This window comes from Actinoallomurus liliacearum, from assembly GCF_039542035.1.
GTDB lineage: Bacteria > Actinomycetota > Actinomycetes > Streptosporangiales > Streptosporangiaceae > Actinoallomurus > Actinoallomurus liliacearum.
The window spans coordinates 1-44,613 of sequence record NZ_BAABHJ010000018.1; the positions used below are offsets into that span (position 1 = coordinate 1).

The window sequence follows — 44,613 nt, forward strand, 5'->3', positions numbered from 1 at the left end:
CCGACCGGACCTGCTCGATCGGGTAGGGCACCTGTCGGTCCAGCCGCACCCGCAACGGCGGACACCCGCGACCGGCGGGCAGTCGTAACCGCTGGTCCTCCAGGGTGAAGATGCCGTGGTAGTACCGGACCGGCACCAGGCGGCGTTTGCGGCGCGGGAACCGGGCTGAGGCGTCCCCGTCCTTGCGGCGTTTGGCGGCGGCGAACCACGCGTCGCTGTAGCGGCGTAGCACCGACCGCGCCCCTTTGGTGTCCAGTTCACCGAACGTGCCCGGACCGGCCGCCGACAACTCCCGGCACAACGCCTGATACGAGGCCACGGCGGGCAGGCCGCGCTGGCGCCGCCACCGGTTCATATCCAGCACGCACGCCCACACGTCCCCGGCTGAGGCAAGCAGCCCGAAACACCGCTCCCGCTGGCCGGGCGTGAGACGCAGGCCGACCCGGGCGGTACGCATCACCGTCCGGGCGGCATCGGGATCAACACGTCGAGGCATGAGGTGATTACAGCAGGTGCCTGCGACAGAACAGAGACGGTCGGCGGTGCCGCACTACCAACCTCCCGAATCGATGATCGCAAACGCCTCATCTCCGGGAGCCGGCACCAAGACGGCGCGTCATCTCAGCAGGGCCAACGTTGCTTGATGCGGCACTAGCCTTGGACCGGTGGCACGGACCGCGCTGACGCTGGGCCTGGCCGGCCTGGCCCTGGTGCACGCCGGGCCGGCGGCGAGCTGGCTGCCGGTCGTGCGCCGCCGCCTGCCGCGCCTGGCGGGGGAGGGCCACCGCGACCACGTCGCGCTGACGTTCGACGACGGGCCCGACCCGGACTCGACGCCCCGTTTCCTCGACGAACTGCGGAGGCTGGACTGCCGTGCCACCTTCTTCGTCGTCGGGGAGACCCTGATGCGCCACCCGGACGTGGGCCGCCGCATCGTGGCGGACGGCCACGAGATCGCCGTGCACGGCTGGCGGCACCGGTACGCGCTGCTGGCCCGTCCGGGCCGGGTCACCGCGGAGATCGGCCGGACCGCCGACCTCGTCGCCGCCGTCACCGGCGCCGAACCGGTCTGGTACCGGCCGCCGTACGGTGTGCTCAGCGCGGAGGCGCTGGCCGCGGCCCGCCGGCACCGGCTGCGGCCGGTGCTGTGGACGGCGTGGGGGAGGGACTGGACCCGCTCGGCGAGCCCGGCCTCGGTCCTGGCGACCCTGGCGCCGGGCGTCCGCGGCGGGGCGACGATCCTGCTGCACGACTGCGACCACACCTCGGCCCCGGGCGCGTGGCGTTCGGCCTTGGGCGCGCTGCCCGAGCTGGTGGCCCGGTGCCGCTCGGCCGGTCTGCGCGTCGGACCACTGCGGGATCACGGCCTGCGGTGAACCCATGCTGGGAGACCGACATGCCGGGTAGAACAGACCCATGGCGGAACGCGCGATCGAGCCGGTGATCAACGGACAGGGGCCGGCGGACGACATCGACGCGGTGACCTCCGCGGTGCTCACCGCGTCGCGCCTGCTGGTGGGCATCGCGCTGCGGTCGCTGACGGCGGTGCGGGAACAGGTGACGCTGCCGCAGTTCCGCCTGCTCGTGGCGCTCGCGACGCATGAGGACACCAAGCTGGTGACCCTCGCCGACCACCTGGCGGTCAACCCGTCGACCGCGATGCGGATGGTGGAGCGGCTGGTGGCCGCGGGGCTGATCGTCCGGCGGGTCAATCCGGCGAGCCGGCGTGAGGTCCTGCTGCGGCTGACCGAGGACGGCCGGCGACTCGTGGAAGAGGTCACCGCCCGCCGCCGGGAGGAGCTCGAGGCCATCGTCACCGCGATGCCCGCCGACCAGCGGGCCCGCCTGGTCGAAGCGCTCCGGGCCTTCACCGACGCCGGCGGCGAGCCGCCCGTGGGCGCGACCAGGGCCTGGGACTGACGGTAGGACCACGGCGGCTCCGGATGAACCGGCGCCGAGGCGCGCGGCGGTCCAGGTCGGGCGGACGCGGTTCAGGCCGAGCAGACGCCGAGGCGCGCGGCGGTCTCCAGGAACAGGGCGTGCACGAGCGCCTGGGGGAGATTGGCGCGGAGCTGGCGTTGCCGGATGTCGTACTCCTCGGTGAACAGGCCGGTGGTGCCGCAGCCGGACCGGATGCGCTCGAAGCGGCGTACGGCCTGGGCGGTGCGGCCCTGCTGCTGTTCGGCCAGCGCGAGGAAGAAACCACACAGCATGAACGCCCCCTCGGCGGCGCCGAGCGGGCGATCGTCGATCTGATAGCGGTAGACGAATCCGTCGTCGACCAGTTGGTCACGGACGGCGTCGAGGGTGGCGACCGTGCGCGGGTCGTCGGCGGGCAGCGCGCCCCTGACGGGCGGGATCAGCAGGGAGGCGTCGATCCGGTCGTCGTCGGGCGCGCGGCGCAGGTGCTCGAGCTGTCGACCGGCCGGTTCGGCGAGCTCCAGCTCCAGCACCAGGCCGCCGCCGTTCTCGGCGGCCTGCGCCGCGCCGGTCCAGTGGAGGTGGACGGGGCCACTGCGGGCGCTCCAGACGCCGTCCTCGGCGCGCAGGCCGGTCACCTTGTCGGCCCCGAACCCGGCGTGCGGCTCCAGATGCGCCCGAAAGCAAGCCCGACCGCGGACGGCCTTCAGCCGGCGGAGGAGGACGGCGCGGTCGCGGCGCGCCGGGAGGGCCAGCGCCTGCCGGCACTCCACCACGCCGTCGCCCGTCACCCAGCGGCTGCGCCAGATCAGGCTGCCCTCCTCGTAGTAGCCGCCCCACACGCGCCACTCGTCGCCCGGGTGGACGCTGTAGCGGCCCCGGGTGCCGACCAGACCGCCGAAGATCGCCGGCGACTCCCACGACGGGAAGCACATCCACGCGACGTCCCCCTGCGGGCCGATCACCGCGCCGCGCTCCCCGTCGGCGATGAGGGAGTACTCGCGGAGCACGTGAGGCGATGTGACGTCCTGGCCGGTCATACCCGCTGCCTTTCCCGAACCCGGCCCCCTATGCATCCCCCGCGCCCCGCAGCGTCGGCCGGTGGACCGGGAGAGCTGGGTCCCCGGTTGAAAGCGGCCGCAACTTCTGCCAAGGTTCAGCGCCTTGCATGGGAGGTTTTCGCCAATATGTGGCCAGGTGTCCGACCGCTAGGTTGGGCGTTCGTCTCAACTCCAGGAAGTAAGGAACGCCGTACGTCATGCAGAGTTCAGGGGGACGTTTCAGTCCGGTGCCGCGATGGTGCTCGTGCCGGGTCCCGGAGGAGACCGCGGAGGACACGGGTGTCAGCCGCCGGAAGGTGCTCGGCGGGCTGACCGCCGCGGGCGCGCTCGCCATGGCGGGCTGGCCGGGCTCGGCCGAGGCGGCGACGGCCGGCAAGGCCGGGGACCATTCGGTGACCATCACGGTCATGGGCACCTCCGACATCCACAGCCACGCCGTCGACTGGGACTACTACAACGACGCCGCGTACAGCGACAGCGCCCACAACGTGGTCGGCCTGGCGCGGGTGTCGAGTCTGGTGAAGCAGATCCGTGCCGACCGGGGGCGCGAGCGCACCCTGCTGTTCGACGCCGGGGACACCATCCAGGGCACCCCGCTCGGCTTCTACTACGCCACGGTCGAGCCGATCACCGAGACCGGTCAGGTCCACCCGATGGCGCTGCAGATGAACGCCATCGGCTACGACGCCGTGGCGCTCGGGAACCACGAGTTCAACTACGGCCTGCCGCTGCTGCGGAAGTGGATCGGCCAGATGCGCGCCCCGGTGCTGGCCGCCAACGCCGTGCACGCGGGCACCGACCGGCCGGCGTTCCGCCCGTACATCATCAAGACGATGCGCGTGCCGGGGCATCCGCCGATCCGGGTCGGCCTGCTCGGCCTGACCAACCCGGGCGTCGCCATCTGGGACAAGGCGAACGTTTCAGGCGAGTTGGATTTCCTGGACCTGGTCGAGACCGCCAAGAAGTGGGTGCCGATCATCCGCGCGCAGGGCGTCGACGTCGTGATCGTCAGCGCGCACGCCGGTGACAGCGGCCTGTCGTCCTACACCGGCGACATCCCGGTGGAGAACGCCTCGGCCATGGTGGCGCAGCAGGTCCCCGGGATCGACGCCATCCTCTTCGGCCACGCGCACAACGACGTACCGCAGCGGTTCGTCACCAACGAGACCACCGGCCGCACCGTCGTGATGAGCGAGCCGAAGTGCTGGGGCCAGCGGCTGTCGGTCTTCGATCTCACGCTGACCCGGGAGCGCGGCCGCTGGAAGGTCGCCGGCAGTTCCGCGACGACGGTGAACACGAACACGGTCCAGGAGGACCCGGCGCTCGTGGCGGTCGTGAAGAAGCAGCACGACGCGGTGGTCGCCTACGTCAACCAGGAGGTCGCCACCTCCACCGAGGCGATGTCCGCCGCGGAGTCCTGCTGGAAGGACACCGCGATCCTCGACTACGTGAACCTCGTGCAGACCGAGACGGTCAAGAAGGCCGTCGCCGGCACCGCGTACGCGTCGCTGCCGGTCCTGTCCATCGCCGCGCCGTTCAGCCGTCTCGCCACCTTCCCCGCCGGCAAGGTGACGATCAGGGACATCGCCGGGCTCTACATCTACGACAACACGCTGCTGGCCAGCGTCCTGACCGGCGCCCAGATCAAGGACTACCTGGAGTACTCGGCGCAGTACTTCAAGCAGGTCGCCGCGAGCGCTCCGGTCGACCCGGCGTCGTGGACGAACGCCCACGACCGTCCCGACTACAACTACGACCAGTTCTCCGGCGTCACCTACGACATCGACCTCGCGCAGCCCGAGGGCTCCCGGATCCGCGACCTCGCCTACAACGGCACGGCGGTCGGCGGCGACCAGCAGTTCGTGGTCGCGGTGAACAACTACCGGCAGTCCGGCGGCGGCGGGTTCCCGCACATCGCCACCGCCCCGGTCGTCTACAACGCCCAGGTGGCGATCCGCGAGGCGATCGTCGCCTTCGCCTCCGCCGCCAAGACCATCGACCCCGCGACCTTCCACGTGGAGAACTGGAGACTCGTCCGCGACGGCGCGCCGGTCTTCTGATCAGGAGAGAATCGGCGGTTGACGCGGACAGCGGGGACGCGGCCGCAGGCGAGGTCCCCGGTGGGGAAGGGATGCCCGGATGAGCCTGCTGCTCGGAGTCGACATCGGCACCTCCAGCGCCAAGGGGGTGCTGACCACTCCGGACGGCGAGGTGGTCGCGACGGCGGTGCGCGAGCACACGGTGTCGCGGCCGCGTCCGGGCTGGGCCGAGCACGACGCCCGTACGGTCTGGTGGGCCGGGTTCGCCGCCGTCACCCGCGAACTCATCGCGCGGGCGGACGCCCCGATCGCGGGCGTCGGCGTCAGCGGCATCGGGCCGTGCGCGCTGCCCGCCACCGCCGCCGGCGAACCGCTGCGGCCGGCGATCCTCTACGGCGTCGACACGCGCGCGGTCGCCGAGATCGAGGACCTGACCGCCCACTACGGCGCCGAGACGATCGTCGAACGCGGCGGCTCGCCGCTGACCACGCAGGCGGTCGGGCCCAAGCTCGCCTGGCTGCGCCGCCACGAACCGCGGGTGTGGGAGCGCACCCGGCGGCTGTTCATGGCGAGCTCCTACCTCGTACACGAACTGACGGGCGAGTACGTCCTCGACCACCACTCGGCCAGCCAGAGCTCGCCGCTGTACGACAGCCGCGAGCACGCCTGGATCGCCGACTGGGCGGCGGAGATCGCCCCGGGCCTGGACCTGCCGCCGCTCGCCTGGCCCGGCGAGGTCGCCGGCACGGTCACCGAGGCCGCCGCCGAGCGCACGGGCCTCGCCGCGGGCACCCCGGTCATCGCCGGCACCATCGACGCGTGGGCCGAGGCGGTGAGCGTCGGAGTGACCGAGCCCGGCGACGTCATGGTGATGTACGGCACGACCATGTTCCTCATCGAGGTCCTCGCGGAACGCCGTACCTGGCCGGGCCTGTGGGGCACGGTCGGCGTCACGCCCGGCACGTACGACCTGGCGGCGGGCATGGCGACCTCCGGCGCGGTCACCGACTGGCTCCGGCAGCTGACCGGGGCGGCGTACGAGGAGCTCACCGAGGAGGCGCGCGCGGCCGGACACGGAGCCGGCGGGCTGCTCATGCTGCCCTACTTCGCCGGCGAGCGGACGCCGCTGTTCGACCCGGACGCGCGCGGCCTCGTCCTCGGCCTGACGCTCGACCACGGCCGCGGGCACCTGTACCGGGCGGCGCTGGAGGGTACGGCGTTCGGCGTCCGGCACAACCTGGAGGCCATGCGGGCGGCGGGCGGCGAGGCCGCCCGGCTGGTCGCCGTGGGCGGCGGCACCAAGGGCGGGCTGTGGACCCGGATCGTGTCGGACGTGCTCGGCCGGGCGCAGGAGCTGCCCTCGGTCACGATCGGCGCCTGTTACGGTGATGCGCTGCTCGCCGCGCGCGCCACCGGCCTGTCGGACGGCGCGGGGTGGAATCCGCCGGCGGGCACGATCGAGCCCGACCCGGCCGCCGGACGGATCTACGACGCGTTGTACGAGCTGTACCGCGGCCTGTACCCGGCCACCCGCGACGCGGCCCACGCCCTGGCCGCGCTCTCCCGCGCCCCGGCCTGACCCCGACCGCCCTGGCCGTCTCGGCCCGGATGGGCCGGTGATCGTGAGACGCCGACGAGCTCCGGGCGGCGCGCCTGGATCAGCGCCGGTCCGCCATGGCGGCCTCGATGCGCCGGGCCGCCGTGGCCAGCGCGTGCACCCACGCGGGCAGCAGGTCCCGGTCGAACCGGGCGGTCGGCAGCGCGATGGACACCCCGGCCAGCGGGCCTCCCACCGCGTCCCTGACCACGACGCCGATCGCGGTCAGGCCGGTCTCGGTGAGCTGGTCGTTGATGGCGAACCCACGCTTGCGGACCAGCCCGAGCTCGCGGTGCAGCCGCCGGAGGTCGACCTCGTCGGAGTCCTCGTACAGCGCGGTCACCTGGTCGGGGGGGAGCGCGGCGAGGATCGCCTTGCCACCGGAGGCCCGGTGCGCCGGCAGTGACCGTCCGACACGGTCGCCCACGCGCAGGACCTGCGGGGACTCGACGGTCGCGATGAACCGCACCTCTGCCTGGGCCGGCACCACGACATTGGCCGACTCACGGGTCTGCTCCACCAGCCATCTCAGCGGGGCGCCGCAGGCCTCGCGCAGCAGGGTGATGGGAGCCGCGGAGGCCTCCGCGGGTCGCAGGATCTTTCCCGGGCCGTACCGCCGGTCGGGGCCCTGCTCGGCGAAGTCCCGATACACCAGCATCGCCAGCAGCCGGTGGGCGGTGGATACCGCCACGCCCAAGCGGTCGGCCGCGTCGGTCACCCGCAGCGGCCCCTCCTGCTGCAGCAGCGCGGCGAGCTGCAGGGCGTGGTCCACGGAGGCCAGCGCGTACGGCGGTTTATTCCTCATAACAGAAAAAGCTTATCCGCTGTGCAGAATCGTTGGCATGCTGGGATGCGAAGGCAAGCATCTGACCTGCGATTACGTCGTCTCCGCGCCGTGAAGGAGGCTGCAAGCATGACCGTCACCGCTGGCTCGCCCGTGACCATCGTCGCGACCGACGCCGAGGGCCAGCCCGCCCGGACGCCCGCCCTCGAGGCGCTCTACCGCGGCTTCGAGTCCGAGCTGCTGGTCCCGCTGTGGACGGAGATCGGCGACCTCATGCCGCCGTCCCCGCGCTCGAAGGCGCTGCCGCACCTGTGGCGGTGGAACCGGCTGCTGCCGATGGCCGAGCGGGCGGGCGAACTCGTCCCGGTCGGACGCGGCGGTGAGCGGCGCGCGATCGCCCTGGCCAACCCGGGGCTCGGCGGCCGGCCGTTCGCCACGCCGACGCTGTGGGCGGCGATCCAGTACCTCAACCCCGGTGAGGACGCCCCGGTGCACCGGCACACCCAGAACGCCTTCCGCTTCGTCGTCGAGGGCGAGGGCGTCTGGACGGTGGTGGACGGCGACCCGGTCGCGATGCGGCGCGGCGACTTCCTGCCCCAGGCCGGCTGGCACTGGCACGGCCACCACAACGTCACCGACCGGCCGATGGCCTGGATCGACGGGCTGGACATCCCGTTCCAGCACTTCGTGGAGTCCACGTTCTTCGAGTTCGGGCCGGACGAGGTCGAGACGCGGGAGGCGCCGGACCGCTCCCGGTCGGAACGGCTGTGGGGCCATCCCGGCCTGCGTCCCCTCACCCACCTGCGGCCGACGCCGGCCACGCCGCTGCTGGCCTACCGGTGGGAGCACACCGACCGCGCCCTGACCGAGCAACTGGCCCTTGAAACGGAGGGACACCGGGTCACGGTCGAGCCCGGTCACGCCGCCGTCCGATACACCAACCCGACCACCGGGGGCGACGTCATGCCGACGCTGCGCACCGAGTTCCACCGGCTGGCGCCCGGTACCGAGACGGCCGCGACCCGGGAGGTCGGCTCATCCGTCTACCAGGTCTTCGAGGGGACGGGACGGGTCGGCGTGGGAGAGCGCACGTGGTCCGTCGAGCGCGGCGACCTGTTCGTGGTCCCGTCGTGGCAGCCGCTGTCGCTAGCCACCGAGAACGGCCTGGACCTGTTCCGCTTCAGTGACACCCCCATCGTCGAGCGGCTGTACCAGCACCGCCTGCAGAACGACCCCAGTGAGGAGAACCCGCAGTGAAGCTCGCGACCATCCGTACGGACGAAGGGACCCGGGCCGCCCGGATCGATTCCGGCGGATACGTCATCCTCGACGCTCCGGACGTCGGCGCGCTCCTGGCGCGCCAGGACTGGTCCGACGCGGCGGCGTCCGCCGCGGGGGAGACCCGTGCCGTGGACAAGGCCGCCTTCGCGCCCGTGGTCCCGGGGCCGGGCAAGATCCTCTGCGTCGGGCTGAACTACCGCAACCACATCCTGGAGATGGGCCGCGACCTGCCCGAGTACCCGACCCTGTTCGCGAAGTTCGCCGAAGCGCTCATCGGCGCGCGGGATGACATCCTGCTGGCCCCCGAGTCGCCGGCCGTCGACTGGGAGGCCGAGCTCGCGGTGGTGATCGGCCGCACGGTGCGGCGGGCGTCGGAGGAGGAGGCGGCCGGGGCCATCGCGGGCTTCACCGTCATGAACGACGTCACCATGCGGGACTGGCAGTACCGCAGCGCGCAGTGGCTGCAGGGCAAGACCTTCGAGGGCACCACCCCGCTCGGCCCCGTCCTGGTGACGCCGGACGAGCTGACCGGCGGCGTGCGCCCCGCCCTCTCGCTCACCTGCCGGGTCGACGGCGAGGTGGTGCAGCGGGCCGACACCTCCGACCTGGTGTTCGACCCGGTGGACCTGGTCCGGTACGCCTCCACGATCGTCACGCTGCGTCCGGGCGACGTCATCGCGACCGGCACGCCGGGCGGTGTCGGGCACGCGCGCAAGCCGCCGCGCTACCTGTCGGCGGGCGTGACGGTGACGACCGAGATCGAGGGCATCGGTCGCCTGGAGAACACGGCGAGCGCGGCATGAGCGCGCGGTCCTGGACGGACCGGGGCACCGAGCTCTTCCTCGGGGCCGTCGACCGGCTCACCGACGACGACCTGACGGCCCCGACCGCGCTCGACGGCTGGACGCGCCGGCACGTCATCGCCCACGCCCACGGCAACGCCGAGGCCCTGCGCCGGCTGCTGAGCTGGGCCGCCACCGGCGTCGAGAACCGGATGTACTCCGGCCCGCGGCAGCGGGCCGAGGAGATCGAGGCCGCCGCGCTGCTGCCCGCCGCCGAGCTCCGCGCGCTCGTCCACGGGTCGGCGAGGTCCCTCACGGAGGACATGGACGCCCTGCCGGACGACGCGTGGCGCAACCTCGTGGTGACCGCGCAGGGCCGGACCGTCTCCGCGGCGGAGATCCCGTGGATGCGGGCCAGGGAGGTGTGCGTGCACGCCGTCGACCTCGATCACGGGGTGGGCTTCGCCGACCTGCCCGAGGACTTCAACGCGGCGCTGGTCGCCGACGCCACGGCCAAGCACGCGGCGAAGGCGAACGCCGCCGGTCTGGCCGCCTGGCTGACCGGGCGCACCGCCCAGGCGCCCGACCTCGGCCCCTGGCTCTGACCGATCCGAGACTAAGGAACACGACGATGAACTCCGCACCTGAATCCGCCGACGTCGTGGTGGTCGGCGGGGGCATCGGGGGGCTCGCCACCGCCTATGCCCTGGCGACCTCCGGACGCTCGGTGTCCGTCCTCGAACGCGCGCCGGAATTCACCGAGGTCGGCGCCGGTCTGCAGATGGCGCCCAACGCCACCCGGATCCTCAAGGATTGGGGACTGCTCGACGAGGTCCTCGAGGCCGGCGTCGCCCCTCGCCGGCTCCTGTTCAAGGACGCCCTGGACGGGAGCGAGCTGACCCATCTGAACCTCGACGATGAGTTCGTGCGCCGCTACGGCGGTCCGTACGTCGTCATCCACCGCAGTGACCTGCTGGCGATCCTGGCCCGCGCCTGCGAGCGGGCCGGCGTGAACCTCGTGGCGGACTGCGACGTCCAGGACGTCGTCGCGGCCGCGGACGGCGCGACGGCGCGCGGCCGAAGCGGTGAGCACCGGGCCTCGCTCGCCGTCGCCGCGGACGGGCTGCACTCGACCCTGCGGGCGCGGTTCAGCGACGACAGCCCTGTCTGCTCGGGGTACGTCGCGTACCGGGGCGCGTTCCCGGTCGCGGAGCTCGGCTCGAGGATCGACCCGGAGACGTTCCGGGACGTCGTCGTCTACCTCGGTCCCGGCTGCCACCTGGTGCAGTACGCGCTGCGGCGCGGGGAGGTCTTCAACACGGTCGCGGTCTTCGAGTCCCCCGCCTACCAGCGGGGGGAGCGGGAGTGGGGCGGCCCCGAGGAGCTCGACGCGGCGTTCTCCGGGGCCTGCCCGGAGGTTCGCGGAGGGCTCGAGTCGCTGTGGCGGAACCGCCGCTGGCCGATGTACGACCGCCTGCCCATTCCGAAGTGGGTCGACGGCCGACTTGTCCTGACCGGCGACGCCGCCCATCCCATGCTGCAGTACCTGGCTCAGGGCGCCTGCCAGGCGATCGAGGACGCCCACTGCCTAGCCGGGGAACTGAAGGACGCCGCGGAGCCGGACTGGGCGGACGCGCTCAAGCGGTACGAGGCCGAGCGGACCGAGCGCACCGCCCGCGTGCAGGGCACCGCCCGGATCTGGGGCGACATCTGGCACGTGAACGGCGTGGGCAGGCTGCTGCGCAACGAGCTGTTCCGGCTGCGCGACCCGCGCGACCACACGTACCTCGACTGGCTGTACGGCGAGCGCATTATTCAACTAGTTAGATAGCCTATGCAAGCATTTCGGCAGGCGCCTGCCGGGCCCCGGTCGCGGCGGTGGGCCGGGGGCGTAACGTCGGTAGGTGAGGGTCACGACCTCACCTACCGACGTCGACCGGCTTTCCCGGCGGATGATGCCCGCACCCGATCAGAAATCGCAGGAACGGCGATGCCCACGCTGATCGCCGGACTCCTCCTCGGCCTGGTGGCCGGGCTGGTCGCCGGCCTGATCGCGGGCGTCGCGGTCGGGCTCGTCGTGTTCCTGACGACCGGCCTGGTGGCCGGGCTGGTCGCCGGCCTGCTCGTCGGCCTCATCCTCGGCCTGGCCATCGGACTGCTGCTGGGCGGCTTCCTGGCGCGTTTCCGCCGATGACCGCCGTCACTGCTCGCGCATGCCCCAGGGTGAGCCGTACTCGCCCAGCAGGTCGAGGAAGGGCCGCGCCGGGAACGCCTCGGGCCCGAGGACGCCGGCGCCGGTCCAGGCCCCGGTGGCGACCAGCTCAAGGGCGACGACCGGGTTGACGGCGGTCTGCCAGACCACGGCCTGGGAGCCGTACTCGCGCATCGACCACTCGTTGTCGACGACGTGGTAGAGGTACACCTCGCGTGGCCGGCCGTCCTTGGTGCCCTTCACCCAGGTGCCGGCGCAGGTCTTGCCGCGCATGCGGTCGCCGAGCGTGGCCGGGTCGGGCAGGGCGGCGGCGACCACGTCGCGCGGGGAGACCCGCGCGGGGCCGTGGTCGGTGGGGACGGTGAGCGGGTCGGTTCGGTCCAGGCCGAGCTCGTGCAGGGTCTTCAGCTTGGCGATGAAGTCGTCGCCGAGCCCGTACTTGAAGGTGACGCGCCCGGCGTCGACCCAGCGCGGGATCAGGAGCACCTCCTCGTGCTCGACGTTGACGCACTCGACCGGGCCGATGCCCTCGGGGAAGTCGAAGACCTCGGGCTCGCTGAAGGGCGCCGTGGTGAACCAGCCGCGCTCCTTCTCGTAGACCACGGGCGGGTTGAGGCATTCCTCGATGGTGGTCCAGATGCTGAACGACGGCGCGAAGTCGTAGCCGTCGACGGTGAGGTTGGCGCCGTCGCGGACGCCGATCTCCTCGATCTCGTCGAAGAGCTCGTCCGCGGCGTGGCGGGCGAAGACGTCCGACAGGCCGGGCTCGACGCCCATCCCGACCAGGGCCAGCAGCCCGGACGCGCGGTACTCCTCGGCGCGGGCGAACTGGTCGTCGCCGAGCTTGACCCCGCACAGCTCGTACGGGCGCTCCGGGTGCGGGTGGGAGAGCGACATCGCCATGTCCAGGTAGTGCGCGCCGACGTCGTGAGCCGCGGCGAAGAGCGGCAGGACGAAACGGGGGTCGGTCGCGTTCAGCAGCACGTCGCAGCGGTGCTCGCGCAGCAGGTCGGCGACCGCGACCTGGTCGCCGGCGTCCACCTTGGCGGAGCCGAAGCGGCCCGCCGCGCCGACACCGGCCACGGCGGCCACCGCCGCCTCCGCGCGGCCGAGATCGTAGTCGGCGACGACCATGTGCTCGAAGTAGTCGCGGCGGGCGGCGATCCGAGTGATCGCGGACCCGACGCCTCCCGCACCTACCAGCAGGATTCGCACTGGGACGCATCCCCTTTCACGTTCACGCGCACAGCGTCGCTCGCTCGCGCTGGCACGATCCAACGACCCGTCCTCGAATAAGGTCAACCCTGTTGGCATAAGGTCCCGGCATGGGGAAGAAGGCGGTGCAGGACGGGGAGCGCCGGCGACGCCGGCGGACCAAGCAGGGGCAGGTGCTCAGCCACGCCCTGATCATCGAGACCGCGCTGCGGCTGCTCCGCGAACACGGTGCGCACGGCCTGACGGCGCGACGCCTCGGCATGTCGCTGGGCGCCGACCCCAGCACGGTCTACCGCTACTTCGACGGCATGGACGACCTGACCCTCGCCCTGGCGGACGAGCTGATGGGGCGAGCGGTCAGCGGCTGGAGCGCGACGGGAGACTGGCGGCGCGACCTGCGCGAACTAGGGCTGCGGGTGCACGCCACCTACCTCGCCCACCCCCAGGCGGCCGTGCTCACGGCCGCCCGCGTCAGCGGACGGTCGCAGGAGATCGCCGCGGACGAGGCCATCCTGGGGCTCCTGCGCGGCGCGGGGTTTCCCGACCCGTCGGCGGTGCGGATCTACCACGTCTTCATCGACCAGGCCCTGGCCTTCGCCGCGCTGGACGCGGCCTCGGAGACGCTGCCGGAGCCCGCCCGCCACGCCGACCGGGTGATCTGGCACGCGACGTACGCGCGGCTGCCGGAGCGGACGCACCCCAACATCACCGCGGTGGCGGACCTCCTGGCGGCACGGATGAACTCCAGCGCCTACCCGGTCGCCCTCGACATGGTGCTCGCGAGCGCAGCCGCGGAGCTCGCCTCCGTCGCGCACCGCGGCTCCGGCGATGACCGGGGGAGGGCGGTAACGAAACCGTACAGGTCGCCTGACTGACAGTCCGGGGCCGGGAAGATGGACCGGTGTGCCCTGCCGAGCGGAGGAGACGCGATGGCGTCAGGTCGTACGAGGCTGGAGCCACTGGCCCGGCAGGACCCCCGGCGGATCGGCGGTTACACGCTGCTGGGGCGGCTCGGGAGCGGTGCGATGGGCCGGGTCTACCTCGGCAGGTCGGCCTCGGGACGGCTGGTCGCGGTCAAGACGATCAGGGGCGAGTTCGCCGGCGACGCCGACTTCCGCTCCCGCTTCGCCCGTGAGGTCGTGGCCGCGGGCCGGGTCAGCGGCGTGTTCACGGCGGCGGTGGTGGCCGCCGACCCGGAGGCCGAGATCCCGTGGCTGGCCACCGCGTACATCCCGGCGCCCTCCCTGGAGGAGCTCGTACGGACGTGCGGGCCGTTGCCGGTTCCGGCCCTGCGCTGGCTGGCCGCCGGGTGCGCCGAGGCGCTGGACTCGATTCACCAGGCAGGGCTGGTGCACCGGGACCTGAAACCGTCGAACGTGCTGGTGTCGATCGAGGGGCCACGGGTCATCGACTTCGGCGTGGCACGGGCGACCGAGCGCGCCACGGCCACCGCGACGCACCAGGCCGTCGGCACCCCCGCGTACATGGCGCCCGAGCAGGCGCGCGACAGCAGGCGGACGACGCCGGCGAGCGACGTCTTCGCCCTCGGCTCGACCCTGCTGTTCGCCGCCACCGGACACCCGCCGTACTCGGGGAAGTCGGTGACCGACGTCCTGCTCCGCCTGGCGAGCGATCCGCCGGACCTCACCGGTGTACCGGATGAGGCCGCCGACCTGTTGCTGGACTGCCTCCGGCGCGACCCGGCGGACCGTCCCACGGCGGACGCCCTGCTGGCCCGCCTGGCGGCCGAACTCGACGGCAGCGGCGCGGCGCCGCTGCCCGACGAGGCCCTCACCCTGCTCGAGGAGTACCGGCGGGAGCCACGGCCGGTGGAACCGCCACGGGCGGATGACCGCGCCGCCGGTGAGGACACCCTGGACTCGCCCACCTCGATCAGAGCGCCGGAGCGATCGCCGGCGGATCCGCGCCCGGACCCGGACGCCCCGGCCCGGGGGCGTACGGTCCCACCCCGGCGGAGCGGACGGGGCGGGCGGGTCCTCATGGTGCTGCTCGGAGCGGTGGCCGTCCTTTCGGCCGGGTTCGCGCTGGGCCGGATGGGCGACGACCGGCCACGGCGGCCGCTCGGCCCGCCACCGCCCGGGGCCGTACCCGCCGGAGCACCCGGCGTCGCCCGGACGGCGCGGCCGTCGGGACCTCCGGGGATCACGCTGAACCAGGACTACGGCGACGGGCGCACCGGGTTCGTCGTCCACGGCACCGGCCTGACACCCGGCCGGACGGTCACGGTCCGGCTCGACCGGGACAGGGTGTCGGCGGTGACGCCGGTCGTCGACTTCGTGGGCACGTTCAACTATGTGATCAACCAGAGCCACGAGTTCTTCTCCGGAAAGCTCCCGCCCGGCCGTCATCGTCTCACCGTGACCGTGCCCGGCGTCGGCGCCCCGCTGGAGGCGGCGTTCACCGTGAACGACCTGTAGCCCCCGGCTACCGCGAACGGTCCCACCACAGGTCCTCCTGCCGCGAGCACCAGGACGGGTCGGCGAGACGGTCCAGGTCGGCCGGGGTGACGATGGCGTGCTCGATCAGCACCCCGACGACCACCTCGTCGGAGAGCCGGGTCCCGGCCCGCGCGAGGCCGCGCAGATTGATCTTGCGACGGAGCACCTTGAGATGCTCACCGACGCGCGCGGCGAGCCGGTCACGGAAGACCGGGTCGTGGTCGAACTGCTCGATCTCGTAATAGGCGTCCGTCACCTCCAACGCCGCGCGGGCGATCTCCGGCGTCCGGGGCAGCGGAGTCGTACGGGTCGGGTCCAGCAGCCACGGCCGGCACAGGAGGAGCGCCACCAGGAAGAGCTTGGTGTGCGGATCCAGGTACAGCGGGAGCAGCGTCGAGTCGTCGTCCGGCCGGGCGATGGGCGGGCTCCCGAGGGCGTCGGTCGCGGTGGACAGGACCGTCACGCGGACGGCCTGACCCGCGTCGAGCATGCCCCGCGAACCCACCAGCGCCGTCCCCGTCCGGATGAACCAGCCGGCGGACGGCTCACCGCCCGCCTCCAGCGGCGGCAGCCGGATCTGGTATCCGTCGCTCTCGGTGTACAGCGCGTGGGTCCGGCTGAGGTTGGCCACCCAGGCGCCGCCGCACAGTGCGCTGATCACGCCCGCCCGGCGGGAGAGACCACGGTCGGCGGAGATCACCAGGTCCGCGTCCGGTCCCCGGCCGAAGACCAGGCGCTCGTGGTCGGGAAGCTCCCGGACCAGCCCGGACGGCGCCGTGACGCGCGTGACGGCGGGAGCCGCGGCGCGCGGTGTCATCGGGGCACCCCGCCAGTACTCATGTCCGCCGAGTGTAGGACCGGCGCCTCCGGCCCGCCCATCCCCGAATCCGGGGGTAGCCGGAGTCGCTTCCCGGGGCTTTGCTGTGAAGGCCTCGCAAGTGTCAGAACCCAGGCAGGGGACGCCTGGTCCATCATCGCCGGCTCAGCACCGGACGCGCGGGGGCGGTTCGGTAGGGGCGGCACCGTCCGGGGTGATCCGGAGCATTCTGGAGGGGTGCTCCGGATCCACCCTGACGGTCCTCACGATGGATCCCGAGCCGGATCTGTAACGCATTCCCACGCACCGGCCAAAGAGGCCGGGGAGTAGCGTTGCCGGCGATGACAGATCGAGAGCGGTCGAGTGCCGCGACGTACACCCCCGTCCTCCGCCGGTTCCCCGACCCCGAGGCGCTGGGCCGCGCCGCCGCGCGCGACATCGCGGCGGCGATCACCAGGAGGCTGGAGACCCGGCCCGAAGTCCGGATGATCTTCGCTGCGGCGCCGAGCCAGGAGGCGGCGCTGCGCGCGCTGGCCGCGCAGCCGGGCGTCGACTGGACGCGGGTGACCGCGTTCCACATGGACGAGTACCTCGGCCTGGACGACGGTGCCCCGCAGCGGTTCGGCGCCTGGCTGCGGCGGACGTTCTTCGACCGGGTGCCGCTCGGGGCGGTGCACCTGATCGACCCGGACGCGCCCCCCGAGGCGTACGCCCGGCCGCTGGCGGCCGCGCCGATCGACATCACCTGCCTGGGGATCGGGGTCAACGGGCACCTGGCGTTCAACGACCCGCCCGCCGACCTGGACGACCCCGCGCCCGTCAAGGTCGTCGAACTGGACGAGGTCTGCCGCCGGCAGCAGGTCGACGACGGCTGCTTCGCGACCCTGGCCGAGGTGCCTGAACGGGCGATCACTCTCACCGTGCCGGCGCTGCTGTCGGCCGAGGAGGTCTTCTGCATGGTGCCCGGCGCGCGCAAACGGGACGCGGTGACCGCCGCGCTGCGCGGCCCGATCGGAGGACATCTGCCGGCGAGCGCGCTGCGCACCCACCCGCGCTGCGTGGTCTACGTCGACGAGGGGTCCGCGCCCCGATGAGGATCAGCGGCCGGGATCCGGCGAGCGGGCGCACGCTGTGCGTGAGCGTCGAGGACGGGCGGATCGGCGCGATCACCGAGGCGGACGGCCCCACGGAGCTGTGGCTCGCGCCCGGCCTGGTCGACCTGCAGGTCAACGGGTTCGCCGGGCACGACGTGAACGCCGCCGACGTCGACGAGGCCACGGTGACCGCGCTGGTGAGCGCCTTGCGCCGCGTGGGGACGACCACGGTGGTCCCGACGATCGTGACCGCGCCCGAGGAGCGCATCCGCGCGGCGCTGTCCGCGATCGCGCGGGCGCGCGGGGCGGACCCGCTCGTCGCGCGCGCGATCCCGTACGTCCACGTGGAAGGGCCGTTCCTGTCGGCGGAGGACGGCCCGCGCGGTGTGCACGACGCGCGGTACCTGCGGCCCGCCGACCTGGAGGAGCTGCGCCGCTGGGGCGACCTCGTCCGCATGGTCACCATCTCGCCGCACGACGAGGCGGCGATCGACTTCATCGCCCACGCCACCCGCAGGGGCGTGCGCTGCGCGATCGGGCACACCCATGCCACGCCCGAGCAGATCACCCGGGCGATCGACGCCGGCGCCGAACTCGCCACGCACCTGGGTAACGCCACCTACACCATGCTGCCCCGGCACCCGAACCACCTGTGGACCCAGCTCGCCGACGACCGCCTGCACGCCGGGTTCATCGCGGACGGGCACCACCTGCCCGCCGACACCTTCCGCGTCATGCTGCGCGCCAAGGGCGTCGAGCGCTCCCACCTGGTGTCCGACGCCACGGCGCTGGCGGGCATGCCACCGGGGCGCTACCGCACCCCCGTGGGCGGGGAGGTGGAGCTGTCGGCCGACGGCCGGCTGTCCTACGTCGGCACGCCCCTGCTGGCCGGCGCCTCCCGGTCCCTCGCCGACGGGGTGGCGACGGCGATCACGATGGCCGGCCTGCCCCTCGCCACCGGGCTGCGCCTGGCCACGGCGAACCCCGGGCGTTTCGTCGGCGGCCGTGGCCTGCTGCGGCCCGGCCGGCCCGCGGACCTGATCGCCTTCGCCTGGCGGCCGGGGGACACCACGCTCGACATCCGCGAGGTCCTCGTCGCCGGGCAGCCGGTGACCTGACCGGCGGCGTGGGACTTTCGCCCTCTGGCGTCCGGGGCTCGTCGCGAGGGACGATTCGAACAAGGGGCTGAAAGGGGGAGATCGATCATGACGACCGCACGTGAGGTCATGCACCGCGGCTGTGAGTGTCTGTCGATCAACGAGAATCTCACCACGGCGGCCCGCCGCATGGCGGAGATGGACGTGGGCGCGCTGCCGGTCTGCGGAGAGGACGGCAGGCTGAAGGGGATCATCACCGATCGCGACATCGTCGTGAAGGCCATCGCGCAGGGCAGGAACCCCTCCGACTGCAGGGCCGGAGAGCTCGTCGGCGAAGGCGAGGTGTGGTATGTCGACGCCGGGTCGGACATCGAGAGCGTCCTGCACCAGATGGCCGAGCACCGGATCCGCCGCCTGCCCGTGCTGGAGGAGAACGAACTCGTCGGGATCATCAGCCAGGCCGATCTCGCGGCCAAGTTGCCCGATGAGATGGTCGGCGAACTCGTGACGGCCATCTCCAGCACGTCACACTGACGGCACGTCCCCGCGTCGGGCGGCCGGTCACCCGCCGCCGTCGAAGTCCTCGCGGTTGCGGGCGATGTCGGTCCGGTGGGTCCGCACCCAGAGGACGAGGTGATCGACGGCCGCGGCGAGGGAACGGCCGAGAGGGGTGAGCGCGTACTCCACACGCGGCGGCACCTCGGCGTAGGCGGTCCGGGTGATCAGGCCGTCGCGCTGCAGGGCCCGCAGCGTGTGGCTGAGCATGCGCTGGGAGATGCCGGCGATCCGCTCGTGCAGGGCGGTGAAGCGCATCGGGCCGGGTTCCAGCGTCGTGACGACCAGGACGGTCCACTTGTCGCCGACCCGGGTGAGGACGTCGCGGACGAGCTCGATCGTCTCCGCGCAGTCGGGCGTCATCCCTCGCGCGACCAGATCGGCGCGCAGCACGGCGTCCATGGTGATTCTGCCTTCCGGGTGCGTTGCTTACGGGAAAGTGCGTATTGGAGAGGCGGATTAACACGGGCCTTTCCGCGATTCCTCCCGATGGTAACCATCGACGACCGCCACGGCGGTCAACGGACGGAGGGATGCGGATGAGCGCACGGCAGGCCGAGGTGGAGCCGGGGGACGGGCCCGGCGTCCGGCACGACACCTTCACGATCGTCCGGCGGCTGGACGCGGCCCCGGCCGCCGTCTTCGCCGCCTTCGCGGACTCCGGCGTCCGGCGCCGCTGGTTCCGGCTTCCCGGGTCGGGGGCCGTGTACCACCACGAGTTCCGGGTCGGTGGCGGCGAGACGGCGCACAGCACCTTCTCCGTCCTGGACTCGGACCCGGAGCGGCTGGAGTACCGGTCCCGCTACCTCGACATCGTGCCGGAACGCAGGATCGTCTTCGGGTACGAGTCCATCGTCGACGACCTGCTGCGCTGGACCTCCCTGGTCACGGTCCTGCTGGCCGACGACGCCGGATCGACCCTGCTGACGTGGACCGAGCAGGTCGCCTTCCTGGTCGCCACCGGCGACGGCAGCGCCGACCTGCCCCACCTGCGCGGCGGCACGACGCTCCGCCTGAACGGCCTGGCGGCGGCGCTCGCCCCGGACCCCGGCCCGCGCCGGCGGGGTCCGGCGTGACCAACGGTTCAGCCGTCGTCGTCGGCTCGGCGGCCCGCGCGCACCAGGGCGCTGAGGTCGCCGACCCGGTCGAAGTGCTGCAATTTGTCGGGGTTCACAATGGAGTAAATCGTTTGGAGCCGACCGTCGGCGATATCCAGCCCCATCACCCCGACCAGCAGGTCCCGCGTGTCGAAAACCAGGGCGCCCGGCTGGCCGTTGATCTCGGTGACGTGGAAACGCACGCCACCGGCACGCGCCAGCAGGGGCGCCATCGCCGCCAGAACACGCGCCACCCGCCGGCGTCCGTTGACCGGCCGCCCCAGCGCCGGCACCTTGCCGCCGCCGTCACCGTGCATCGCCACATCCTGCGCCAGCAGTTCTTCGAGCGCCCGCAGGTCGCCCTGCTCGACGGCGGCGAAGAAGCGGCGAGCCAGTTCTTGTCGCTGTCGCCGAGAGGCGTAGTAGCGCGGTCGGCGTTCCCGGAGGTGTTTCCGAGCCCGCGCGACCAGGTGCCGCGTACTGTCCACATCGGTGCCGACGATCTCGGCGACCTGCGGGTACGGATACTCGAACACCTCGCGCAGCAGGAACGCGGCCCGCTGCCGTGGCGACAGGCTCTCCAGCAGTACCAGGACGGCCAACGACAGCGAGTCGGCGGTCTCCGCCTGCTCGCCCGGTGACGGATCGGTGGCCAGCGGTTCCGGTAGCCACTCGCCGACGTACCGCTCCCGGCGCGCGCGTGCCGAGCGCAACTGGTCGATGGCCAGGCGAGTGACCAAGGTGGCGATGTACGCCCGTGGCGAGGCGATCGTCTCGCCTCCCCGCTGGGTCTGGTGCAGCCGCAGAAACGCCTCCTGCAGCACGTCCTCGGCTTCGCTGACGCTGCCGAGCATCTGGTAGGCGATGGCGAAGGCCCGCGGCCGCAGATCGCCGTACAGGTCCGAGGCGGACATGCCGAGTCAGCTCAATCCGTCGGTGAAACCCGTGCGCCAGCTCGGGTACTGCGGGTTCCAGCCCAGTTCGCGCTTGGTCTTGCCGGTGGAGATCCCGCGGGCCCGCGTCATCATGTCCACCGCGCCCTTGCCGGCCAGCCGGCGGGCGAGCCAGGCCGGTACACGACGCGGCGGTTCAGCACCGAGGGTCCGGGCAAGGTAGGGCAGCCAGTCACGTACCGGTGCCGGGTCGTCATCGGCGACATGGTAGATCCCCGTCCTGCCGCGTTCGATGGCCGCGACCGTGGCCGAGGCGGCATCGGTGATGTGCACCAGCGACCACACCCCGCGGCCGCTGCCGACGATCGGGAACTTTCGCTTGCGGATCTGCTCGGTCATGACCGCGTCCGGCGCGGCGCTGAGGCCGGTCCCAGGGCCATAGAAGCAGCCGTAGCGAAGCACGATGCCGTCGGCCCAGGTGATGCCGGTCACCGCGTCCTCCACGTGGCGCAACGCGGCCACCGCCGCCTCGGCGTCCGCGGGCGGGTTCGGTTCGATCCGGCCGTTCTCGTCGGCGACCGGCCCACCGCTGCGTTCCATCCACAGAGAGTTGCTCTGGGCCACGAACCTGCGGACGCCGACCGCACGCGCAGCGGCCAGCAGGTGGTCGGTGCCCTCGGTACGCAGCCGGTTGGTGGCGGACGCCATCCGCTTCACCTGCCGCATGGTCGACGCTCCGCTCAGCGCGGTGAGCTGATGGACGATCACCTCGGGCTCGGCCTTGGCCACCACATCGGCCACCGAGTCCGGATCGAGCGCGTCCACGATGACCGGCTCGGCGCCCAGCGCCCGCAGCGCGCCGGTCTTGGCCGCCGAGCGGGTCGTACCGACGACCTCATGGCCGCGCGCCACGAGTTGGGTGACTAGATGGCCGCCGATCGTGCCGGACGCTCCGGCGATGAGGATTCTCATGACGTCTCCGTTCGTTGCGTCACCGACTAGAGACGAGGAGCCCTCTCGCTCCATGACCGGCAGTGACCCGGTTCACAGGCGATGAACGTCAGCGGCCGGCGTGACAGGCCATGGTCACAGCACCTGGTTGCCGTACATCTCGCCGAGCGGGTCGGAGATGAGCTCGATGCGGGCACCGTCGGGGTCGCGGAAGTAGACCGACACCTCGCTGTGGACGACGTGCTCGACGCCGGCCTCCTCCAGGCGGCGCACGATCTCGTCCCAGCGCGCGGGCTCCACGGAGATCGCGCAGTGGTGGAGGCCGCCGAGGACCTCGGCGTAAGGGCCGAGGTCGAGCCCGGGGAAGTCGAAGAAGGCGAGCAGGTTGCCGTTGCCGATGTCGAAGAAGAAGTGCGAGGAGCCGGGATAGTCCCGATTCTCGATCAGCTCGGTGAGGGGGAAGCCCAGCACGTCCTGGTAGAAGCGGACGGTGCGCTCCACGTCGCTGCTGATCAGCGCGGTGTGATGCAGTCCGCGCGCCGTGGACCGGGGACGCTCGGCCGCGGGGCGGAGATGGGCGTCCCGGATGCGCTGCCGCTCGGCCTCGATCGCGCCGAGATCGGTCGGGGTGTCGGTCATGGTTCCTCCGATGCGGGGTCGTGACGGGTTCCCGGCCGGTGGCCGGGTGGTGGGTCCCCTGCCCATGAGCGGACCCACCTCACCCGGCGTTTCCGGCCGGGCGGTCAGGCGGCGACGGTGGCGTGCATCTCCCATACCAGGATCTCCGCGGGCTCGGTCGCGGTCACCCGCTGCCCGCCGACCGCGGTGAAGCGCACGGCGTCACCGGTACCGAGCGGACCGGCGCCTTCGAGGTTCACGGCGCCGCGTGCGACGAACAGGTGCAGGAACGGCGCGTCGGGCAGCTCGACGCTCTGGCCGGGCGTCAGACGGGCGGCGTAGAGCGCGGCGTACCGGTTCTTGATCCGGATCGCGGCCTCGCCGTCGTGCCGCTCCAGCCCGGAGGCGACGGGGACGAGCGCGCCGGAGGACAGCAGTTTCTCGTCGATCTCCAACTGCTCGTAGCCGGGGGTGATGCCGGCCTCGTCGGGCACCACCCACATCTGCACGAAGTGCACCGGCTCGTCGTGCCGCTCGCCCTGCAGGTGCCAGGAGTCGTTCTTCTCGGAGTGCAGGATGCCGGTGCCGGCGCTCATCCGCTGGGCGAGCCCCGGGTAGATCACCCCATTGTGGCCGGTGGAGTCCTGGTGGACCAGCGACCCGCGCAGAACCCAGGTGACGATCTCCATGTCGCGGTGCGGATGGGTCTCGAAGCCCATGCCGGGCGTGACCACGTCGTCGTTGTTGACGAGCAGCAGCCCGTGGTGGGTGTTGCGAGGGTCGTGGTGGTGGCCGAACGAGAACGAGTGCTTCGAGTCGAGCCAGCCGATCTCGGTCTTGAAGCGTTCGTCCGCGCGGCGGATGTCGATCTGCGGGCTCATCTGGGTGCGCATGGGACGGCTCCTCATTCCGACGTCTAGGTAGATGATGAATCATCTACGCGGCTCACAACCTACATGATGCGTCATATATTTCCCAGCTGGATGACGTGTCATTGATCACGTTAGGGTGGAGGGCATGAGCGGCACACGATGGCTCGATGACGAGGAGCAGCGCGCCTGGCGTGCGTTCATCCGCATGCACGGGCAACTGACCGCACGGCTCAGCCGGCAGCTGCAGGCCGACTCCGGCCTCTCGCTGGCCGACTACGAGGTGCTCGTCCAGCTCACCGACGCCCCGGACGGGCGGCTACGGCCGTTCGAGCTGCAGCGCGGCCTGCAGTGGGAGCAGAGTCGCCTGTCGCACCACCTCACCCGGATGCAGCGCCGCGGCCTGGTCGCGCGAGAGGAGTGCGACGAGGACGGCCGCGGCGCCGTGGTCGCGTTGACCGACGCGGGCCGGCGCGCCATCGTGGCCGCCGCCCCCGGGCACGTCGACACCGTACGACGCCTGTTCTTCGACGGGCTCACCCGCGACCAGGTCGCCCTGCTCCACCAGGTGTCCGACCACGTGCTCGGCCGGCTCGACGCCACGGCCGGCTGATATCCCGGCCCGGCCGCGGCGCGAATTCGCCGCACCTGAGGGCCATGGTCCGCTTCGGGAATCGTTACGATCGGGGACCACGGTCGCTCTGGTGGAAGGGAATCATGTCCGATCAGTACGAGGCGGTGTTCGCTCGGTACGACACCGATGGGGATGGGCGGCTCACCGCCGACGAGGTGACCGCGGCGATCGCGGGGATGTTCCCGGCGGCCGAGGTGAACGATTTGTCGGGGATCGTCAGGGCGTTGTTCGTCCAGTACGACACCAACGGTGACGGGCTGCTGTCGGCGGCCGAGTTCGTGCCGTTGGCCGAGAACCTCCCCGAGCTCGGTTCCTGAGGCCGGCCGCCGTCGACGACGCGTGCCGAACCCCTGGCGACGAGCGGAGTCCCGTCGCCAGGGGCCTTCTCGAGGATCGGGCGGCTCGTGCGGGTGCGTCACCCGCCGCCGGCCGGATCCGTCCGGTGGTTCACCGCGGCGGGGTCTTGACCACGACCGTCCGGGCGACCTTGTCGTGCAGGCACTGGCGGTACGGCTTGTCCCAGAGCAGCCAGAGGACGTTCAGCAGACCGAACATGCCACCGACGGTGGGGACCTGCGGCACCAGCGCGTAGAGCGCGGCCCGTTTGGCGGCGGTGCCCCCGGTGATCGGAGCGCGGTCCGACAGCGCGACCACCTTGATGTTCATGACCCGCTTGCCCACGGTCCGGCCCCACCGGGAGAGCGCGAACGCCTCATAGCCGAAGGCGACCACCGCGCTCACCAGCCCGACCAGCAGGCTGTAGCCCATGAGGCCCAGCTCGGTGTGCAGCATCTCGCCGACCGGCGGCGGCGGGGCGTCCGGATCGGACGGGAGGATGTCCTTGATCCTGTGGAGGTACCAGAGGAAGTACCAGACCAGCAGGGGCGCCGTGACCACCGAGAGGAGGAGGCCGTCGATGATCCGGGCGACGAGACGCTGCCACCACTCGGCGAGGGTCGGGTCCATCGCCGTCGGCGGACCGTAGGCCGGGTACGGCCCACCGGGCGGATAGGACGGATACGGCGGTGCCGGAGGCGGACCGCCGTAGTGCCCCGGACCTGAGGGCCCGTACGGTCCGGGCGGCGGACCGCCGTACGCTCCCGGCACGGAGTCGACATAGGGCTGGCCGGGAGGGAGTCCGTACGGCCGGGGATGCGGGCCCGGCTGGTCCGGCTGAGAGCCGTCCGACGGCGGCTCCGCCTCCGGGGCCTGCGCCGCCTCGTCTTCGGGTGGATCCGTCGCCATCTTTCGCACCATCCCCGTCGGTTCCGGCCGGCAGGCGGAGACCTGACGGCGCACGCGCGAGGATAGGGCAGATCCCTCCGAACACGGGGGTTTTCGGACGGATCGGCAGAAACCGGGACGCGGGCTCCGGGCGGGGAGACCGGTCCGAACCGGGGGAGTCAGCAGGACAGGTTGCCGCCGGCGCTGACGCCGAGGATGCCGGCGAACCTCTGGTAGAGGTTGATGCGGTCCTGGCGCTGGTCCGGGTTCTTCCCGTCGCACTCCAGGTCGCCGTTGATGCTGCGGATCGTCGCGCCGAAGCCCTCGTTGCTCACCATCGCCTCGTGCGAGGTCATGGTGCCGGCGCCCTTCTGGGTGTTCCAGAACCACAGGCCGGTCTGCCACGAGACGGCGGCGTCCCTCTCCACTCTGTACGGGTCGTGCAGCAGGTCGAGGTGCAGGGCGTCCCCGGCGGCCTTGTAGTTGAAGTTCCAGCTCAACTGCAGCGGGCCGCGCCCGTAGTAGGCGTTCGCGCCCGCGGGGCAGCCGTAGGGCCGGGTTCTGTCGCAGTAGTGGCCGTAGTTGGCCTTGTTCTGCTCGACGACGTATCTCAGGCCGCCCGTCTCGTGGCCGACGTTGGCGAGGAAGGCGGCCGCCTCGCGCCTTCCCGTGACCTCGCCGCCCGTCCGCGCGAAGCCCGGGTAGGCGCGCAGCGCGTCGGTCAGGCCCTTGTAGGTGTAGAAGGGATTGCGGCCCGGGAACATCGCGTCGAACTGTGCCTGGCCGACCACGAAGGCGGCGCCCCCGGCCGGACCGCCGCCGGTCGCCGCGGCGGCCGGGGCGCTCAGGGCCAGCATGCCCGTCAGGGCGACCGAGGTCATGGCGGCCGGCACGCGACGTACGGACATCTCTCGCTCCTCGCGCAGCGTGGCCGGGCCGCCGAGCGACCGGTCCTCCGGTGTCCGCGGCCCGGACGACGGAGGACCGTCGCGACTACTATCTGTAGCAGAGATCTCGCCGATCGTGACGCTCTGCGCGTCGTGTCACCCCGTCTCGGCGTCGTCGGTCCCGTCGACGGGCGCCCACGGGCCGGGCGGGTTCAGCGTCGGCCCGCTCATCGCTCATGTCGTCCATCGCAGCATTCCTCCCTATCTTGACCGGATTAGTAGGTTTTTCCTACAGTGGCATGGGTTCGCTGATCTCGCCTGCTCGGCCAGGTGAGCCGCGAGTTCGCGCCCGACCCCTCGACAGGGAGAGGTTCCGATGACACGCAGACAGGTGCACCTCGCCGCGCACTTCCCCGGCGTGAACAACACCACCGTCTGGGCCGACCCCCGGTCCAAGAGCCAGATCGACTTCGACTCCTTCGTTCACCTCGCCCGTACGGCCGAGCGCGGCCGATTCGACTTCTTCTTCCTCGCCGAGGGGCTCCGGCTGCGCGAGCTCAAGGGCCGGATCCACGACCTGGACGTCGTCGGGCGGCCCGAGTCGCTGACCGTCCTGTCCGCCCTCGCGGCCGTCACCTCACACCTGGGTCTGGCCGCGACCGTCAACTCGACCTTCAACGAGCCGTACGAAGTGGCCAGGCGGCTGGCGACGCTCGACCATCTGAGCGGCGGCCGGGCGGCTTGGAACGTTGTAACGAGCTACGACGCGTTCACCGGGGAGAACTTCCGGCGCGGCGGCTACCTGGATGAGGCGGACCGGTACACCCGCGCCGCCGAGTTCCTCCGGACCGCGCGGGAGCTGTGGGACTCCTGGCGGCCCGACACCGTGGTGGCCGACGCGGGACGCGGCGAGTTCGTCCGGTCCGACGGCATCGAGACCTTCCGTCACCAGGGACGGCACATCGCCATCGAGGGAAGGTTCAACGTGCCGCGCGGGCCACAGGGCCACCCGGTCATCATCCAGGCGGGGGACTCCGAGGAGGGCCGGGAGTTCGCCGCCTCCGACGCCGACGTCATCTTCAGCCGGCACAGCAGGCTGGAGGAGGGCCGCGCGTTCTACAAGGACGTCAAGGCCCGGCTCGCCAAGTACGGCCGCAGGCCCGACGACCTGAAGATCCTCCCCGCCGTGACCTACGTCCTCGGCGACACCGAGGAGGAGGCGGCCGAGCGTGCGGCGGAGATCCGGCGGGCGCAGGTGAGCCCGCAGACCGCGATCGCCTTCCTCGAGGGGATCTGGGGCCGGGACCTGTCCGACGTCGATCCGGACGGGCCGCTGCCCGACATCGAACCCGACTTCGCCGAGGGGGTCTCGAAGGGCCGCGCCCAGTTCCGGGGCGACCGCAGGGCGACGGCCGAGCAGTGGCGGGAGGTGGCCCGGCAGAAACGGCTGACCGTACGTGAGCTGGTCATCGAGGTCACCGGACGGCAGACCTTCGTCGGCACCGCGCGGACCGTCGCCGACCAGATCGACGAGTTCGTCCAGACGGAGGCCGCGGACGGCTTCATCTTCGTGCCGCACCTCACGCCCAGCGGTCTGGACGACCTGGTCGACAAGGTCGTGCCGCTGCTCCAGGAGAAGGGCGTCTTCCGCGCCGACTACACCGGCCCCACGCTCCGCGACCATCTCGGCCTCGCCGCCGTCCCGCACCGTCAGGAGGCCACCCTGTGACCCACCTCCACCTCGCCGTCGCGCTGGACGGCGCTGGCTGGCACCCGGCCGCCTGGCGGGCGCCGGACGCGCGGCCGAAGGACCTGTTCACCGCCGGGTACTGGGCCGACCTGGTCGCCGACGCCGAACGCGCCCGCATCGACTTCGTGACCATCGAGGACTCGCTGGGCCCGCAGTCCTCGGCCTTCGACGGCCCGGACGACCGCACCGACCAGGTGCGGGGCCGGCTCGACGCCGTGCTGCTGGCCGCCCGGCTCGCCCCGCTCACCTCCCGCATCGGGCTGGTGCCGACGACGAGCACCACCCACACCGAGCCGTTCCACGTCGCGATCGGCATCGCCACCCTCGACCACGTCAGCCGGGGCCGGGCGGGGTGGCGCCCGCAGATCTCCGGCCGGGCGAGCGACGCCCGCCACTTCGGCCGCCGCGAGTTCCCCGAGCTCCGCCCCGGCGCGTGGAACGACCCGGAGTTCGCCGGGCACGTACGCGCGCTGTTCGCCGAGGCCGCCGACGCGGTCGAGGTCGTCCGGAGGCTGTGGGACAGCTGGGAGGACGACGCCGAGATCCGCGACGTGCCGACCGGCCGGTTCATCGACCGCGACAAGCTGCACTACATCGACTTCGAAGGCCCGCACTTCAGCGTCAAGGGACCCTCGATCACGCCACGGCCGCCGCAGGGTCAGCCGCTCGTCACGGCGCTCGCCCACGACGTCGTGCCCTACGAGTTCGCGGCCGGGGGAGCGGACGTCGTGTACGTGACCCCGCACTCCCGGGACCAGGTCACCACGATCACCGGACAGGTGCGCGCCGCCGAGGAGCACGCGGGCCGGGTCGGTGAGCCGCTGAAGGTCTTCGCCGACCTGGTCGTCCTCCTCGACGGTGACACTTCCACGGCCGAGGCCCGCAAGGACCGGCTCGACGAACTGGACGGCGCTCGCTACTCCTCGGACGCCCTCGTCTTCACCGGGACCCCCGGTGACCTGGCCGACCTGCTCCAAGACTGGCGAGCCGCCGGGCTCGACGGCTTCCGGCTGCGGCCGGCCGCCCTCCCGCACGACCTGACCGGCATCACTCAGGGGCTGGTGCCGGAGCTGCGGCGGCGCGGCGCGTTCCGCGACGAGTACGAGGCCGACACCCTGCGCGGCCTGCTCGGCCTCGCCCGGCCGGCGAACCGGTACGCGAGGGCGTCGTGACGGCCCCCGTCCGCCGAAAGATCCTCAGCAGGCCGTCCCCCGCGGCCCCGGCCGGAAGGTGACCATGCCCGTACCCCTGTCCATCCTGGACCTCGCGCCGGTCACCTCCGGTGGCACGGCCCGCGACGCGCTGCGCGACACGATCGACCTGGCCCGGCGGGCGGAGGAGGCCGGCTACCACCGGTACTGGCTCGCCGAGCACCATCTCGCGCCCGGCGTCGCCAGCTCGGCGCCCGCGGTGCTCATCGGCCTGGTCGCGGCCGCCACCCGCCGGATCCGGGTCGGTTCGGGCGCCGTCCAGCTCGGCCACCAGACGCCGCTGGCGGTCGTCGAGCAGTTCGGCACCATCGACGCCCTGTACCCCGGCCGGATCGACCTCGGCCTGGGCCGCTCCGGACAGCGCGGCGCCGAGCTCGCCCGGGCCGCGACCACCCCGCCGCCCGAGCGTCCGGCGACCGTCGTCGACGGTCTGCTCATCCCGTCCCCGTTCTCCTTCGCGTCGCTGACGAAGTCCCCGCTGTTCGCCCTGTCCCGCGCGTTGCTGCAGCAGCCGGGCGCACGGTCACCGGACTTCGCCGACCAGGTCGATGAGATCATCGCGCTCCTGACCGGGACCTACCGTTCGCCGGACGGCCATGAGGCGCACGCGGTCCCCGGCGAAGGCGCCGAGCCGCAGGTGTGGATCCTGGGCAGCAGCGGCGGGCAGAGCGCCCAGGTCGCCGCCGAGCGCGGGTTGCCGTTCGCCGCGAACTACCACGTCAGCCCGGCCACGGTGCTGGAGGCGGTGAACGCCTACCGGGAGGCTTTCAAACCGTCCGAGGGCCACACCGAGCCGTACGTCCTGGTCTCGGCCGACGTCGTCGTCGCGCCGGACGACGACACCGCCCGCCGGCTCGCCTCTCCCTACGGGCTGTGGGTCCGGAGCATCCGCAAGGAGCTGCGGGCCATCCCCTTCCCCACGCCGGAGGAGGCCGCCGCCCACGAGTGGACGGAGGAGGACCGGGCGCTGGTCGCCGACCGGATCGACACCCAGTTCGTCGGCTCGCCGGCGACGGTCGCCGAACGCCTCCGGGTGCTCCAGCGGGTGACCGGCGCCGATGAGCTCCTCGTCACCACCATCACCCACGACCACACCGACCGGGTCCGCTCGTTCGAACTGCTGGCCGAAGAGTGGAACGCGTGAGCCGGGCCCGGCACCAGAGAGAAGGAGCCTCGGCATGACCGCGGTGCGACTGGAGCTGCGTCGTGTGTACGGCGCGTATCCGACGGGTGTGACGGTGGTGGCGGGGCTGGCCGGTGGGCGGCCGGTGGGGATCGCGGCGAGCTCATTCGTTCCGGTGTCGCTGGATCCGCCGCTGGTGTCGGTGTGCGTGGCGCACACCTCGACGACGTGGCCGTCGCTGCGGGGGCTGCCGCGGATCGGGATCAGTGTGCTGGGCGCGCATCAGGAGGAGGTGGGGCGGCGGCTGGGCGCGCGCGGTGGTGACCGGTTCGCGGGTGTGGACTGGCGGGCGACCGTGGACGGGTGCGTGCTGATCGAGGGCGCGGCGGCGTGGTTCGAGTGCACGATCGAACAGCAGGTGCGTTCGGGTGACCACGACATCGTGGTGTTCCGGGTGCGGGATCTGGACGCCCGTCCCGAGGTCGCGCCGCTGGTCTTCCACGCCAGCGGCTTCCGGCGGCTGAGCCAGGCATGAGGAGGAGTCCTTCAGTGAGTCGAAGCACGTGGGTGTCCGCCGCCGTACTGGTCGTCGCCGTCGGGACGACGGCCGCGTGCGGTTCCGGCGGCGATACCGGTGGCGGTGGCGCCGCCGGTCCCAGGACCGGCGGCACGCTCACCTTCGCGGTGGGGTCGGACGCCGGCTGCGTGGATCCGCAGCAGGTCGGCAGCAACGACACGATCTACTCCGTACGCCAGCTCGTGGACTCGCTGACCGACCAGGACCCGTCGTCGGGCGAGATCGTTCCCTGGCTCGCGCAGAGCTGGCAGGTCAGCCCGGACGCGCGGACGTTCACGTTCCACCTGCGGCCCGGCGTGACCTTCAGCGACGGCACACCGCTGACCGCCCAGGTCGTCAAGGCCAACTTCGACGCCATCCCCGGACTGGGGGCGCTCGGGATCCTGGCGGAGGGCTACCTCAGTGGATACACCGGCACCACCGTCGTCGACGACCGGACGGCGAAGGTGACGTTCAAGCAGCCGAACGCCCAGTTCCTCCAGGCCACGGCCACGCACTCACTCGGGATCGTCGCCGAGTCGAGCACCCGGAAGTCGCCGCAGCAGCGGTGCGCCCAAGGCGTCGCGGGGTCCGGTCCGTTCGTGCTGGCCAAGTACGCGCCCAACCAGGAGATCACGCTCGCCAGGCGCCGGGGGTACGCCTGGGGGTCCTCGCTGTGGCGGAAACAGGGCGAGGCCTACCTGGACCGGCTCGTGTTCAAGGTGCTGCCCGAGTCGGGCGTACGGACCGGCGCGCTGCAGTCCGGACAGGTCGGGGCCATCGGCAGCGTCGGGCGCTCCGACGAGGCCGCGCTCAGGGCGTCCGGCATCCATCTGCAGGCCCGGGCCAATCCCGGGGTCGTCTTCGGGCTCAGCCCGAACAACGCCCGGTCCCCGCTGAACGACGAGAAGGTACGGCAGGCGATCTCACTCGCGATCGACCGCCGGCAGATCGCCGAGACCGTCTTCCCGGCCGGCACCCGGCCCGCCACCAGCGTCCTGGCCCACACCACCCCCGGCTACACCGACCTCGGAACTCTCCTCGCCTACGACCGCGCCAAGGCGGCGTCGCTCCTCGACGAGGACGGGTGGACGGCCGGGAGCGACGGCGTCCGGCAGAAGAACGGCACGGCACTGCGGCTGACCGCCACCTGGTTCTCGAACGCGGCCACCAATCAGCCGACGCTCGAGCTGGTCCAGCAGCAGCTCAAGGCCGTCGGCGTCCGGCTCGAGCTCAAGGAACTGCCGATCGCCCAGCTCGTCCAGGTCCAGCAGAGCGGCCGGTTCGACCTGGTGTGGGGCAACGTCACCCGCGCCGATCCGGACATCCTGCGCAGCTCGTACTCCACCCACCTCGCGAACTTCTACAAGCTGCCCAAGACCGGGCTCGACGCGCTCCTGGACGGGCAGGCCGCCGCGGCCGACCCGGCGAAGCGGCGCCCGCTGGTGGCACAAGCGGAGCAGGAGATCGCCCGGCACGCCTACGTCATCCCGGTGGTCGAGTTGCAGACCGAGCTGGGAGTGGCGAAGAAGGTCCACGACCTGCGGTTCGACGCGTCGAGCCGGATCCAGCTGCACGACACCTGGATCGGCTAGCCGATGCGCCGCTACGTGCTGAGACGTCTCGCGCAGGCGGTCGGAGTGCTGTGGGCCGCCTACACGGTGTCGTTCCTGGTGCTCGACTACCTGCCCGGCGACCCGGTGTCGGCGATGGCCGGCCAAGGGGCCGACCAGGGGACCGTCGACCACGCGCAGCTCGCCCGGCTGAAGGCGCAGTACGGATTCGACAAGCCGGTACCGGTCCAGTACGCCGACTACCTCGGGAAGGCGGTGCGTGGCGACTTCGGCGACTCGGTCGCCACCGGCCGGTCCGTCACCTCCACCATCGCCGAGGCGCTTCCGCAGACGCTGGAGCTGACCGGCACCGCGCTGGTGCTCGCGCTGATCTTCGGAGGTGGGCTGGCGCTGCTGGCGACCTACGCCCCGCTGCGCCGGCTGCGGCAGGCACTGCTGGCGCTGCCGCCACTGGGAGTGTCCGTCCCGACGTTCTGGGTGGGGCTGATGCTGGTGGAGCTGTTCTCGTTCCGGGTGCACCTGTTCCCGGCCTTCGGCAACGACGGGGTGCGCGGACTGGTCCTGCCGGCCGTGACCCTGTCGATCCTCAGCGGCGCGATGATCGCCCAGGTGCTGTCCAAGAGCCTGTTCACCGCCCTGGGCGAGCCGTACGTGCAGACGGCGCGCGCGAAGGGCGCCGGGTGGGTACGGGTCCACCTCGGGCACGCGCTCCGCAACGCGTCCCTGCCCGCCCTGACGGTCGTCGGGGTGCTGGCCGGGCAGCTCATGGCCAACTCCGTGGTGGTCGAGACCGTGTTCTCCCGCAACGGCCTCGGACGGGTCACCGCGAGCGCGGTCGCCACGCAGGACCTCCCAGTGGTCCAGGGCGTCATCGTCTTCGGGTCGCTGGTCTTCGTGCTCGTCAACCTGGCCGTCGACCTGATCAATCCCCTGCTCGACCCGCGGATCGTCGTGGTCGGCCACAGCCGTTGGAGACTCACATGAGCCGGACACCGGACGAGGACCTCGTGGCCGAGGCCGCCCTCGGCGGGCCGGTCGGGCACGGGACGGAGAGCGGGACCGTGTACCGCCGGTTCGACGTCGCGCGTACGGGCCGGTTCCTGCTGCGCCGCCCGGGGCTTCTCCTATCGATCCTCCTGGTCGCCGCGGTCTGCGCGGCCTCCTTCGGGCCCGGCCTGTTCACCGCGCGCGATCCCCTCACCGGGACGCCGTCGCGGGCGTTCCGGCCGCCGAGCGCGGCGCACTGGTTCGGCACCGACGAGCTCGGTCGCGACCTGTACGCCCGGGTCGTGCACGGCGCCGCCCTCTCGCTGAAGGCGACGCTCATCGCGGTGGCGGTCGCCTTCGTCCTCGGCGGACTGCTCGGCCTGCTCGCCGGGTTCGTCGGCCGCTGGGTCGAGGACGTGCTGATGCGGTTCGTCGACGTGCTGCTGTCCATCCCCGCACTGTTCCTGTCGCTGGCCATCGTCACCGCGCTCGGCTACGGGACGGTCAAGGTCGCGATCGCCGTCGGCGTGGCGAGCGTGGCCACGTTCGCCCGCGTGATGCGGGCCGAGGTACTGCGGGTGCGCCAGGCCGTCTTCGTCGAGGCGGCCCGTTCCTGCGGAGTGCGCTGGTCCGGCGTGCTGGCCCGCCACGTGCTGCCCAACGCGATCGGCCCGGTCCTGGTGCTGGCCACGCTGGACTTCGGCACGGCGATCCTCGCGGTGTCCGCGCTGAGCTTCCTCGGCTACGGCGCGGCGCCACCGGCGCCCGAGTGGGGCACGCTGATCTCCGAGGGGCGCAACTACCTCGCGAACGCCTGGTGGATGACCGCGCTGCCCGGGCTGACCATCGCGACGACCGTGCTCGCCACCAACCGGATCGCCCGCGCGCTGGACGGCGAGTTCGCGAGGGCCTCATGACCGAGCGAAGCGAGGGAGTCATTAGGCACAGCACCTTGGTCATGAGGCCGACGAAGGAGGCTCCATGACCGGTGGCCCACTGCTGGAGATCCGGGGACTGACCGTCTCCTACCGCACCAGGACCGGCCGGCTCACGGCCGTACGCGGCGTCGACCTCGACGTACACCCCGGTGAGATCGTCGCGCTCGTGGGCGAGTCGGGGTCCGGCAAGAGCACGACCGCGCACGCCGTTCCCCGGCTGCTCGCCGACAACGCCGTCATCGACGCCGGCCGGATCCGGTTCGCCGGCGAGGACCTCACACGGCTGCCCGAACGCGGGCTCCGCGTCGTACGCGGAGCGAGGATCGGCCTGGTGCCGCAGGATCCGACCGTGTCACTGAACCCGGTGAAGCGGGTCGGCGAGCAGGTCGCGGAGGTGCTGCGCCTGCACGGCCTGGCCACCCGCCGCTCGGCGCCGGCGGCCGCGGTCCAGGTGCTGGAACGCGCCGGCCTGCCCGACCCGGAGGTACGCGCCCGGCAGTATCCGCACGAACTGTCCGGTGGCATGCGGCAGCGCGCGCTGATCGCGATCGCCGTCGCCGCCTCGCCGGAGCTCATCGTCGCGGACGAGCCGACCAGCGCGCTGGACGTCACGGTGCAGCGCCGGATCCTCGACCATCTCGAGCACCTGACCGGCGAACTCGGCAGCGCGGTCCTCCTCGTCACCCACGACCTCGGCGTGGCCGCGGACCGGGCACAGCGTATCGTCGTGATGTCCCAGGGACGCGTGGTCGAGGCCGGTCCCACCCGAAGGGTCCTCGACGATCCGCAGGACGCGTACACCCGGCGGCTGCTGCGGAGCGCGCCGAGCATCACCGCCGTCCGGCCACGCGTCCGGCCGGCGAGCGCCTCCTCGTCCGGCACAGCCTCGTCCGGCACAGCCTCGTCCGGCACAGGCTCGAACGGCACGGCGCCGCTGGTCGTCGCCGAGCATCTCGTGAAGGAGTTCCCGCTGCCGCAGGGGCGGGGCGCCGCGGGTACGGTGCGGGCCGTCGACGACGTCGGCCTTACCGTCCATCGCGGCCGGACGCTGGCCCTGGTCGGTGAGTCGGGCTCCGGCAAGTCGACCACGGCGCGTCTGGTGCTGCGCCTCGCCGAGCCGTCCTCGGGGCGGATCGTCTTCGACGGCGAGGACGTCACCGCCGTCGGCGGCGCGGCGCTGCGGCGGCTGCGGCGCCGCGCCCAACTCGTCTACCAGAACCCGTACGCCTCGCTCGACCCGCGGTTCTCGATCGGTGAAGTGATCACCGAGCCGCTGCGGGCCTTCCGGATCGGCGACCGGGCCTCCCGCACGGCCCGCGCGCGGGAGCTGCTCGACCGGGTGGCACTCCCGGCCGCGACACTGGACCGCCGACCGGCCGAGCTGTCCGGCGGGCAGCGTCAGCGGGTCGCGATCGCCCGCGCGCTCGCCCTCGAACCCGACCTGGTCGTGTGCGACGAGCCGGTCTCGGCGCTGGACGTCTCCGTCCAGGCCCAGGTGCTGGAACTGCTCGCCGAGCTGCAGGCCGACATGGGCGTGGCCTACCTGTTCATCTCCCACGACCTCGCCGTCGTACGGCAGATCGCGCACCGGGTCGCCGTGCTCAAAGACGGGCGCGTCGTCGAGACCGGACCGACCGAGCAGATCTTCGGCACCCCTGCACACCCCCACACCCGCGAACTGCTGGCCGCCATCCCCGGCCGGAGAGCACGCGCCGGAACCGACCCCGGGCGCACGTCGACTGGAGGAGCCGAGATGACCACCGCCGGAACCGACGCATGACCGCGATCCGTTCGCTCTCCTTCCTCACCCCCGGCAACTATCCCGACGACGACCCGTACGCCGGGCTGGAGGCGACGCTCCGGCTGTTCGAGTTCGGCGAGCGCGAGGGCTTCGACGGCGGCTGGATCCGGCAGCGGCACCTGGAACACGGCGTCTCGTCGGCGGCGGTGTTCCTCGCGGCCGCGAGTCAGCGCACCACGCGCATCGAACTGGGGACCGCGGTGATCCCCATCGGCTACGAGAATCCGTTCCGGCTGGCCGAGGACCTCACGACCGTCGACGTGCTCGCCCGCGGCCGGCTGCAACCGGGGTTCAGCACCGGGATGCCGCACGCCGACCTGCTGGGTGACCTGGTGCACGACGGCGACTGGCGTTCCTACGACCTGTCGTACGGGCGGATCGGCCGCCTGATCGACAACCTGCGCGGCGACCACCTCGGCGGCCCGGACACCGTCATCCACTCGCCCGGGAACGTCCAGCGGCCGCGGCTGCAGCCGCGGAGCCCGGGACTGCTCGACCGGATCTGGTACGGCGGGGGCAGCCTGCGGTCCGTCCGCTGGGCCGCCGAGCACGGGCTGAACCTGCTGACCGGGAACATCGTCCAGGGGGAGGGCGGCGACGACTTCGTGACCGCGCAACTCGCGCTGATCGCGGAGTATCGCCGCCGCCTGCCTCCGGGTCGGCCCGGCCGGGTGGCGCTGGGCCGGGTCGTCGTGCCGCTCGACGGCGCGGACGCGGCGACCCGGGAACGCTACCGCCGCTACGCGGCGAGCCGGCGCGAACGCACCCTCAAGCCACAGGGGGAGCGGCGGATCCTCTTCGCCCCCGACCTGGTCGGCACGGCCGAAGAGATCGTCGAACGCCTGCGCGCCGACCGCGCCGTGGCCGCGGTCTCCGAGCTGCGCCTGGAGCTGCCCTACGAGTTCGACGAGCGGGACTACGCGCAGATCCTCCGCGACGTCCGCACGCTCATCGCGCCGGAGCTGGGCTGGTGGCCCGCCGAGGACGTCCGGTGACCGACGGCGGCCGCCGGCGCGGGCCTCGGCCGGCGGCCCCCTTCGTTCCGCCGGATCCCCGGGCGCGGGCTACCGGCCGCTGTAGGCGTAGTGGCTCTCCTCGCCCTGCGGTTCGTGCCGCAGCCGCTCTCCCTCGATGTCGAGGTCGGGCAGAACGCGGTCCAGGCGGCGGGGCAGCCACCAGGCGGCGCGGCCGAGCAGTGCCATGACGGCGGGTACGAGCGTCATGCGGACGATGAAGGCGTCGATGAACACGCCGATGGACAGGGCGAAGCCGATGGACTTGATGATGGGGTCCGGTGTGATCATGAATCCGGCGAAGACGGAGATCATGATGATGGCGGCGGCGGTGACGACGCGGGCGTTGGCGCCCAGGCCGTTGATGGTGGCCTGACGTGGGCTGTCGCCGTGGACGTGGTCCTCGCGCATCTTCGAGACCAGGAAGACCTCATAGTCCATGGCCAGGCCGAACAGGATGCCGATCAGGATGATGGGCAGGAAGCTGATCAGCGGGCCGGGCGTGTCGACGCCGATCAGGGAGGCCAGGTGTCCCTGCTGGAAGACGGCCGTGGTGATGCCGAAGGTCGCCCCGACGGTCAGCAGGAACCCGGCCGCGGCCTTGAGCGGTACGAGGATGGACCGGAAGACCAGCATCAGCAGCACGATCGACAGGCCCACGACCAGCAGCAGGTAGACGGGCAGGGCGCCGGAGAGCGTCTCGGAGATGTCGATGCCGACCGCGGTCGTGCCGGTCAGCGCGACGTCGGCGCCGTGGACGGCGGCCACCCTGTCCCGGATGGCGTGCACGGTGTCCTCGGTGGCGGCGTCGCTGGGGCCGGTGGTGGGGATGACGGCCACCAGAGCGGTGGTGCCGGCCTGGTTGAACCGGGCGGGGGCGACGGCCCGCACGCCGCGGACGCCGCCGATGAGGGCGGCGGTCTGCTGAGCGGCGGCGCGGGCGGCCGCCGGGTTCTGACCGGAGACCACGGCGATGAGCTGTCCGTTGAAGCCCTTGCCGAACCCCTCGCTGATCAGGTCGTACGCCTTGCGCTGGGCGGAGTCCTTGGCCGCGGTGCCGGAGTCGGGCAGCGCCAGGCGCATGTCGGTTACCGGCAGGGCCAGCGCGCCGAGCGCCAGCACTCCGGCCAGCAGCATCGGCACGCGCGAACGCGTGACGATCCGGCCCCACCGGTACCCGAACCCCTCCTTCTCGTGGGCGCCCACGCGGCCGGCGCGGTGGCGGCGGGGCAGGACCCGGGCGCCGGCGAAGGCCAGCACCGCCGGCAGCAGGGTGAGGGCGACGAACACGGCGACCGCGACGGTGGCCGCGGCGGCCAGGCCCATGGCGGCCAGGAAGGGGATGCCGACCACCGACAGGCCGGCGAGGGCGATGACCACGGTGGCACCGGCGAAGACCACGGCCGATCCGGCGGTGCCGATCGCCCGCCCGGCCGCCTCGGGGGCCGCCATCCCGTCCAGCAGGTACTGGCGGTAGCGGGAGGTGATGAACAGTGAGTAGTCGATGCCGACGGCCAGGCCCAGCATCAGCGCCAGTATCGGAGTGGTGGAACTGAGCTGGATGACACCGGTCAGCGCGTACAGCCCGGCCATCCCGACGCCGACGCCGAGCAGCGCGTTCAGCAGGGTCATCCCGGCGGCCACCAGGGAGCCGAGGGTGATGAGCAGGACGACGGCGGCGATCAGCACGCCGATCCCCTCGGTGGCCTCCCCGCCCCCGTTGTTCTTGGCGACGTCGCCGCCGACCTCCACCCGCAGGCCGCCGTCCTCGCGCGCGATCTTCTTGTACGCGGTGCGCTGAGCGTCGGTGATGTCGGCGATCGGCGCGGCGAACTGGACCTGGACGAGGGCGTAGCGGCCGTCGGGCGAGACCGATCGGGCCTGGAAGGGGTCGGTGGCGGCGACCACGCCGGGGATCGCGCCGGCCTGCCGGACGATCGGCGAGACCTGCGCCTCGGTCAACCTCCCGCCCGGTGGGGCGGCGACGACGATGGTGCCGGTGGCGCCGCCGGCGGCGGGGAACTGCTTCCGCAGGGCGTCCAGCGCCCGCTGCGACTCGGTTCCCGGCATGCGGAAATCATTGGTCGTCGAACCGCTGAACGCGGCCGCCGCCCCACCCAGCACCGCCAGCAGGAGCAGCCAGACGGCGATGACCCGGCCGCGGCGCCGGAAGCACACGCGGCCGAGCCGGTAAAGCAGACTCGCCATGAGAGGGAAGCCTTTCGTTCTTCGAGATCGGGCAGAGCGGCAGCGGGGAACGGCCGCGCGGTACGGACTCGCGGTCCGGGTGGGGAGCGGTCGGGGCGATCAGGTGGGGTCGGTGACGGCCGGGATGAGGGGCTCAGCCGCGAGCGCGGCCGATCGTCCGCAGCGCGGTGCGGATCAGCGCCTCGCGCAAGGTCTCGTCGTCCAGCGGCAGATCGGCGGCACCGGTGACGAACATGCCGCCCAGGGTCATGAGGGCGGCGACCTCGTCCTGCGGTTCGGACGAGCCGCCCGCCATCGCGACGACGAGCCGCCGCCCGATGCCGTCCACGCCCTGGAGACGGAGCTCCGGGAGGGCGGCGGCGTCGGACATGTTGTCGAACAGCAGCTTGAACTCCTGCCGGAACCGTACGGCCAGGTCGGCGACCCCGCAGACCGCCGCCTCCGGGATCGCCTCGCCGGCCAGGCCGGCCAGCCGGCCGTCCAGCGCGACCAGTTCCTTGCCGACCGGCAGCAGCAACTCGGCCAATATCGCCTCCTTGTTGCTGAAGTGGTACAGCAAGGACGCCTTGGAACAGTCGACGTCCGAGGCGATGTCGGCGAGAGACGTCCCACGGAATCCGTGTTGGACGAACAAAGTCAACGCGGAGGCGAGGAGCCGGTCGCGTAGTCCAGTGGATGACCGAGACATGTATCCACCGTAACTGTCCGATCGGTCAGAACTGACCGATCGGACAGGAAAAGGCTGTGGCCTTGATCACCCGTGCTGGCGGGCCCGGGGACTATTTCTCGCTCTCCCGGTCGAGCTGCTCTTCCAGCTCCGTGAGAAGGCGGCGCTCCGCGGGGGAGAGGTCGGCGTAGGAGGTGATTCGCTCCGGGTGCGGCCGTCCGGGCGGCCTGTGGGGTTCCTGGCGGGCCGCCGCGGCGCGCAGGGCGAAGTACGCCTCGGGGCTCGGCCAGGCGTACGCGCCCATCAGCATCATGCCTGCCTGGAGGTAGCGCATGATCCGCCGCAGGGCCCCACTTTCCCGATCTTCTCTTCGCATGCAGGGCCCTTCGGTGACGAGATCCTGCACCCGAGCGTCGCCGGACGGGCTATCCGGCCGGTCGAGGATCGCTGGACCCGGCGGGCCGCTGGAGAGAGGTCCGTCCGGTGTCCGGGCTCACGTCTCGGTCGAAGGGGGTGGCGCGTCTTCGGCGTACGTCCGGAGGCCGCGCAGGAGGAGGTCGATCCCGAATGTGAAGCGCGCGTCGAAGTCGGTGTCGAAGAGGGCGTCCGCCATCCGATGGACATGGGGGAACCTGTCGGCGGGCAGGGACTGCAGGTAGCCGCGGAACATGTCCATGATCTGGTCGGGCGGCAGGTCCTCGCCGATCGGGGACGCCACCCCGAGGCCCTCCTCGAAGGCGAACGCGCCGACGTACAGGCCGAACACGTCACCGAGGTAGGCGATCGTCTGGTCCGGGATGCCCACCGGGGTCAGCAGTTGGAAAAGCCATTCGGTGAAGCGGGCGATCGTCGGGCCGGAGGGGATGCGGCCCAGGGAGATCCGGGCGATGTCCCGATGGTGGTTCATGAGCCCGCGCATCTGGCCGGCGAGTTCTTCGAGCTGCTCGTACCATCGCGACGGGTCGGGTTCGGGCAGCCTGATCTCATCGGTCACCCGCTCATGGAGGAGCTGGAGCAGCTCGTCCTTGTTGCGGACGTGGCCGTAGATCGAGGCCGGGCCGGTTCCCAGCTCGTCGCTCACCCGGCGCATCGACAGGCCTTCGAGGCCCTCCCGGTCCAGGACGCGCAGGGCCGCGTCCAGGATCGCCTCGCGAGTGAGGGGTATCCGCGGGGGCTTGGCGGCGGGCCGCCACCCGGGGGTGGGCAGACCGTCGGGCTCCTGCTCATCGCCGGCGGCCGGGCCGCCTCGAACAGATTCCATAACTTGATCATTGTACCTGCTCAGAACGATGTTCCTATTCAAGATATGGCTTGACGCCCCTCATCGCCTGGGCAAGAATGACGTTCGTCAACTGAACAGTGTTCGCCTCGAGGAGAGGCAATGGTCAAGAACTCCACCCGATCACTCGCCGCGATACCGGCGGGCCGCCGCACCAAGTGGCTCGTGCTCGCCGGCTGGCTCGTCGTGTTCTTCCTGCTCGGCTCGATGGCGGGCAAGCTCACCGACGCGGAGAACAACGACGCGACCTCGTTCCTGCCGGGGAAGGCCGAGTCCACACAGGTCTTCAAGCTCCAGAAGCGTTACTTCAGCACCAACACCTCGCTCGCTGTGATCGTTTACGAGCGCCCGGGCGGGATCACCTCCGCCGACCGGGAACGCGCCCGAACGGACGCCACCGCCCTGGCCACGGCCAAGGGGGTGAAGGGGCAGGCCCAGGGGCCTCTCCCGTCGAGTGACGGACGGGCGCTGCAGACCCTGATCCCCGTCGACGATCTGAAGGTCGTCGACTTCGACGACGCCGCGCACAAGCTTCTCAAGGGCGTGCCCCCGGGACTCGCGGTCCACGTCACCGGCCCCGCGGGTGTGGCCGGCGACCAGTTCCGGGTGTTCCAAAACATCTCCGGCATCACCGCGCTCGCCGCCGGGATCGTCGTGATCGTGATGCTCCTGCTCATCTACCGCAGTCCGTTCCTGTGGGCGGTGCCGCTCTTCGTCGTCGGTACCGCGCTCGCGGCGACGATGGGAATCCTCTACCTGCTCGCCGAGCACGCCGGGCTGACGGTGAGCGCCCAGACCGCCGGCATCCTGCCCATCCTGGTCTTCGGCGTCGGCACCGACTACGCCATGCTGCTGATCGCCCGCTACCGCGAAGAGCTGCACCGGCACCGCGACAAGCACGAGGCGATGGCGCTGGCACTCCGCCGGTCCGGACCGGCCATCCTGGCCAGCGCCGCGACCGTGGCCTGCGGAATGCTGTGCCTGATGTTCGCCGAGCTGAACTCCACCGCCGGATTCGGCCCGTCGTTCGCCATCGGCGTCGGCCTCGCGCTGGCCGCGATGACGGTTCTGCTGCCCGCACTGCTCGTCATCCTGCCCCGTGGCGTCTTCTGGCCTCGGGTGCCGCGCTTCGACGCGAAGTACGAGGACCCCGACGCCTACGAGACCGAGCACGGCTTCTGGGCGGGAGTGGCCCGGAAGGTCGGCGCCAGGCCCCGGCTGATCTGGGCGGTCACCACGTTGGTGCTGATCGCCTTGACCCTCGGCCTCACGTCACTGAAGGCGAACGGCCTCTCCAACGAGGGCCAGTTCGTCACCAAGCCCGACTCGGTGGTCGGCGAGACCGTACTGGCCCGCCACTTCCCGGCCGGGACCGGAGCGCCGGCCGTGGTGATCGGCGACGCCGCCCGATCCACCGAGCTGCACGACGCGATCGCCCATACCCCGGGGGTGGCGCCCGACCAGGTCGCCTCGACCGGGACCGCCGGAGGCTACGTCCAGTACAACGCCGTGCTCACCGACCCGTCCGACAGCCCGGCGGCGCGGCGGACCATCGAACGGCTGCGCACCGCCGTGCACCAGGTGGGCCGGGCGAAGGTCGGCGGACCGACCGCCTCGCTCATCGACACCCGCAGTGCCGCGACGCACGACAACAAGCTGATCATGCCGATCGCGCTCGCGGTGGTGTTCGTGATCCTGATCCTGTTGCTGCGGGCCGTCGTCGCGCCCCTGCTCATGATGGTCACCGTGGCGCTGTCGTTCCTGGCCTCGCTCGGGGCCAGCGCGTTCCTCTTCGACAAGGCCTTCGGGTTCCAGGGCGAGGACACGTCCTTCCCGCTGGCGGCCTTCGTCTTCCTGGTGGCCCTCGGGGTCGACTACAACATCTTCCTCATGACCCGGGTAAGGGAGGAATCGCGGATCGGCGGGACCAGGCACGGCATGTTGCGCGGGCTCACCGTCACGGGAGGGGTGATCACCTCGGCCGGCCTGGTGCTGGCGGCGACCTTCGCGGCGCTGCTCGTCCTGCCGATCGTGGGCACCGCCGAGATCGGCTTCGTCGTGGCGTTCGGTGTCCTGCTCGATACGGTCATCGTCCGGTCGCTGCTGCTGCCCGCGCTGGCCATCGACCTGGGCAGGCGGATCTGGTGGCCCAGCCGGCTGGCGCGCTCCGACGCCCCGGCCGAACGGGCCGACCTGCCGGTCTCGAGCGCGTGAGCCGACCCCATCCGTACGCGGCGAAGGCCCGGCCGGTCCGGGACCTGCCGAGCCTTCGCCGCACACGCGCCCATGACGAAGCGGCGCTCTCCGACCGAACGGACGGCGCTGAGAACCGACCAGCCCGGATCACCCGGAGGTCGGGATCAACCGGCCCGCCCCGACGGGCACGGCGGGTCCCGTGCCGATCGTCTGGGGCTTGATGAACTCCTTGTTGAGCCGTTCGCGCGCGTAGTGACGCGTGAGCGCGTGAAGTCGGTAGGTGGTCTGTTGTCCTTCGGCGCCGGTCTCGAGCAGGTGGCACGTGGCGAGTTGGATGAGCTGGGCCTCGGCGGCGTCCGGCGGGATACCGACCAGGCCGGCGGTGGTCTGGGCGGTGAAGTCGTCCGGGGGCAGGAGGCTGAGGAGACGGAACGTCGAGCGCTGCTGCGGGGTGAGGCAGTTGTAGCCCGCGTCGTATCCCGCGCGGAGGTCCAGTTCGGCGTATTGGAAGTGGTCAAGGGGATTGAGGCTGGTCTCGATGAGGTCGGCCATCTTCTTCAGGGACCAGGTGCGCGCCGTGACGAGACGGGCGCCCATGGCGCGGATGGCCAGGGGGAGATGGCCGCACAGGTCGGTGATCTTGTAGGCCTGGTCCTCCTCGGCCGCGACGCGCGGTCGCCCGATCATGTGGGTGAGGAACTGCAGCGATTCGCAGGGATCCATCGGGCCGAGTTCGACGCCGTGCAGGCCCGGGATCGTGTGCTGGGTCCACTGGCTGGTGATGATGACCGCGCATCGGGGCGTGGCGGGAAGCAGGGCCTTGATCTGGGACGCCGAGCGGACGTCGTCGAGAATGATCAGCACGCGTCGCCGGTTGCACCAGGTGCGGAAGAGCTTGGTCCGTTCGGTGAGCGCGGCGGGGATGTGCTGGTCGGAGATGCCGACGGCGCGCAGAAAGTCGGCGAGCACGTCGGCCGGGTCCGCGGGGTCGCACGAGGCGCCGTGCAGGTCGGCGTAGATCTGGCCGTCGGGGAAGGCGCTCTGGTGCAGATGCGCCACGTGCAACGCCAGCGCGGTCTTGCCGACCCCGGTCATGCCGCAGATCGCGATGGTACGCGCCGTGGTGCCGTTGCCCTGGCGGGTCGTCAGATACTGGTGCAACTGCTCGACGGTGCCGGCCCGGCCGGTGAAGTCGGGTATGTCGGGCGGGAGCTGCGCCGGTGT

Annotated in this window: 44 protein-coding genes; 27 read left to right on the forward strand and 17 right to left on the reverse strand. The window is 72.0% G+C overall.

All coding sequences use genetic code 11. The features are described from left to right. A partial coding sequence (locus ABD978_RS24835) for a hypothetical protein (RefSeq protein ID WP_345359125.1) occupies positions 1 to 496 on the reverse strand: 496 nt, incomplete at its 3' end. A 169-nt stretch (positions 497 to 665) separates the two neighbouring features. Between ABD978_RS24835 and ABD978_RS24840 the strand changes: the two genes are divergently transcribed. Both ABD978_RS24840 and ABD978_RS24845 read left to right on the forward strand, forming a co-directional pair. Next, positions 666 to 1,376 carry a polysaccharide deacetylase family protein gene (locus ABD978_RS24840; RefSeq protein ID WP_345359130.1) on the forward strand — a complete coding sequence of 237 codons (711 nt, stop codon included), beginning with the start codon at positions 666 to 668 and terminating at the stop codon, positions 1,374 to 1,376. A gap of 40 nt (positions 1,377 to 1,416) precedes the next feature. Further along, on the forward strand, positions 1,417 to 1,920 hold the full coding sequence (locus ABD978_RS24845; RefSeq protein ID WP_345359133.1) for a MarR family winged helix-turn-helix transcriptional regulator: 504 nt from the start codon (positions 1,417 to 1,419) through the stop codon (positions 1,918 to 1,920). Positions 1,921 to 1,991: 71 nt separating this feature from the next. Here ABD978_RS24845 and ABD978_RS24850 read toward each other — a convergent pair whose 3' ends face one another. Further along, positions 1,992 to 2,960, reverse strand: a complete 969-nt coding sequence (locus ABD978_RS24850; RefSeq protein ID WP_345359136.1) for a trehalase-like domain-containing protein — start codon at positions 2,958 to 2,960, stop codon at positions 1,992 to 1,994. A 218-nt stretch (positions 2,961 to 3,178) separates the two neighbouring features. Between ABD978_RS24850 and ABD978_RS24855 the strand changes: the two genes are divergently transcribed. Further along, positions 3,179 to 5,041, forward strand: coding sequence for a bifunctional metallophosphatase/5'-nucleotidase (locus tag ABD978_RS24855; protein WP_345359139.1), 1,863 nt, complete (start codon positions 3,179 to 3,181; stop codon positions 5,039 to 5,041). A 79-nt stretch (positions 5,042 to 5,120) separates the two neighbouring features. Next, the gene (locus ABD978_RS24860) at positions 5,121 to 6,599 is read left to right on the forward strand and encodes an FGGY-family carbohydrate kinase (RefSeq protein WP_345359142.1); all 1,479 of its coding nucleotides are present in this window, start codon (positions 5,121 to 5,123) and stop codon (positions 6,597 to 6,599) included. A gap of 79 nt (positions 6,600 to 6,678) precedes the next feature. Here the strand turns inward: ABD978_RS24860 and ABD978_RS24865 are convergent, their stop codons facing one another. After that, a complete protein-coding gene (locus ABD978_RS24865; RefSeq protein WP_345359144.1) occupies positions 6,679 to 7,422 on the reverse strand; it encodes an IclR family transcriptional regulator in 744 nt (247 codons plus the stop codon). 108 nt (positions 7,423 to 7,530) lie between these two features. Here ABD978_RS24865 and ABD978_RS24870 point away from each other — a divergent pair, with 108 nt between their 5' ends. The 5 genes from ABD978_RS24870 to ABD978_RS24890 all read left to right on the forward strand — a co-directional run bounded on the left by ABD978_RS24870 (position 7,531) and on the right by ABD978_RS24890 (position 11,658). After that, a complete protein-coding gene (locus ABD978_RS24870; RefSeq protein WP_345359147.1) occupies positions 7,531 to 8,658 on the forward strand; it encodes a cupin domain-containing protein in 1,128 nt (375 codons plus the stop codon). Beyond that, positions 8,655 to 9,485 carry a fumarylacetoacetate hydrolase family protein gene (locus ABD978_RS24875; protein ID WP_345359150.1) on the forward strand — a complete coding sequence of 277 codons (831 nt, stop codon included), beginning with the start codon at positions 8,655 to 8,657 and terminating at the stop codon, positions 9,483 to 9,485. Before ABD978_RS24870 ends, ABD978_RS24875 begins: the two co-directional genes overlap by 4 nt. Next, a complete protein-coding gene (locus ABD978_RS24880) occupies positions 9,482 to 10,069 on the forward strand; it encodes a maleylpyruvate isomerase N-terminal domain-containing protein (protein WP_345359153.1) in 588 nt (195 codons plus the stop codon). Before ABD978_RS24875 ends, ABD978_RS24880 begins: the two co-directional genes overlap by 4 nt. A gap of 26 nt (positions 10,070 to 10,095) precedes the next feature. Beyond that, complete coding sequence (locus tag ABD978_RS24885; RefSeq protein ID WP_345359156.1) at positions 10,096 to 11,295, forward strand: FAD-dependent oxidoreductase; 1,200 nt, start codon at positions 10,096 to 10,098, stop codon at positions 11,293 to 11,295. 159 nt (positions 11,296 to 11,454) lie between these two features. After that, positions 11,455 to 11,658, forward strand: a complete 204-nt coding sequence (locus ABD978_RS24890; protein ID WP_345359159.1) for a hypothetical protein — start codon at positions 11,455 to 11,457, stop codon at positions 11,656 to 11,658. A 6-nt stretch (positions 11,659 to 11,664) separates the two neighbouring features. Here ABD978_RS24890 and ABD978_RS24895 read toward each other — a convergent pair whose 3' ends face one another. Further along, entirely contained in the window at positions 11,665 to 12,891 is a 1,227-nt protein-coding gene (locus ABD978_RS24895) for a saccharopine dehydrogenase family protein (RefSeq protein ID WP_345359162.1), read from the reverse strand. 110 nt (positions 12,892 to 13,001) lie between these two features. On the opposite strand from ABD978_RS24895, the gene ABD978_RS24900 reads away from it, so the two are divergent. Together ABD978_RS24900 and ABD978_RS24905 are read left to right on the forward strand one after the other, a co-directional pair. Beyond that, positions 13,002 to 13,766 (forward strand): TetR/AcrR family transcriptional regulator, encoded by a 765-nt coding sequence (locus tag ABD978_RS24900; RefSeq protein WP_345359165.1) that lies wholly within the window; start codon positions 13,002 to 13,004, stop codon positions 13,764 to 13,766. Between the two features lie 54 nt (positions 13,767 to 13,820). Beyond that, on the forward strand, positions 13,821 to 15,329 hold the full coding sequence (locus tag ABD978_RS24905; protein WP_345359168.1) for a serine/threonine-protein kinase: 1,509 nt from the start codon (positions 13,821 to 13,823) through the stop codon (positions 15,327 to 15,329). A 7-nt stretch (positions 15,330 to 15,336) separates the two neighbouring features. Here the strand turns inward: ABD978_RS24905 and ABD978_RS24910 are convergent, their stop codons facing one another. Then, the gene (locus ABD978_RS24910) at positions 15,337 to 16,167 is read right to left on the reverse strand and encodes an FHA domain-containing protein (protein ID WP_345359171.1); all 831 of its coding nucleotides are present in this window, start codon (positions 16,165 to 16,167) and stop codon (positions 15,337 to 15,339) included. Between the two features lie 341 nt (positions 16,168 to 16,508). Between ABD978_RS24910 and ABD978_RS24915 the strand changes: the two genes are divergently transcribed. The 3 genes from ABD978_RS24915 (at position 16,509) to ABD978_RS24925 (ending at position 18,892) form a co-directional block, all read left to right on the forward strand. Further along, a complete protein-coding gene (locus ABD978_RS24915) occupies positions 16,509 to 17,261 on the forward strand; it encodes a glucosamine-6-phosphate deaminase (RefSeq protein WP_345359174.1) in 753 nt (250 codons plus the stop codon). After that, a complete protein-coding gene (locus tag ABD978_RS24920) occupies positions 17,258 to 18,379 on the forward strand; it encodes an N-acetylglucosamine-6-phosphate deacetylase (protein ID WP_345359177.1) in 1,122 nt (373 codons plus the stop codon). The genes ABD978_RS24915 and ABD978_RS24920 overlap by 4 nt, the downstream gene beginning before the upstream one ends. Before the next feature lie 87 nt (positions 18,380 to 18,466). Then, positions 18,467 to 18,892, forward strand: coding sequence for a CBS domain-containing protein (locus tag ABD978_RS24925; protein ID WP_345359180.1), 426 nt, complete (start codon positions 18,467 to 18,469; stop codon positions 18,890 to 18,892). A gap of 27 nt (positions 18,893 to 18,919) precedes the next feature. On the opposite strand, the gene ABD978_RS24930 is transcribed toward ABD978_RS24925, so the two are convergent. Next, positions 18,920 to 19,315: a winged helix-turn-helix transcriptional regulator gene (locus ABD978_RS24930; RefSeq protein WP_345359183.1), complete on the reverse strand. Its 396-nt coding sequence runs from the start codon at positions 19,313 to 19,315 to the stop codon at positions 18,920 to 18,922. Positions 19,316 to 19,452: 137 nt separating this feature from the next. Between ABD978_RS24930 and ABD978_RS24935 the strand changes: the two genes are divergently transcribed. Continuing rightward, positions 19,453 to 19,989 carry an SRPBCC domain-containing protein gene (locus tag ABD978_RS24935; protein WP_345359186.1) on the forward strand — a complete coding sequence of 179 codons (537 nt, stop codon included), beginning with the start codon at positions 19,453 to 19,455 and terminating at the stop codon, positions 19,987 to 19,989. Positions 19,990 to 19,997: 8 nt separating this feature from the next. On the opposite strand, the gene ABD978_RS24940 is transcribed toward ABD978_RS24935, so the two are convergent. From ABD978_RS24940 to ABD978_RS24955, 4 genes are all read right to left on the reverse strand, one after another. Further along, positions 19,998 to 20,924, reverse strand: coding sequence for an RNA polymerase sigma-70 factor (locus tag ABD978_RS24940; RefSeq protein ID WP_345359189.1), 927 nt, complete (start codon positions 20,922 to 20,924; stop codon positions 19,998 to 20,000). A gap of 6 nt (positions 20,925 to 20,930) precedes the next feature. After that, positions 20,931 to 21,875, reverse strand: coding sequence for an NAD-dependent epimerase/dehydratase family protein (locus ABD978_RS24945; RefSeq protein WP_345359192.1), 945 nt, complete (start codon positions 21,873 to 21,875; stop codon positions 20,931 to 20,933). Between the two features lie 114 nt (positions 21,876 to 21,989). Then, positions 21,990 to 22,493, reverse strand: a complete 504-nt coding sequence (locus ABD978_RS24950; RefSeq protein WP_345359195.1) for a VOC family protein — start codon at positions 22,491 to 22,493, stop codon at positions 21,990 to 21,992. A 104-nt stretch (positions 22,494 to 22,597) separates the two neighbouring features. Then, the gene (locus tag ABD978_RS24955) at positions 22,598 to 23,365 is read right to left on the reverse strand and encodes a pirin family protein (RefSeq protein ID WP_345359198.1); all 768 of its coding nucleotides are present in this window, start codon (positions 23,363 to 23,365) and stop codon (positions 22,598 to 22,600) included. 124 nt (positions 23,366 to 23,489) lie between these two features. On the opposite strand from ABD978_RS24955, the gene ABD978_RS24960 reads away from it, so the two are divergent. Both ABD978_RS24960 and ABD978_RS24965 read left to right on the forward strand, forming a co-directional pair. After that, positions 23,490 to 23,954, forward strand: a complete 465-nt coding sequence (locus ABD978_RS24960) for a MarR family winged helix-turn-helix transcriptional regulator (protein ID WP_345359201.1) — start codon at positions 23,490 to 23,492, stop codon at positions 23,952 to 23,954. A gap of 104 nt (positions 23,955 to 24,058) precedes the next feature. After that, complete coding sequence (locus ABD978_RS24965) at positions 24,059 to 24,292, forward strand: EF-hand domain-containing protein (protein ID WP_345359204.1); 234 nt, start codon at positions 24,059 to 24,061, stop codon at positions 24,290 to 24,292. Positions 24,293 to 24,422: 130 nt separating this feature from the next. Here ABD978_RS24965 and ABD978_RS24970 read toward each other — a convergent pair whose 3' ends face one another. Together ABD978_RS24970 and ABD978_RS24975 are read right to left on the reverse strand one after the other, a co-directional pair. Then, entirely contained in the window at positions 24,423 to 25,220 is a 798-nt protein-coding gene (locus ABD978_RS24970) for an RDD family protein (RefSeq protein ID WP_345359207.1), read from the reverse strand. Positions 25,221 to 25,378: 158 nt separating this feature from the next. Beyond that, positions 25,379 to 26,107 carry a chitinase gene (locus tag ABD978_RS24975; protein WP_345359210.1) on the reverse strand — a complete coding sequence of 243 codons (729 nt, stop codon included), beginning with the start codon at positions 26,105 to 26,107 and terminating at the stop codon, positions 25,379 to 25,381. Positions 26,108 to 26,462: 355 nt separating this feature from the next. Here ABD978_RS24975 and ABD978_RS24980 point away from each other — a divergent pair, with 355 nt between their 5' ends. The 9 genes from ABD978_RS24980 to ABD978_RS25020 all read left to right on the forward strand — a co-directional run bounded on the left by ABD978_RS24980 (position 26,463) and on the right by ABD978_RS25020 (position 37,021). Further along, the gene (locus ABD978_RS24980) at positions 26,463 to 27,815 is read left to right on the forward strand and encodes an NtaA/DmoA family FMN-dependent monooxygenase (RefSeq protein WP_345359213.1); all 1,353 of its coding nucleotides are present in this window, start codon (positions 26,463 to 26,465) and stop codon (positions 27,813 to 27,815) included. After that, on the forward strand, positions 27,812 to 29,008 hold the full coding sequence (locus ABD978_RS24985; RefSeq protein ID WP_345359216.1) for an LLM class flavin-dependent oxidoreductase: 1,197 nt from the start codon (positions 27,812 to 27,814) through the stop codon (positions 29,006 to 29,008). Before ABD978_RS24980 ends, ABD978_RS24985 begins: the two co-directional genes overlap by 4 nt. A 64-nt stretch (positions 29,009 to 29,072) precedes the next feature. Next, the gene (locus ABD978_RS24990; protein WP_345359219.1) at positions 29,073 to 30,191 is read left to right on the forward strand and encodes an LLM class flavin-dependent oxidoreductase; all 1,119 of its coding nucleotides are present in this window, start codon (positions 29,073 to 29,075) and stop codon (positions 30,189 to 30,191) included. 34 nt (positions 30,192 to 30,225) lie between these two features. After that, entirely contained in the window at positions 30,226 to 30,705 is a 480-nt protein-coding gene (locus ABD978_RS24995; RefSeq protein WP_345359222.1) for a flavin reductase family protein, read from the forward strand. 14 nt (positions 30,706 to 30,719) lie between these two features. After that, positions 30,720 to 32,321, forward strand: coding sequence for an ABC transporter substrate-binding protein (locus ABD978_RS25000; RefSeq protein WP_345359225.1), 1,602 nt, complete (start codon positions 30,720 to 30,722; stop codon positions 32,319 to 32,321). 15 nt (positions 32,322 to 32,336) lie between these two features. Then, complete coding sequence (locus ABD978_RS25005; protein ID WP_345359228.1) at positions 32,337 to 33,284, forward strand: ABC transporter permease; 948 nt, start codon at positions 32,337 to 32,339, stop codon at positions 33,282 to 33,284. Further along, entirely contained in the window at positions 33,281 to 34,204 is a 924-nt protein-coding gene (locus ABD978_RS25010; RefSeq protein ID WP_345359231.1) for an ABC transporter permease, read from the forward strand. Before ABD978_RS25005 ends, ABD978_RS25010 begins: the two co-directional genes overlap by 4 nt. Before the next feature lie 64 nt (positions 34,205 to 34,268). Beyond that, positions 34,269 to 36,005, forward strand: a complete 1,737-nt coding sequence (locus ABD978_RS25015; protein ID WP_345359234.1) for a dipeptide ABC transporter ATP-binding protein — start codon at positions 34,269 to 34,271, stop codon at positions 36,003 to 36,005. After that, positions 36,002 to 37,021, forward strand: coding sequence for an LLM class flavin-dependent oxidoreductase (locus ABD978_RS25020; RefSeq protein ID WP_345359237.1), 1,020 nt, complete (start codon positions 36,002 to 36,004; stop codon positions 37,019 to 37,021). The genes ABD978_RS25015 and ABD978_RS25020 overlap by 4 nt, the downstream gene beginning before the upstream one ends. Before the next feature lie 69 nt (positions 37,022 to 37,090). Here ABD978_RS25020 and ABD978_RS25025 read toward each other — a convergent pair whose 3' ends face one another. From ABD978_RS25025 to ABD978_RS25040, 4 genes are all read right to left on the reverse strand, one after another. Continuing rightward, entirely contained in the window at positions 37,091 to 39,247 is a 2,157-nt protein-coding gene (locus ABD978_RS25025; protein ID WP_345359240.1) for an MMPL family transporter, read from the reverse strand. Between the two features lie 133 nt (positions 39,248 to 39,380). After that, complete coding sequence (locus tag ABD978_RS25030; protein ID WP_345359243.1) at positions 39,381 to 39,935, reverse strand: TetR/AcrR family transcriptional regulator; 555 nt, start codon at positions 39,933 to 39,935, stop codon at positions 39,381 to 39,383. Between the two features lie 91 nt (positions 39,936 to 40,026). Continuing rightward, positions 40,027 to 40,290 carry a hypothetical protein gene (locus ABD978_RS25035; protein WP_345359246.1) on the reverse strand — a complete coding sequence of 88 codons (264 nt, stop codon included), beginning with the start codon at positions 40,288 to 40,290 and terminating at the stop codon, positions 40,027 to 40,029. Between the two features lie 117 nt (positions 40,291 to 40,407). Next, positions 40,408 to 41,175 (reverse strand): TetR/AcrR family transcriptional regulator, encoded by a 768-nt coding sequence (locus ABD978_RS25040; RefSeq protein WP_345359249.1) that lies wholly within the window; start codon positions 41,173 to 41,175, stop codon positions 40,408 to 40,410. A gap of 120 nt (positions 41,176 to 41,295) precedes the next feature. On the opposite strand from ABD978_RS25040, the gene ABD978_RS25045 reads away from it, so the two are divergent. Beyond that, positions 41,296 to 43,407: an MMPL family transporter gene (locus tag ABD978_RS25045; protein ID WP_345359252.1), complete on the forward strand. Its 2,112-nt coding sequence runs from the start codon at positions 41,296 to 41,298 to the stop codon at positions 43,405 to 43,407. A 129-nt stretch (positions 43,408 to 43,536) separates the two neighbouring features. Here ABD978_RS25045 and ABD978_RS25050 read toward each other — a convergent pair. Then, on the reverse strand, positions 43,537 to 44,613 hold a 1,077-nt coding region (locus tag ABD978_RS25050; RefSeq protein ID WP_345359255.1), incomplete at its 5' end, for an ATP-binding protein.

Excerpts from the sequence above, each read along its gene's own strand:
- ABD978_RS24960 (WP_345359201.1), top strand. The coding sequence starts at position 23,490 with ATGAGCGGCACACGATGGCTCGATGACGAGGAGCAGCGCGCCTGGCGT.
- ABD978_RS24945 (WP_345359192.1), bottom strand. The coding sequence starts at position 21,875 with ATGAGAATCCTCATCGCCGGAGCGTCCGGCACGATCGGCGGCCATCTA.
- ABD978_RS25035 (WP_345359246.1), bottom strand. The coding sequence starts at position 40,290 with ATGCGAAGAGAAGATCGGGAAAGTGGGGCCCTGCGGCGGATCATGCGC.
- ABD978_RS24990 (WP_345359219.1), top strand. The coding sequence starts at position 29,073 with ATGCCCGTACCCCTGTCCATCCTGGACCTCGCGCCGGTCACCTCCGGT.
- ABD978_RS24980 (WP_345359213.1), top strand. The coding sequence starts at position 26,463 with ATGACACGCAGACAGGTGCACCTCGCCGCGCACTTCCCCGGCGTGAAC.
- ABD978_RS24915 (WP_345359174.1), top strand. The coding sequence starts at position 16,509 with ATGACAGATCGAGAGCGGTCGAGTGCCGCGACGTACACCCCCGTCCTC.
- ABD978_RS24930 (WP_345359183.1), bottom strand. The coding sequence starts at position 19,315 with ATGGACGCCGTGCTGCGCGCCGATCTGGTCGCGCGAGGGATGACGCCC.
- ABD978_RS25015 (WP_345359234.1), top strand. The coding sequence starts at position 34,269 with ATGACCGGTGGCCCACTGCTGGAGATCCGGGGACTGACCGTCTCCTAC.
- ABD978_RS24975 (WP_345359210.1), bottom strand. The coding sequence starts at position 26,107 with ATGTCCGTACGTCGCGTGCCGGCCGCCATGACCTCGGTCGCCCTGACG.
- ABD978_RS24885 (WP_345359156.1), top strand. The coding sequence starts at position 10,096 with ATGAACTCCGCACCTGAATCCGCCGACGTCGTGGTGGTCGGCGGGGGC.
- ABD978_RS24850 (WP_345359136.1), bottom strand. The coding sequence starts at position 2,960 with ATGACCGGCCAGGACGTCACATCGCCTCACGTGCTCCGCGAGTACTCC.
- ABD978_RS24860 (WP_345359142.1), top strand. The coding sequence starts at position 5,121 with ATGAGCCTGCTGCTCGGAGTCGACATCGGCACCTCCAGCGCCAAGGGG.
- ABD978_RS24925 (WP_345359180.1), top strand. The coding sequence starts at position 18,467 with ATGACGACCGCACGTGAGGTCATGCACCGCGGCTGTGAGTGTCTGTCG.
- ABD978_RS25045 (WP_345359252.1), top strand. The coding sequence starts at position 41,296 with ATGGTCAAGAACTCCACCCGATCACTCGCCGCGATACCGGCGGGCCGC.
- ABD978_RS24920 (WP_345359177.1), top strand. The coding sequence starts at position 17,258 with ATGAGGATCAGCGGCCGGGATCCGGCGAGCGGGCGCACGCTGTGCGTG.
- ABD978_RS24880 (WP_345359153.1), top strand. The coding sequence starts at position 9,482 with ATGAGCGCGCGGTCCTGGACGGACCGGGGCACCGAGCTCTTCCTCGGG.
- ABD978_RS24970 (WP_345359207.1), bottom strand. The coding sequence starts at position 25,220 with ATGGCGACGGATCCACCCGAAGACGAGGCGGCGCAGGCCCCGGAGGCG.
- ABD978_RS24905 (WP_345359168.1), top strand. The coding sequence starts at position 13,821 with ATGGCGTCAGGTCGTACGAGGCTGGAGCCACTGGCCCGGCAGGACCCC.
- ABD978_RS24890 (WP_345359159.1), top strand. The coding sequence starts at position 11,455 with ATGCCCACGCTGATCGCCGGACTCCTCCTCGGCCTGGTGGCCGGGCTG.
- ABD978_RS25030 (WP_345359243.1), bottom strand. The coding sequence starts at position 39,935 with ATGTCTCGGTCATCCACTGGACTACGCGACCGGCTCCTCGCCTCCGCG.
- ABD978_RS24965 (WP_345359204.1), top strand. The coding sequence starts at position 24,059 with ATGTCCGATCAGTACGAGGCGGTGTTCGCTCGGTACGACACCGATGGG.
- ABD978_RS25025 (WP_345359240.1), bottom strand. The coding sequence starts at position 39,247 with ATGGCGAGTCTGCTTTACCGGCTCGGCCGCGTGTGCTTCCGGCGCCGC.
- ABD978_RS24855 (WP_345359139.1), top strand. The coding sequence starts at position 3,179 with ATGCAGAGTTCAGGGGGACGTTTCAGTCCGGTGCCGCGATGGTGCTCG.
- ABD978_RS24955 (WP_345359198.1), bottom strand. The coding sequence starts at position 23,365 with ATGCGCACCCAGATGAGCCCGCAGATCGACATCCGCCGCGCGGACGAA.
- ABD978_RS24950 (WP_345359195.1), bottom strand. The coding sequence starts at position 22,493 with ATGACCGACACCCCGACCGATCTCGGCGCGATCGAGGCCGAGCGGCAG.
- ABD978_RS24845 (WP_345359133.1), top strand. The coding sequence starts at position 1,417 with ATGGCGGAACGCGCGATCGAGCCGGTGATCAACGGACAGGGGCCGGCG.
- ABD978_RS24900 (WP_345359165.1), top strand. The coding sequence starts at position 13,002 with ATGGGGAAGAAGGCGGTGCAGGACGGGGAGCGCCGGCGACGCCGGCGG.
- ABD978_RS24935 (WP_345359186.1), top strand. The coding sequence starts at position 19,453 with ATGAGCGCACGGCAGGCCGAGGTGGAGCCGGGGGACGGGCCCGGCGTC.
- ABD978_RS25040 (WP_345359249.1), bottom strand. The coding sequence starts at position 41,175 with ATGGAATCTGTTCGAGGCGGCCCGGCCGCCGGCGATGAGCAGGAGCCC.
- ABD978_RS24910 (WP_345359171.1), bottom strand. The coding sequence starts at position 16,167 with ATGACACCGCGCGCCGCGGCTCCCGCCGTCACGCGCGTCACGGCGCCG.
- ABD978_RS24995 (WP_345359222.1), top strand. The coding sequence starts at position 30,226 with ATGACCGCGGTGCGACTGGAGCTGCGTCGTGTGTACGGCGCGTATCCG.
- ABD978_RS24865 (WP_345359144.1), bottom strand. The coding sequence starts at position 7,422 with ATGAGGAATAAACCGCCGTACGCGCTGGCCTCCGTGGACCACGCCCTG.
- ABD978_RS24870 (WP_345359147.1), top strand. The coding sequence starts at position 7,531 with ATGACCGTCACCGCTGGCTCGCCCGTGACCATCGTCGCGACCGACGCC.
- ABD978_RS25020 (WP_345359237.1), top strand. The coding sequence starts at position 36,002 with ATGACCGCGATCCGTTCGCTCTCCTTCCTCACCCCCGGCAACTATCCC.
- ABD978_RS24940 (WP_345359189.1), bottom strand. The coding sequence starts at position 20,924 with ATGTCCGCCTCGGACCTGTACGGCGATCTGCGGCCGCGGGCCTTCGCC.
- ABD978_RS25010 (WP_345359231.1), top strand. The coding sequence starts at position 33,281 with ATGAGCCGGACACCGGACGAGGACCTCGTGGCCGAGGCCGCCCTCGGC.